A 56127-nucleotide genomic window follows, 5' to 3' on the forward strand; every position below is an offset into this window, starting at 1 on the left:
CCTGATGGACCGGTGCCTGCGGGACCTGGGGCTGCCGGAACACTTCGGCCGCAACTGGGATGCGCTGGCCGACGTCCTCTCCGATCCCGGCCTGTGGCCCGAGGGCCCGGCCGTGATCGTCGTACGGAACTGGGAGCCGTATGCCGAGGCCCGGCCCGCGGAGTGGGAGACCGCCCGCGAGGTCTTCTCGTCCGCCTCGGCCGTCACCGCGGCGCTCGCCCTTGGAGGATCCTCCTAAGCGCCTCTGACCAGCCTGGACGAAGAGACCGTGTATGGCATTCCGGTCGTCATGGGAGAATGAAGTACGTGCTCTTTCCCCCTGGCTGACCTGTCCGGGGGCCACCTCTGATCGACTGGGATGTGCAGCACGTGCGTTTCCTCAATGACATCCAGCCCCCGTACGACCTGACGTACGACGACGTCTTCATGGTGCCGAGCCGCTCCGCGGTCGGTTCCCGGCAGGCGGTGGACCTCAGTGCCCCTGACGGCACGGGCACCACGATTCCGCTCGTCGTCGCCAACATGACCGCCATCGCCGGCCGCCGCATGGCGGAGACGATGGCCCGGCGCGGTGGTCTGGTGGTCATCCCGCAGGACATCCCGATCGACGTCGTCACCGAGGTCGTCACCTGGGTCAAGAGCCGTCACCTGGTCCTCGACACCCCCATCGTGCTGTCCCCGCACCAGACGGTCGCCGACGCCCTCGCCCTGCTGCCCAAGCGCGCGCACAACGCCGGTGTCGTCGTCGACGACGACTTCAAGCCGGTGGGCGTGGTCACCGACGCCGACCTCACCGGCGTGGACCGCTTCACCCAGCTCGAGGTCGTCATGTCCCGCGACCTGCTGCTGCTCGACGCCGGCATCGACCCGCGCGAGGCCTTCAACACCCTCGACCACCACAACCGCCGCTACGCCCCCGCCGTGGACGCGGACGGCAAGCTGGCCGGCATCCTGACGCGCAAGGGCGCCCTGCGGGCCACGCTCTACACCCCGGCCGTGGACGCGGACGGCAAGCTGCGCATCGCCGCCGCCGTCGGCATCAACGGCGATGTGGCGGGCAAGGCCAAGCAACTGCTCGACGCGGGCGTGGACACGCTCGTCATCGACACCGCGCACGGCCACCAGGAGTCGATGATCAGCGCGATCAAGCTGGTCCGCGCGCTCGACCCGCAGGTGCCGATCGTGGCCGGCAACATCGTCGCCGCCGAGGGCGTCCGCGATCTCATCGAGGCCGGTGCCGACATCATCAAGGTCGGCGTCGGACCCGGTGCCATGTGCACCACCCGCATGATGACCGGCGTCGGCCGCCCGCAGTTCTCCGCGGTGCTGGAGTGCGCCGCCGAGGCGAAGAAGTACGGCAAGCACGTGTGGGCGGACGGCGGTGTCCGGCACCCGCGCGACGTGGCGATGGCCCTCGCGGCCGGTGCGTCCAACGTGATGGTCGGCTCCTGGTTCGCGGGCACCTACGAGTCCCCGGGCGACCTCCAGCACGACGCCCAGGGGCGGGCGTACAAGGAGTCCTTCGGCATGGCCTCCGCGCGCGCGGTGCGCAACCGTACGTCGGAGGAGTCGGCCTACGACCGGGCCCGCAAGGCGCTGTTCGAGGAGGGCATCTCCACCTCGCGGATGTTCCTCGACCCGGCCCGGCCGGGCGTGGAGGACCTGATCGACTCGATCATCGCGGGCGTCCGCTCCTCCTGCACCTACGCCGGCGCCGGCTCCCTGGAGGAGTTCGCCGAGAAGGCCGTCATCGGCGTCCAGAGCGCCGCCGGCTACGCCGAGGGCAAGGCGCTGCACGCCAGCTGGAGCTGACCCTTCCTGCCTCTCGTACGGCCCCCGTCGTTCCCCTTCCGGGAACGGCGGGGGCCGTTCTGCATGCCCACCTGGAAGCCCTCGCCAAAGCCCCTCCCCAAGGCCCTCGCGCAATGGTCGACAGCCGCCGTGCAACGAACACCCACCCAGGCCCGATGCACGCAATGATCATGCGGGTATGCGCAAGGTTGCTGCATTTCATCAGCAACGCCCCACCTCATAGGCTGTCGCCTCGTACGTGGCGTGGCGGGGACCCCGCTCGGTGGGTCCCTGCTTCGAAGGGGTGCCGCCTGGTCCCTGCCGCCCTGACCGGCAGCGATGAAGGAGCCAGCGCGTGCTCGACCAAGGCGCACCCCCGCACGATCCAGGCAAGACCGCCCCCGCGTCCCCGGGGCTCGGCGCGCGCCTGATGCGACGCAAGCCCGTGGAAGCCCTGGTCGAGGAGGGTGGCCAGGGCGAGGGAGGGTCGCTCAGACGCTCCCTGGGCCTGTGGCAGCTCACCATGATCAGCATCGGTGCCACCCTCGGCACCGGCATCTTCGTCGTCCTCGGCGACGCCGTCCCCGAGGCCGGTCCCGCGGTCACCCTCGCCTTCGTCATAGCGGGTCTCACGGCGCTGTTCTCGGCCCTGTCCTACGCCGAGCTCGCGGGCAGCATCCCGGTCGCCGGGTCCTCGTACTCGTATGCGTACGCAACGATGGGCGAACTCGTCGCCTGGGTCTGCGGCTGGTGCCTGGTGCTGGAGTACGGCGTCTCCGTGGCCGCCGTCGCGGTCGGCTGGGGCGAGTACCTCAACGAACTCCTCGACGGCACGATCGGTGTCACCATCCCCTCCGCGCTCTCCTCGGCGCCGGGCGAGGGCGGCATCATCAACCTGCCCGCGCTGCTCGTCGTCGTGCTGGCGATGGTGTTCCTGCTCGGCGGCGTCCGGGAGTCGGCACGCGCCAACACGATCATGGTCGCGGTGAAGATCGCCGCGCTGGTGCTGTTCTGCGCGGTCGGCTTCATGGGCTTCAAGTCCGGCAACTACGAGGACTTCATGCCGCTCGGCATGGCGGGCGTCAGCGCCGCCGGTGCCACCCTGTTCTTCTCCTACATCGGCTTCGACGCCGCCTCCACCGCCGGTGAGGAGGCCAAGAACCCCAAGAAGGACCTGCCGCGCGCGATCATGCTCTCGCTGATCATCGTCACCGCGCTGTACGTCCTGGTCGCCGCCGTCGCCGTCGGCGCCTGGAACTGGACGAAGTTCGAGGGCTCCGAGGCCTCCCTCGCGGCGATCATGACCGACGTCAGCGGCCAGTCCTTCTGGGGCACCCTGCTCGCGCTCGGCGCGGTCATCTCCATCGCGTCCGTGGTCCTCACGGTGCTGTACGGCCAGACCCGCATCCTCTTCGCGATGTCCCGCGACGGCCTGGTGCCCAAGGCGCTCGGCAAGGTGGACCGCAAGACCGGCACCCCGCGTCTGAACACGATCCTCGTCTCCGCGTTCTGCGGTGTCCTCGCCGCGATGATCCCGCTCGGCAAGCTCGTCGACGCCACCAGCATCGGCACGCTGTTCGCCTTCGCGCTGGTCAACATCGCGGTGATCGTCCTGCGCTACCGGCGTCCGGAGCTGGAGCGGACCTTCAAGGTGCCGTTCGGTCCGGTGCTGCCCGTCCTCGGCTTCGCGTTCTGCGCGTACAACATGTTCAGCCTCGACACCGTGACCTGGGTGGTCTTCGGGTGCTGGATGGCGGCCGGTCTCGTGTTCTACTTCCTGTACGGCTACCGCCGTTCCCGTCTTGCCGTGTCAGAAGTGAAGTGAACCACCCGCAGTGCTGAACGATCTCGACGAACGCATCGTGCACGCCCTCGCCGAGGACGCCCGCCGCTCCTACGCGGACATCGGGCAGCTCGTCGGCCTGTCCGCGCCCGCCGTCAAGCGGCGCGTGGACCGGCTGCGCGCCACCGGCGCCATCACCGGATTCACGGTACGGGTGGACCCGTCGGCGCTCGGCTGGGAGACCGAGGGGTTCGTCGAGATCTACTGCCGGCACAACACCTCGCCGGACACCATCCGGCGAGGGCTCGAGCGCTATCAGGAAGTCGTGGCCGCGTCCACCGTCACGGGTGACGCGGACGCGGTCGTGCAGGTCTTCGCCTCCGACATGCGCCACTTCGAGCGGGTGCTGGAGCGGATCGCCGGGGAGCCGTTCGTGGAGCGGACCAAGTCGGTCCTGGTGCTCTCGCCGCTGCTGAGGCGGTTCTCCTCGGGCTCGCCCACCTAGCCGGGGCGCCCCCACCCGGTCTTCTTGACGCAGGTATCGCCCCGGGGCCGCCTCGTCGATGCGGAAGATCAGCGCGTAGACCGAGTAGGGGTGGCGGCCGTCAGGACGAGCTCGCGGGCGCTCTCCGCCCTCGCTACCCGAAAGCCCGGCAGCGGAGAGCCCTGCGCCAGCGGCCGGGGCCGGACGCCATGACGTCCGCGCCGCCGATCAGCCGGGCGTACGCGGCGATGGGCCCCGTCCGAAGGACGCGTCCAGGGCATCGGCCGGGCCCTTGCCAGAGCGCGTCGCGCGCCGCGACCACGAGGACCGAGTGCTCGTCGATGCAGGCCAGGCCGGTGCTCGTGAATTCTACCTGCACGAGAGGGCCGAGTCGGCCTAGTATCGAGCCATGACCTGGCGACATTGATCCATAACCCGTCGTGCCTCCCGAGGGCCGCCGCGGACGCCGTACCCCGCGTCCGATCCGCCCCTCAGGGAAGGCCTCATGACACTCTCACCCGCGCGCGTGCCCGCCACCACCGGCAGCCTTCGACGGCTCACTCGCACGCTGTACGGTTACGCGTTCCTCGACGATCTCGTCCTGCTCTACCCGCTGTACGCCCTGCTCTTCGCCGACAGCGGGCTGTCGCTGTGGCAGATCTCCTCGCTGTTCGCCCTGTGGTCGATCACCGGCGTCGTCCTGGAGGTGCCCTCCGGCGCCTGGGCCGACGCCGTCTCCCGCCGGGCGCTGCTGTGGCTCGGCCCGCTGCTCAGCGCGGCCGGCTTCGCCCTGTGGGTGCTCATCCCCTCGTACGGGGCCTTCGCGGCCGGCTTCGTCCTGTGGGGCATCAGCGGCGCGCTGGGCTCCGGCGCCATGGAGGCCCTGGTCTACGACGAACTGGACCGGCACGGCGCCGCCGACCGCTACGCCCGCGTCATGGGCCGGGCCCGGGCGGCGGGGCTGCTGGGCGTCATGGCCGCGATGGCGGCGGCCGGTCCGGTGTTCGCGCTCGGCGGCTACCGGGCCGTGGGCGCGGCGAGCGTCGCCGTGTGTCTGCTGGCCGCGCTGACGGCGACCCGGTTCCCGGAGGACCGGAACCGGAAGGGCGACGACGAGGGCTGGGCGGCGACCCTGCGCACCGGTCTCGCCACCGCCCGCACGGACCGCTCGCTGCGCGGGGCGCTGCTGCTCGTCCCGGCGGTGGCCTGCGTGTGGAGCGCCCTCGACGAGTACTCGCCGCTGCTGGTCCGGGAGACCGGCGTGCCCGACGGGTTCGTGCCCTACGCGCTCCTGCTGATCTGGGCCGCGGTCACCGCCGTCAGCCTGCTGGCGGGCCCCGCGGAACGCCTCGGCACGACCGGCTTCACCTGGCTGATCGCGGCCTCCGCCGTCGCCCTGGCGCTCGGCGCGCTCACCCGCACCCCGGCCGGCCTCGCCCTGATCGCCGTGGCCTTCGCGGGCTTCCAGCTGGCGACCGTCCTCGCCGACGTCCGCCTCCAGCACCGCATCGAGGAGGGCGGCCGGGCCACCCTCACCTCGGTCGCGGGCCTGGGCACGGAACTGCTGACGGTCCTGGTCTACGGCGCCTACGCGGTGGCCGGCGACCACGCCTCCCACGGCGCGGTGTTCGCCCTGTTCGCGCTGCCGTACCTGGTGGGGGCGGTGATCAGAGGGGCGGCCGCCAAGGCGCGGCGCTGACCGCGCAACGAATCGCCGCCTCGGCCGCGGAGCACGCAACGTTCCGCTCACGAGCGCGCAACGGCTCCTGCTTGTCCGGCCGAGCGCGGCGACCGTACCGTCTAGAGGACCCCTTGAACCCCCTTCCGCCCGGTGAGGATCACGCATGCGCACCGCCCTGCTCCAGAGCTCCGGCCGCCCCGGCTCGGTCGCCGAGAACCTCAAGGTGCTCGACGAGGCCGCGGGCCGTGCCGCCGCAGCGGGTGCCGGGCTGCTCATCACGCCGGAGATGTTCCTGACCGGGTACGCGATCGGCGACGGCATCGCGCGGCTCGCCGAGCCCGCCGACGGGGACAGCGCGGACGCCGTCGCGGAGATCGCCTCGCGGCACGGTCTCGCCCTCGCCTACGGCTACCCCGAGCGGGACGGCGAGACCGTGTACAACTCCGCGCAGCTGATCTCCGCCGACGGCACCCGGCAGGCCAACTACCGCAAGACCCACCTCTTCGGCTGCTTCGAGCGCGACCACTTCACGCCGGGGGAGCGGCAGGTGGTGCAGGCGGAGCTGAACGGCCTCCGCGTCGGCATCCTGATCTGCTATGACGTCGAGTTCCCGGAGAACGTGCGCGCCCACGCCCTGGCCGGCACCGACCTGCTGGTGGTGCCCACGGCGCAGATGCACCCGTTCCAGTTCGTCGCCGAGTCGATGATCCCGGTGCGTGCCTTCGAGAACCAGATGTACGTCGCCTACGTCAACCGGGCCGGCCGGGAAGGGGAGTTCGAGTTCATCGGCCTCTCCGCCCTGGCCGGTCCCGACGGCGTCGCCCGCGCCCGCGCCGGACGCGGTGAGGAGCTGGTGTTCGCCGACACCGACCCCGCGTTCCTCGCCGCCGCCCGCGAGGCCAACCCGTACCTCCAGGACCGCCGCCCCGGCCTGTATGGGTCCCTCGTCTGAATCTCCCCCCTCTGCTTTCTCTGCTTTCTCAGCTTTCGCAAGGAGTCCGTACCCCATGACGTCCACGGTGCCCACCGCCGTCCAGCACGCCGACGAGCAGCAGCCGCCGATCACCATGTTCGGGCCGGACTTCCCGTACGCGTACGACGACTTCCTCGCCCACCCGGCCGGCCTCGGCCAGATACCCGCGACCGAGCACGGCACCGAGATCGCGGTGATCGGCGGCGGTCTGTCCGGCATCGTGGCCGCCTACGAGCTGATGAAGATGGGCCTGAAGCCCGTCGTCTACGAGGCCGACCAGATCGGTGGCCGGCTGCGCACCGTCGGCTTCGACGGCCCGGGCACCGAAGGCCTCACGGCCGAGATGGGCGCGATGCGCTTCCCGCCGTCCTCCACCGCCCTGCAGCACTACATCGACCTGGTGGGCCTCGAGACCCGGCCCTTCCCCAACCCGCTCGCCGAGTCCACCCCGTCGACCGTGGTCGACCTCAAGGGCGAGTCGCACTACGCCGAGAGCGTCGACGACCTGCCCCAGGTGTACCGGGACGTCGCCGCGGCCTGGAACAAGTGCCTCGAAGAGGGCGCCGACTTCTCCGACATGAACCGCGCGATGCGCGAGCGGGACGTCCCGCGCATCCGCGAGATCTGGGCGCAGCTCGTCGAGAAGCTCGACAACCAGACCTTCTACGGCTTCCTCTGCGACTCCGAGGCCTTCAAGTCCTTCCGGCACCGCGAGATCTTCGGTCAGGTCGGCTTCGGCACCGGCGGCTGGGACACCGACTTCCCCAACTCCATCCTGGAGATCCTGCGCGTCGTCTACACCGAGGCCGACGACCACCACCGCGGCATCGTCGGCGGCTCCCAGCAGCTGCCGCTGCGCCTGTGGGAGCGCGAGCCGGAGAAGATCGTGCACTGGCCCTACGGCACCTCGCTGGCGAGCCTGCACGAGAACCGCGCCCCCCGCCCGGCGGTGACCCGGCTGAACCGCACCGCGGGCAACCGGATCACGGTGACCGACGCCGACGGCGACATCCGCACCTACCAGGCCGCGATCTTCACCGCGCAGTCCTGGATGCTGCTCTCCAAGATCGCCTGCGACGACTCGCTCTTCCCGATCGACCACTGGACCGCCATCGAGCGCACCCACTACATGGAGAGCTCCAAGCTGTTCGTGCCCGTGGACCGGCCGTTCTGGCTGGACAAGGACGAGGAGACCGGCCGGGACGTCATGTCGATGACCCTCACCGACCGGATGACGCGCGGGACGTACCTGCTCGACGACGGCCCGGACAAGCCCGCCGTCATCTGCCTGTCGTACACATGGTGCGACGACAGCCTGAAGTGGCTGCCGCTGTCCGCGAACGAGCGGATGGAGGTCATGCTGAAGTCGCTCGGCGAGATCTACCCGAAGGTCGACATCCGCAAGCACATCATCGGCAACCCGGTGACCGTCTCCTGGGAGAACGAGCCCTACTTCATGGGCGCGTTCAAGGCCAACCTGCCCGGCCACTACCGCTACCAGCGGCGCCTGTTCACGCACTTCATGCAGGACCGGCTGCCCGAGGACAAGCGGGGCATCTTCCTCGCCGGTGACGACATCTCCTGGACGGCCGGCTGGGCCGAGGGCGCGATCCAGACCGCGCTGAACGCGGTGTGGGGCGTCATGCACCACTTCGGCGGCGGGACCGACGCCACCAACCCCGGGCCGGGCGACGTGTACGACGAGATCGCCCCGGTGGAGCTGCCGGAGGACTGACCTGCCGGAGGACTGACCGCCCCGGGTCAGTCCGGCAGGGGGGTGAGCAGCATGCGGCCCGCGAACCCCACGGCCGTGTCCAGCCGTTCGGTGAACTCCCCGGCCAGCTCGGGGAGCCGGCGCAGCGCCCACAGCGCCCGGGCCGCCGACCAGGTGGCGTCCCGGGCCCGCTCCAGGCTCCACGAGCCGAGCAGATGCGTGAGCGGATCGGCGATCTGGAGCAGGTCGGGGCCCGGCATCAGATCCTCGCGGATGCGCTCCTCCAGCGAGACGAGGAGATCGCCCACCCGGTCGAACTCGTCCTCCAGATCGGTCGGTTCGCAGCCGAGGGTACGACAGGCGTCCACGACGGCGAGCGCAAGATCGTGGCCGATGTGCGCATTGATGCCCGCCAGCGCGAACTGCAGCGGTCGTACGCCGGGATGGCGGCGGAACTGGAACAGGGGCCGCCAGCAGGCGGGCGGGCGGGGTTCGTCGGCGACCGTGCCGACCGCCGCGAGGTAGCGCTCGGCGAACCGCACGTCCAGCGTGACCGCGGCCCGCGGATCCGCGAAGTGGCCCGCGTCGATCCGCCGGTCCACCGCCTCGGTCACCGCCAGGTAGACGCGGTTGAAGACGGCGACGCCGTCCCGGGCGGGCAGGGCCGCGTCCAGGGCGCGCATCCGCGTGACGACCGCGTCTACGGGGGTGGTGAGTTGTTCGCATTGCGCCATGGGGGCAGAGTCGCAGCTTTAGGGTTGCGGGAGGGTCGGCGGGCCCGACGCTTCCCCAGAACGGGGGAACGCGCCCGCCACGGGGGGAGTGAGCAGTGGCAGGGCAACGTGCCCGACGTCTGGCGGCGCGCAGGTCGGGGCGGCGACGGTCCGCCCGGCGGGGCGCCATGGTCGTGGCGGCCTCGGTCGTGGTCGCCGTCGGTACCGCGACCGGGATGATCTCGGCGCTGGAGGAGGAGGGCGGCTCCGACGAGGCCCGCCCCGAGGTGACGCACTCGCCGCGCCTGCAGTCGCTGCCCGTGCGGCCGCCGGTGTCCGCGTCGCCCAGCGCGTCGCCGTCCGCCACCCCCTCGCCGACGAAGAAGAAGCGGGCGGCGAGCCCCACACCCTCGCCCACCAGGACCGAGCCCGAGCGGCGCACGGCCGCCGTCTCCACTCGGCTGTACCGGCACCCCGAATCCCAAGTGCTGGACTGGGTGCGGGAGAACACCGGCGATCCGCGGCACGGCGTCATACAGTCCCGGATAGCCGCCCAGCCGGCCGCGGTGTGGTTCGCCGACTTCACCCCGGAGAACATCACCGCCCGGGTCCGCGCGGTCACCTCCGGCGGCGCCGGCCTCGGCCGGGTGCCGGTCGTGGTGGCGTACGCGATACCGGACCGCGACTGCGGAGGGGCCAGCCAGGGCGGGGCGCCCGGCCTCGACGCCTACGACGACTGGATCGACCGCTTCGCCGCGGGCCTCGGCTCCGGCGATGTCATCGTCGTCCTGGAACCCGACTCCGTCGCCCTGGCGGACTGCCTCTCCGTCGGCCAACGGGCCGACCGCTTCGCCTCGCTGGCCCGCGCGGGACGCGTCCTGAAGGAGGCCAACCCCAAGGCCCGCGTCTATTACGACGCCGGCCACTCCGGCTGGCACGCCCCCGCCAAGCAGGCGGGCTGGCTGAAGCAGGCCGGAGCCGCCTCGCCCGCCTCCTCCGACGGCATCTTCAGCAACGTCTCCAACTTCCACACCACGGCCGACGAGAGCGCCTACGACCGACAGGTCCTCGACGCCCTCGGCGGCCCCGCCTCGCTCGGCGCCGTGATCGACACCAGCCGCAACGGCAACGGCGCCCCGACCGACGGCCAGTGGTGCGACCCGGCGGGACGGAAGATCGGCCGGGCGCCCACCCTGAGCACCGGGGAGGCCCGGATCGACGCCTACCTGTGGGTCAAGCTGCCGGGGGAGTCCGACGGCTGCAAGGGGACGCCGGGCACGTTCAGCCCTTCGTACGCCTACGACTTGGCGTCGTCGTAGGAGGAGGTGCCCTCGTCCAGGAGCGGCTGCCGGGTCTTGAGGTGGGCCGGGGCGAAGAGGCGCAGGGCGTGGTAGCCGGTGATGACGACCAGGGTGCCCAGGGCGATGCCGTTGAGCTCGAAGGTGTCGGTGAACTCCATGGTGACGTTGCCGACGCCGATGATGATGCCGGCGGCGGCCGGTACCAGGTTCAGCGGATTGCGCAGGTCCACCCCGGCGTTGAGCCAGATCTGCGCGCCGAGCAGGCCGATCATGCCGTACAGGATGACCGTGATGCCGCCGAGGACGCCGCCCGGGACCGCGGCCACGACCGCGCCGAACTTCGGGCACAGGCCGAACAGCAGCGCGAAGCAGGCGGCGGCCCAGTAGGCGGCCGTGGAGTAGACGCGGGTCGCCGCCATGACGCCGATGTTCTCGGAGTACGTGGTGGTGGGCGGGCCGCCGACCGCGGTGGAGAGCACCGAGCCGACGCCGTCGGCGGAGATCGCGGTGCCGAGCTTGTCGTCGAGGTCGTCGCCGGTCATCTCGCCGACCGCCTTGACGTGTCCGGCGTTCTCGGCGACCAGGGCGATCACCACGGGCAGGGCGACCAGGATCGCCGACCACTCGAAGGACGGGCCGTGGAAGGCGGGCAGGCCGATCCAGTCCGCCTGGCCGACAGCGGTCAGGTCCAGGCGCCAGTGGTCGGTGACCTTGCCGCTCGCGTCCATCGAGTGGATCTTCCCGAAGATCCGGTCGAAGGCCCAGGAGGCGCCGTAGCCGACGAGCAGGCCGAGGAAGATCGCGATCCGGGACCAGAAACCGCGCAGACAGACCACGGCCAGACCGGTGAACAGCATCACCAGCAGGGCCGTCCACTGGTCCTGCGGCCAGTAGGTGGTCGCGGTGACCGGCGCGAGGTTGAAGCCGATCAGCATGACCACCGCGCCGGTGACGACCGGCGGCATCGCGGCGTGGATGATCCGCGCCCCGAAGCGCTGGACGGCGACCCCGACGAGGAAGAGCGCCACCCCGACGACCAGGACCGCGCCGGTCACGGTGGCGCTGGTGCCGCCCTCGGCGCGGATGACCGCCGCCACGCCCACGAACGACAGTGAACAGCCCAGATAGCTGGGGACCCGCCCGCGCGTGGCGAGCAGGAAGACCATGGTCGCGACGCCCGACATCATGATCGCCAGGTTGGGGTCCAGGCCCATCAGCACCGGGGCCACGAAGGACGCCCCGAACATCGCCACCACGTGCTGGGCGCCGAGTCCGGCGGTGCGCGGCCAGGAGAGCCGTTCGTCGGGCCGGACCACCGCTCCGGGTGCCGGCGTGCGTCCGTCGCCGTGCAGTTTCCAGCGGACGCCAAGATCCATGGTGCGGTTTCGCTTTCGGTCGTGCGTGCGGGTGTCCGGACCATTGTCAGGGGTGGAAGCGGATGCCGATCATCCGCTCAGTCCGGCGCTCAGGTCCGGGCGCCCGCGTCGGCCCTCAGGGCCGGGGGTCGGGCACGGCCGCGTCCGGGCGGTTGATCCGGGCGGGCTTGCGCTCGGCGGTGCGCAGGACGCCCGCGAAACCGGCCAGGCCGGTCGACAACAGCGTCACCAGGGCGAACGACACCACCAGGCTGGTCAGCTGGGCCAGCCCCCCGATCGCGCTGGGCGCGACCAGGCCCGAGGTGTACGTGATGGTCGCGACGCCCGCGATGGCCTGACTGGGGTTGGGGCCGCTGCGGCCCGCCGCCGCGAAGCACAGCGGCACGACCACCGCGATGCCGAGCCCCACCAGGGCGAACCCGGTCATCGCTATGGCGGGATGGTCCGCAAGGACGATCAGCAGACCGCCGAAGGTGGCGAGGACACCGCCGGAGCGCACGGTGCGCACGGCGCCGTACCGGTCCACCACCTTGTCGCCCGCGATCCGGGCGATGGCCATGGTGAGCGTGAACGCCGTGGTGCACGCGGCGGCCAGCCCGGCCGAACTGCCCAGCTCGTCACGGAGGTAGACGGCCGACCAGTCGAGGCTCGCCCCTTCCGCGAACACCGCGCAGAATCCGACCGCGCCGATGAGCAGCGCCGAGCGCGGCGGCAGCGCGAACCGGGGCGGCGGTTCCTCGTCCTGGGCGGGCTGGAGGTCGAGCACCCAGGCGCACGCGACCACTCCGGCAACCGTCAGCACGGCCGCCGCCAGCGCGTGGTGGACACGGGCGTCCGTGCCGAGATGGGCGGCGAGGGTGCCGCCGAGGGAGCCGAGGACCGCGCCCGCGCTCCACATGCCGTGCAGCCCGGACATGATCGACCGGCCCAGGCGGTTCTCCACCTCGACGCCGAGCGCGTTCATCGCCACGTCGGCCATGCCCGCCGTGGCGCCGAAGACGAACAGGGCGAGGCAGAGGGTGAGCAGGTTCGGGGCGAGGGACGGCAGGACCAGGGCGAGCGTCCACAGCGCCATCAGCGCGCGCAGGGCGGTGCGGGCGCCGAAGCGGTGGGTGATGCTTCCGGCGAGCGGCATCGCCACCGAGGCGCCGAGCGCGGGGAAGGCCAGGGCCAACCCCAGCTGGCCCGCGCTCACCGACGCGTGGTCCTGGATCCACGGCACCCGGGTCGCGAACGACCCGGCCACGGCTCCGTGCACGGTGAAAACCGCGGCCACGGCGTAGCGCGCCCGCTTCACCTCGCGTCCGTCGTAGACCACGTCACTCATGCTCAGGCCCCTCCCTGTGGCTGTTGATGCCGTAAACTATCAGGAAGCTTGCCTGATAGATAGGGGCCCTCAATGGCCGCGCAGCGCACGGCCCCGCCGATCTGGAAGGATCCCGGCATGTCCGCATCCCCCAGCACCGCCCGGGCCATCAACGACCGGCTCGCCCTGCGCCTGCTCCAGCGGGAGGGCCCGCTGACGGCGGGGCGGCTGAAGGAGCTGACCGGACTGTCCCGGCCGAGCGTCGCCGACCTCGTCGACCGCCTCACCGCCGCCGGACTGATCGAGGTCGTGGGGGAGTCGGGGGAGCAGCGGCGCGGCCCCAACGCCAAGGTGTACGGCATCGTCGCCGCCCGGGCCCATCTGGCGGCCCTCGACGTGCGCACCGAGGGCGTCGCGGTGGCCGTGTCCGACCTGGTCGGCAGGGTGCTGGCGGAGGCGTCGGCGCCGATCGACGGCGGCGTGGGCACGGGTCCCGCGGTCGAGCAGGCGGTGGCCCTGGTGGAGCGCGCGGTGAAGGAGGCCGGCGTGGACCGGCCGCACACGGTGGGCATCGGCGCGCCCGGTCTGATCGACCCCGCGACGGGTGAACTGCGCAGCTCCACGGGCCTGCCGGAGTGGCACCGGCGGCTGGTGGCGGCGCTTCAGGAGCGGCTTCCCGAGGCGCGGATCAGCGTCGAGAACGAGACCAACATGGCGGCGCTGGCCGAGCAGCGGGACGGCGCGGCGGCGGACCGCGACACCTTCGTCCTCCTCTGGCTCGGCATGGGAGTCGGCGCCGCGGTGGTCCTGGACGGCGTGCTGCGCCGGGGCGCCTCGGGCGGTACGGGCGAGATCGGTTTCCTGCCGGTGCCGGGCACCACGGGCCTGCCGTCCGCGACGGACTGCGACGGCGGCTTCCACTCGCTGGCGGGGGCGACCGCGATCGCGGAACTGGCGGCGCGGCACGGCGTGACGGCGCCGGAGACCGCGGGCGAACCGCATGCGGCGACGCTGGTCCGTACGGCGGTGCGGGCCGCGGACTCGGCCGGGCACGCCGGATTCCTGGACACCCTCACCGACCGCCTGGCCCTCGGCGCCGCGGCCGTCACCTCGGTCCTGGACCCCGGCTGCGTGGTCCTGGGAGGCGAGATCGGCCGGGCGGGCGGGCCGGAGCTGGCGGCCCGGGTTCAGGACCGCCTGGTCCGCATGTCACCCCTGCCCACGGAGGTACGGGCGAGCACTCTGGGCGGCGCGGCGGTGCTCAGGGGCGCCCTGCTGACGGCGCGCGACCGGGCCCAGGAGGAGCTGTTCGCTCCACCGGCCCGCTAGCGGATCCGCTCAGCGGATCGCTCCACCGGCCCGCGGGCGCATCCGCTCAGCGCCCGAAGCGCACCGCCAGATACTCCTCGAAGGTCCCCGTCCCCACCGCCCGCTCGGGTGCCAGATGCCCGCCCGCCCGGAAGGCCCGGTACGCCTTGCCCGCCAGCGGGACGCTCACCACCCGGCGCTTGCGGCCCGTCGCCTTCAGGTACGCGCGGGCCAGGGAGTCGAACGCCCGCACCTGGGGGCCCGCCAGGTCCGGGACCCGGCCCGCGGGAGTGGCCAGGGCCAGCTCGACCAGACGGTCCGCCACCTCGGCCACGTCGACCGGTTGGTCCCGTACCCCGGCCGGCACCAGCATCACCGGAGGCTTGGCCAGGACCTCGAACACCCGCGCCAGCAAGTCGTGGAACTGCGTGGCCCGCAGGATCGTCCAGCCGAGGCCCGACTCCTCGATCAGCTTCTCCACCGCGAACTTGCTCCGGTAGTAGCCGAACGGCACCCGGTCGACCCCGACGATCGAGATGTACACGAGGTGTCCCACGCCGGCCCCGCGCGCCGCCGCGATCAGCTGCGCCGCCGCCTTCTCGTCCCCGCCGCGCGGTGTGCTCGCGCAGTGCACGATCGCGTCCACGCCCGACACGGCCGCGTCGAGGGCGGGCCCGCCCTCGCGCAGGTCCACGGCGTACGGCTGCGCGTGCCGGCTGAGCACCCGCACGTCGTGCCCGTCCGCCTCCAGCCGTTCCGCGACGAGCCGGCCGAGGGTTCCGGTACCGCCGGTCACCAGGATCGTTGTCATGTCCCGCATCCTGCCAGAGGAGGGGGTTGAAGGCCCGGCGGCGGGCAAGGGCCGTCGTCACCGCCGCCGGGCCGGTCAGAGCATGGGGCTCAGCAGGCGCCGAGGTCCTGCCACACGCCCCATTCACCGGTGGTCCCGGGCTCCTCGCCCTTGGTCCACCACTTCGCCCTCCACGAGTGCCCCTTGTGGGAGACCTGACTATTGCCGCCGTACTCCGTGGTGGAGTTCCAGCCGGGCGCGGTGCAGGTGCCGGGCGTCGGGGTCGGCGTCGGTGTCGGGTTGGTCGGGTCCGGGCTGGGACCGGTGCCCGATCCCGGTTCCACCAGCGTGGTGCCGCGGGCCAGGTCCCCGGCGAGGGCGTACGTCGTCCCGTTGATGTTCACCGTCCAGTTCCACGGCGTGGACACCGGCAGGTAGTAGTTGAACGACAGCTCCACCGAGGCGCCCGGCGCCAGTGCCTGCCAGCTCGGCAGCTTCAGCGAGACCCGGTGGAAGTCGCCCTTCAGCCCGCCCACGTTGGAGCCGGTGTGGTCGCTGCTGATCACCTTCGTGCCGAAGCCCGACTGGTCGGAGGCGTTCCCCGGAGCGGCGGTCGCGTAGTCGAACTGGAACTCCGTACCGCCCGGCAGGGCCGACTTGGTGCGGTTGGTGATCTTCACCTTGGGCGTGATCGGGTAATTGGAGTCGCCGAGCTTGAACTCCCCGAACTCCACACCGATGTCGACGGCCTTCGTGGGCATCGCCTTGTTCGAGACCTTCGCGCCGTACGGGGCGGCCGACTTGAACTTCTCGTACATCGCGGTCGTCAGCGTCGACCCCGGCTCGTACTGGCCCTTCGCCGCGTTCCAGCGGTAGTCCCCGGCCAGCTCCCACACCATCGTGCCGCCGATGCCGTTGCGGACGACGTAGTCGGCCTTGGCGTTCACCGACTGCTCGTCCTCGGTGGACAGGAACACCTTCTTCTCGGCATTCCACAGCCACGGTGCGACCAGCGTGGAGTCGTACTTGCGGGCGTAGGTGCCGGTCAGTTTGGTGTCCGCAGGGAAGCCGTATCGGGTGACGTAGTCGCCGACGACGCCCTTCTCCAGGTTCTTGGCGTGCCACATCGGGTTCGAACCGGCCGGCGACTCCTTGCCGTTGGTGTCGAGGTCGTGCCAGAGGTTGTCGATCCCGGTGGCCCCGTCACCGCACTTGGTCAGCCCCGACCCGGCCGGGCAGTTCGTGGACGGCGCCCTGCCCCACAGGCCGTCGGTCCCGCCGGTGACGTTCTTGAACCCCCGCGTGTAGTAGGGGAGCCCGATGTTGATGCGTCCGGCCGGCATCGAACCGCGGAAGTAGTGGTACGCCCAGTCGGTGTTGAGATAGCCGATTCCGCCGTACTGCGAGGCCGAGTACACGCCCGCCGCGGCGAGTTCGGCGTCCTTGCCGTCGTCGAAGAGCGAGGCGTTGGGGCCGACGTACTCGTTCCAGGCGCCATGGAGGTCGTACGACATGATGTTGACGTAGTCCAGGTACTTCTGGACCTGGAAGGTCTCCATGCCGCGCAGCAGGTAGCCGGAGGAGGGTGCCGCGACCGAGAGCAGATAGTGCTTGCCGTCCGCCGCGCCCGCCCGGTCGAGCTTCTCGCGCAGGGTCTTCATCAGGACCGCGTAGCCCTTGACCAGACCGGCCCTGCGGGCGTTGGAGAGGGACCAGTCGAGCGGGTTGCCCGCGTCCTTCATGGTCGTCGGGTACTCGTAGTCGATGTCGACGCCGTTGAAGCCGTACTTCCTGATGAAGTCGACGGCGGACGTCGCGAAGGTGTCGATGCCCGCCTGGTTGACCGAGCCGTCGGCGTTGGTGGCCATCGAGTAGAAGCCGCCCGAGTTCACCCGCGTGCCGTCGGCCGCGAAGTAGCCGCCGGTCTCGGCCCAGCCGCCGACCGAGATCAGCGTTTTGACGTTCGGGTGCTGCTTCTTGAACTTGTTCAGCAGGTTGAAGTGACCCTTGTAGGAGAAACCGGGGTCCATCTCCGCCCCGGTCACCCCCGGCCAGGTCATCCCGGTCGCCGGGTTGGTCGGGCCGTCCGCGCCCACGGAGAGCTTGTTCGAGCCGTCGACGTGGGCGAACGCGTAGTTGAGGTGGGTGACCTTGTCCCAGGGGATGTCCGGGGCGAGGTAGGCGGGGGTGCCGTCCTTGCCGGTGCGCCAGCCGGTGAAGTAGCCGATCACCCGGCGCTGGTGGTCGGCGCCCATCTTCTCCCGGCCCTCGGCGTCGTAGACCGAGCAGTAGGGGACGTCCACGCCGGGCGTCTTGTAGAGGCCGTCGGGGCGGCAGGACTCCTGGTCGGCGGCGTGCGAGGCGGTGGCCGGAAGGCCCGCGAGCACCAGGCCGGCGACCGTGGCCGCCGCGGCGAACAGGGCGGGTCTCGCTCGGTTGCGTGACAGCAAGTCGGTTCCTCTCCACGGAAGTTGCGCAGACCCTAGGGAGGACTAGACCAATGCGTCAATAGGTATGGACCAATTCGGAGAGAAGAGAAGTCCAGCCGCGCAGCCTGTGAGCCACCCCACAGCCGTCCCCCGCATGGACGCCGATCAGGCGTGGCACACTGGCCCTGTACCAGAAGCAGCGCACTCCGGGGTCGGTGAAAGTCCGAACCGGCGGTTACAGTCCGCGACCCGGTCGCCTCCAGCGGCCGGTTGACCAGGTGAAATTCCTGGACCGACGGTTAAAGTCCGGATGGGAGGCAGTGCGCGGCGGGCGGGCATTCGTGCGCGCCGCCGATCTGAGCTCGTCCCCTGCGGACGGGTCTTTCCGGCGTCGCCCCCGGTGTCGTCGTCCGCGGTCTCTGTCGTTCCGCGACAGCCCCCGGAGTCCGTGCCCCGATGTGGCAGGAGGACCCGGGACGTGTTCACCGGAATCGTCGAAGAGCTGGGCGAGATCACCGCCGTCGAGAACCTCGGCGACGCCTGTCGCTTCCGTCTGCGCGGCCCCGTCGTCACCGAGGGCGCCAAGCACGGTGACTCCATCGCGGTCAACGGCGTCTGCCTCACGGTCGTGGAGCACGAGGGCGACGAGTTCACCGCCGACGTGATGGCCGAGACCCTGAACCGCTCCAGCCTGGGCGCCCTCGACGTCGGTTCCCGCGTCAACCTGGAGCGCCCCACCGCGGTCGGCGCACGCCTCGGCGGGCACATCGTGCAGGGCCATGTCGACGGCACCGGCGAGGTACTGGAGCGCAAGCCCTCCGAGAACTGGGAGATCATCAAGATCTCGCTCCCCGGCGACCTCGCCCGGTACGTCGTGGAGAAGGGCTCGATCACCGTCGACGGCATCAGCCTCACCGTCGTCGACGCGGGCCCCGACTACTTCACCGTCAGCCTCATCCCCACCACCCTCGCGCTGACCACGCTCGGCCTCAAGCAGCCCGGCGACCCGGTCAACCTCGAGGTCGACATCGTCGCCAAGTACGTCGAGAGCCTCCTCGGAGGGGCCAAGTGAACTGGCTGAACTCCGAGGCCTTCGTCCTGTTCGGCCAGCACATCATCTGGTCGGACATGGTCGGCAACATCCTGGGCCTGATCGCCCTCGCCCTCGGCTTCCGGCGCTCCCTGTGGACCTGGCCGGTCCAGTTCCTCTCCGGCCTCGTCCTCTTCGGCGCCTTCTACGGCCATCTGACCGGCAGCGCCGGCAAGCAGGTCGTCGTCATGGCCGTCGCCCTGTACGGCTGGTGGCAGTGGCAGCGCGGCACCGCCCGGGCCGCGGACGGCAAGGTCGCCGTCCGGTTCGCCACCTGGACCGAGCGCGCCCTGATGGCCGCCGCGGCCGCCGCCGGCACCGTCGCAGTGGCCCTGCTCTTCAAGGCGTACCCGAGCCTGTCCTGGGATCCTTGGCCGGACGCCTACATCTTCGTCGGCACCGTCGTCGCGATGTACGCCCAGGCCCGCGGCATGGTCGAGTTCTGGTTCGCCTGGCTCCTCGTCGACCTCGTCGGCGTCCCGCTGAACTTCGCGAACGGCTACGCCTTCTCCGGCTTCGTCTACGTCATCTACGGCGCGCTCGTCCTGTGGGGCATGCGCGACTGGTGGCTGCGCTCCCGCAGGGACTCGCGGCCCGTCCTGGAAGGAGCGCCCGCATGAGCAGGGTCCCTGTGCTGTACAGCAGCGACAACATCGAGGACTGGTCGCTCGACCCGATCGAGCAGGCCATCGCCGACATCGCGGCCGGCCGCCCGGTCGTGGTCGTCGACGACGAGGACCGGGAGAACGAGGGCGACCTCGTCATCGCCGCCGAGAAGGCGACCCCCGAGATCGTCGCGTTCATGATGAGCGAGTGCCGCGGCCTGATCTGCGCCCCCATGGAGGGCGAGGAGCTGGACCGGCTGCGCATCCCCCAGATGGTCGAGAACAACACCGAGTCCATGAAGACCGCGTTCACCGTCAGCGTGGACGCCTCGGGCGCCCACGGGGTGACCACCGGCATCTCGGCCTCGGACCGCGCGACCACGCTCCAGCTGCTGGCGAGCGGTGCCGCCGGCGCCGACGACTTCGTCCGGCCCGGCCACATCTTCCCGCTGCGCGCCAAGCCCGGTGGCGTCCTGGCCCGCAACGGCCACACCGAGGCCGCCGTCGACCTCGCCCGCCTCGCGGGCCTGCGCCCGGCCGGCGCCATCGTCGAGATCGCCGGCGAGGACGGCCGGATGCTCCGCCTGCCCGAGCTGATCCCCTTCGCCCGCAAGCACGGCCTGACGATCATCTCCATCGAGGACCTGATCGCCTACCGCCGCTCCGCCGAGCCCACCGTCCGCCGCGAGGCCGAGGTCCACCTGCCGACCTCGCACGGCACCTTCACCGCGTACGGCTACCGCTCCACCGTCGACGGCGTCGAGCACGTCGCCCTGGTGCACGGCGCGATCGGCGACGGCGAGGACGTCGTGGTCCGCGTCCACTCCGAGTGCCTCACCGGCGATGTCTTCGGCTCCCTGCGCTGCGACTGCGGCCCCCAGCTGGACGCGGCCATGGACCGCATCCAGAGCGAGGGCCGGGGCGTCGTGGTCTACCTGCGCGGCCACGAGGGACGCGGCATCGGACTGCTGTCCAAGCTGCGCGCCTACGAGCTCCAGGAGCGCGGCCGCGACACCCTGGACGCCAACCTGGAGCTGGGGCTGCCCGCCGACGCGCGGGACTACGCGGCCGGCGCCCAGATCCTGGCCGACCTCGGGGTGACGAGCGTCCGCCTGATGACCAACAACCCCGACAAGACCGACGCGCTCGTCCGGCACGGCATCAAGGTCACCGACCGGGAGCCGATGCCCGTCACCGCGGGCGAGCACAACCTCCGGTACCTGCGCACCAAGCGGGACCGGATGGGACACGACCTGCCCTGGCTGGAGGCGGCCCCCGTCTCCGCGTGCGGCAACCAGTAAGCGCAAGGCAACCGAGGAGAGACGTGAGCGGCAAGGGTGCACCGGAACTGTCCGTACAGAACGTGGGCGATCTGCGGGTCGCCGTCGTCGCGGCGCAGTGGCACGAAAAGGTGATGGACGGCCTGGTAGACGGCGCCCTGCGCGCCCTGCACGACCTCGGCATCGACGAGCCGACCCTGCTCAGGGTCCCCGGCAGCTGGGAGCTCCCGGTCGTCGCCAAGGTCCTCGCGGGCCGCGGCTACGACGCCGTCGTCGCGCTCGGCGTCGTCATCCGGGGCGGCACCCCGCACTTCGAGTACGTCTGCCAGGGCGTCACCCAGGGCCTCACCCAGGTCTCCGTGGAGACCGGCGTCCCCATCGGCTTCGGCGTCCTCACCTGCGACACCGAGGAGCAGGCCCTGGACCGGGCCGGACTGACCGGCTCCAACGAGGACAAGGGCCACGAGGCGGTGACCGCGGCGGTCGCCACCGCGGCCACGCTGCGTTCAGTATCCGAACCCTGGCGCTGACGAAGCGGGTACGTGGCATAGGCTGAGCGTCACCATGTCCAAGAAGACGTTCGAGGAGCTCTTCACCGAGCTCCAGCACAAGGCAGCCACCGGCGACCCCGCCACGTCCCGCACCGCGGAACTGGTCGAGAAGGGTGTCCACGCCATCGGCAAGAAGGTCGTCGAAGAGGCCGCCGAGGTGTGGATGGCCGCCGAGTACGAGGGCAAGGACGCCGCCGCCGAGGAGATCTCGCAGCTGCTGTACCACGTCCAGGTGATGATGGTCGCGCGCGGGATCTCCCTCGACGACGTCTACGCCCACCTCTGAGCCGCTGCCCCACCCACCCGCACATCTCACGCAAAGGAAGCCGACCTCATGCTGCGCATCGCCGTCCCCAACAAGGGTTCCCTGTCAGGCCCTGCGGCGGAGATGCTGCATGAGGCCGGCTACCAGCAGCGCCGCGAGTCCAAGGAACTGCGCATCGTCGACCCGGAGAACGAGGTCGAGTTCTTCTACCTCCGCCCCCGCGACATCGCGATCTACGTCTCCTCGGGCCGCCTCGACATCGGCATCACCGGCCGTGACCTGCTGATCGACTCCGCCGCCGACGCCGAGGTGATCCTCCCGCTCGGCTTCGCCCGCTCCACCTTCCGCTTCGCCGCCAAGCCCGGCACCGCGCAGGGCGTGCAGGACCTGAAGGGCCGGACGGTCGCCACCTCCTACGAGGGCATCGTCGAGGCGTACCTCGCCGACCAGGGCGTCGACGCCTCCGTCGTCCACCTGGACGGCGCCGTCGAGACGGCCATCGAGCTCGGGGTCGCCGAGGTCATCGCCGACGTCGTCGAGACCGGCACCTCGCTGCGCAACGCGGGCCTGGAGGTCTTCGGCGAACCGATCATGAAGTCCGAGGCCGTCGTGATCCGCCGTACCGGCGCCGACGCCGAGGACCCCAAGGTGCAGCAGTTCCTGCGCCGCCTCCAGGGCGTCCTGGTGGCCCGGACGTACGTGATGATGGACTACGACTGCCGCGTCGAGCAGCTGGAGAAGGCCGTCGCCCTCACGCCCGGCCTGGAGTCCCCGACCGTCTCCCCGCTGCACAACGAGGGCTGGGTCGCCGTCCGGGCGATGGTCCCCGCCAAGGAGGCCCAGCGGATCATGGACGACCTGTACGACATCGGCGCGCGGGCCATCCTCACCACGGCCATCCACGCCTGCCGCCTCTGAGAGCACACCAGATGTCCGACCTTCCCGCCCTCCCCGTCACCTTCCGGCCCGGCCGCACCCGTGCGGTCCTGCTCACCGCCGGTGCCGCGATCTTCGTCGTGATCACCACGGTGGCCCTGCTGCTGGAGAAGCTCGGCCCGGGTGAGCGCCTCAGCTTCGTCTTCACCGGGGCGCTCATGTTCGGCGTCCTGGCCCTGCTCGCCCGGGTCCGGGTCGTCGCCGACGACGCCGGCGTCACCGTGGTGAACATCGCCGGCAGGCGCCGGCTGGAGTGGGCCGAGATCATCCAGGTGAACCTCCGGCCCGGCGACCCCTGGGTGTTCCTCGACCTCAGCGACGGCACCAGCCTGCCCGCCCTGGGCATCCAGCCCGGCATCGCCAAGCAGCAGGCCATCGCCGACGCCCGCGCGCTGCGGGCGCTCGTGGAGGCCCGCGGCACGAGGGATCTGCCCTAGAGAGCCCGGTCGTGATTAATCTGTTGGCGGAGGCGTTCTCGTGACGCCTCCGCCGCTGATGTTCCCTGCTACCCGAGGAGTGACTCCCTCCAGCGATGGACGGATCGTCCTGTAGTACCTGCGCCGCCCCCTCCCGAGTTACCGAGGCGGCGGCATGACCACCCCCCTGCTCTTGCTCACCGCGGCATTCCTGCTGATCCTCGCCAACGGCTTCTTCGTGGCCGCCGAGTTCGGCCTGGTCACGGTCGAGCGCCCGGAGGCCGAGAAGGCCGCCGCCGAGGGCGACCGCCGCGCCCGTACCGTCGTCGAGTCGCTGAAGGAACTCTCCTTCCAGCTCTCCGGCACCCAACTGGGCATTACCATCACCTCCCTGGTGGTCGGCATGCTCGCCGAACCGGCGCTCGCGGAGCTGCTGAACGGCCCGGTCACCGCCATCGGCATCCCCGACGGCGCCGTCTCCGGGGTCGCCGTGATCGTCGGCATGCTGCTGGCCTCGGCCGTGCAGATGGTGATCGGCGAACTTGTGCCGAAGAACTGGGCGGTCTCCCGGCCCTTGCAGGTCGCCCGGTTCGTCGCGGGTCCGCAGCACCTGTTCGCGCGGGTCTTCCGGCCGGTGATCGCCGCTTTGAACTCCGTCGCCAACCGGCTCGTCCGCGCGCTCGGCATCGAGCCCACCGAGGAGCTGGCCTCCGCCCGCACCCCCGGCGAACTCGTCTCCCTGGCCCGCCACTCCGCGCAGGCCGGCACCCTGGAGCAGGACACGGCCGACCTCTTCGTACGGACCCTCTCGCTCGGCGGGCTCACCGCGCAGCATGTGATGACCCCCCGGGTGCGGGTCAGCGCGCTGCAGTCGTCGGCGACCGCCGAGGACGTGGTCAACCTGACCCGTGCCACCGGCCTGTCCCGCTTCCCCGTCTACCGGGAGCGGATCGACGAGGTCGTCGGCATGGTCCACCTCAAGGACGCCCTCGCGGTCCCCGCCGCCGACCGGCTGCGCACCCCGGTCGGCCGGATCGCCCGGCCCGCCCTGCTGGTCCCCGAGACCCTGCCGGTCCGGCCGCTGCTCGCCCGGCTGCGCAGCGAACAGCCCATTGCCGTCGTCGTCGACGAGTACGGCGGCACGGCCGGGGTCGTCACCCTGGAGGACATCGTCGAGGAACTCGTCGGCGAGGTCCGCGACGAGCACGACGGCCAGGACGTCCCCGAACTCGCCGCCGCCCCGGCCGAGGACGGCAGGCCGGCCTGGGACGCCGACGGCAGCTGCCGCGTCGACGTCCTGCGGCGGATCGGACTCGACGTGCCCGAGGGCCCGTACGAGACCGTCGCCGGTCTGGTCGCCGACCTGCTCGGCCGCATCCCGGTCCCCGGTGACAAGGCCGAACTGCCCGGCTGGCGGCTCTCGGTGCGCCAGGTCGGTCACTACCGCGCCGAGCGGGTCCGCCTCGTGCGCACCGCCCCCGTGGTGGAGGCCGTCCGATGAGCGTGCTCCAACTCCTCTTCGCCGCCCTGCTCGTGCTCGCCAACGGCTTCTTCGTCGGCGCCGAGTTCGCCCTGGTCTCCGTCCGCCGCAGCCAGATCGAACCGCTCGGCACGGCCCGGGCCCGCCAGGTGCTGTACGGCCTGGAGCATCTGCCGCAGATGATGGCGGCGGCCCAGTTCGGCATCACGGTCTGCTCGCTGACCCTCGGCGCGGTCGCCGAACCGACGGTCGCGCACATCCTGGAACCGCTCTTCGCGTGGGTCCGTCTCCCGCACGCGATGATCCACCCGCTGGGGTACGTCATCGCCCTGGCGACGGTCGTCTTCTTCCACCTCGTCGTCGGGGAGATGCTCCCGAAGAACCTCGCGATGGCCGCCCCCGAGAAGGCCGCGCTCTGGCTCAGCCCGGGCCTGGTCGCCTTCGCCCGCCTCTGCCGGCCTCTCACCGCCGCCCTCGGCGCCTGCGCCCGGGGCATCCTGCGGCTGTTCCGGGTCGAGCCCAAGGACGAGGTCGAGGCCGTCTTCACCAGCGAGCAGCTCAACCGGCTGGTGGAGGACGCGGGACAGGCGGGCCTGCTCGACCCGGAGGAGCAGGAGCGCCTGGAGGACGCCCTGGAGCTGGGCTCCCGCACGGTGGCGGACGTCCTCCTGAGCCGCGAGTCCCTGATCACGGTCCCGCCCTCGGTCACCCCGGGCCGGATCGTCGGCCTGACCGCCCGCACCGGCTACTCCCGCTTCCCGGTGGTGGCGCAGACGGGCGCCTTCATGGGCTACCTGCACGTGAAGGACGTACTGGATCTGGAGGACTCGGAGCGTGCGGTGCCCCAGCAGATCTGGCGCCCGATGACCACGCTGCGCCCCGAACTCCCCCTGGACGACGCCCTGACGGTCATGCGGCGGGCGGCCACCCACCTGGCGCAGGTCGCGGACGCGTCCGGCCGGGTGCTGGGCCTGGTCGCCCTGGAGGACGTCCTGGAGCTGCTGGTCGGCGAGGTGACGGACCCGGCGCACCGGGAGGTGCCGAAGCAGCCGGAACAGGTGCTGGCGTCGTAGCGGGGTGCGGGCGCGGGATCCGTCCCCTCACAGGGCCGGCGGATCCTGCGGCCCGCGCCCCGACAGCACCTCGCCGTAGGCCTGCATCAGATCCGGCAGCCGCAGGGTCGACAAGTCGTCCCGGGTCAGGGCTCCCGGGTAGGTGGACAGGCGCAGATCCCGGTACGCGCAGCTCTTCTCGTACAGCGTCCGCAGGAACCGGCCGTTGCCCAGCTCGTCGATCCACCCCTGGTCCACGACGTGCCCGGCGATGGAGCGCAGCTCGTCCAGGGCCTCCTCGTCCCACACGTCGCCGTTCTCACCGGCGAGCACCTCGCCGATGGAGGTGAGCTCCAGCGGCCGGTAGGAGGGGAAATCCACGCGGGTGGTGAAGCGGGAGGACAGACCGGGGTTGGCGGCCAGCAGGCGGTCCATGCCCTCGGGGTAGCCGGCCAGGATCACCACCAGGTGGTCCCGGTTGTCCTCCGCCCGCTTCAGCAGCACCTGGAGCGCCTCGTCGCCGTACGCGTCGCCCTTGCCGTATCCGGTGTTGGACAGCGCGTACGCCTCGTCGACGAAGAGCACCCCGCCCAGCGCGGAGTCGATCAGCTCGTTCGCCTTCACGGCCGTCTGTCCGAGGTACTCGCCCACGAGGTCGGCCCGCTGCGCCTCGACGAGGTGGTCACCGCCGAGCAGCCCGAGTGCGTAGAAGACCCGGCCGAGGATGCGCGCGACCGTGGTCTTGCCGGTGCCGGAGGGGCCGGAGAAGACGAAGTGCCGTTTCGGCGGCTGGACCGGCAGCCCCTGGCCCGCCCGCAGCCGGGCCATGTTCAACTGCGCGGAGAGCGCCTTGACCTGGCGCTTGACCGGCTCGAGGCCCACCATGCGCTCGAGTTCGGCGAGCGCCTCCTCGAGTAACCCGGGGTCCGTGGGCCCCGCGGGCAGCGGCTGCCCGGGCAGGCCGGCCCGCTCGCGCACCGCCGGGTCGGGCACCGGCGGCAGCGGGCCCGACGACGGCAGATCCGGCCCGGAGAACTTCAGGTCCCGCCCCTCGCCGAAGATCGGGTCGAGGGTGTCGGGGCCGTCGACGGAGTCCTGGCCGAACCCGGTCAGCGTGATCGGTGCGAGATCGCCGGCCTCGTCGTACCCGTCGCCCTCGGCGATGGCGGCGAGCCGGGCCGAGGTGTCCATGAAGGCGGGGTCGACCCGGTGCACCGCCCGGTACAGGGGGAGCGCGGCGGCCGACCGGCCGGTGCCCTCGTGCGCCCGCGCCAGCCAGTACCGCAGCTCCTTGCGCTGCGGCTGCTCGCTGCGGCAGCGCATCAGGGCCGCCGAGAGCAGCGGTTCGGCCTGGCCGTACATCTCCAGCCGGACCCGGGCCATGCCGCCGAAGAGCCCGGCCTCGATGCCGAGCATGGGGTCGTCGATCAGCGGGTCGGTGTGCCGGACGAGCTGCTCCCAGTCCTTGACCAGATAGGCCCGGCACGCGTGCAGGAAGCGGACCTGGGCGTCGGCGTCCACCGGCGGCAGCCCGGCGAGCGCCCGGTCCAGCTCCGGCACATGCCGGCCGTCCAGCCAGTGCGAGGCGTGCGCGAGCAGCAGATCGCGCGGGCTCTCCAGCACCGGCTGCACCCACCAGCCGAGCCAGTACCAGGAGTTGAGGGTGCGGCGGTGCCGGGCGCGCTGTTCCCCGAAGCGGTCGCGGTGCCGGAACATCCGCAGCAGCGCGGTCGTCGTGTCGACGCGCAGCGCATGCAGACCGAGCCAGCCGTCGGCCATGCCCGGATCCATCCGCACCGCGGTGCGGAACTCCTCCTCCGCCTGCGGATAAGCGCCCATGGTGTAGGCATCCACGCCTCGCAGCCAGGCGAGGTCGGCCGGGGCCTCCGGGCCCTGCGTGCCGAAGTCCATCACGTCCCCCACAAACCGTGCCCCCGTCGGTTGGCCACCGGGCCGTCGCCCGTCGGCCTTGAGAGTAGAACCGCCGTGCTGCGGACCGGAGTTGCAACGGTGCGCGGCGCTGTCGGCTCCAGGTCGCACCGAGGGCATCGTACCTGCGGGGGTGTGGCCCGCCCCAGGGTGCCGCACCGGCCGTTTGGCGAGGTGGGAGCAGACGGGGGGCGCATCGGCCGGTGACCGAGGGTGAGCGAATCACGGCCCGGCGCGTCCGGAAAAGGGGGTGAGGGCAGAACGAAGCCCCCGATCACGGGGGAACAACCGGGGGCTTCGCGTCTGGCGGGCGGTCCGCATCGACCGCGCATTGAGAACGTAAGACCTGTACGGCCCCTGGGTCAAGCGGAGTTGGGGCCCTGCGGCGAGTTCTCGCCGACCTCCCTTCACCACTTCACCACATTGCGGAGGGTCCCTCACGCAGAGTAATGATGTGGTCGGTTTCCAGGGTCCCGGCAGGCCCGGGACGCAGCTCGTACCCCTCGGCGCACTGCCGTACCAACCCGTCCGCGAAGGGCCGCGAGGGGTCCGCGGCGAAGTGTTTCTCCTCCGCCGCGACCCAGCCGTCCCAGAACTCCCGCTGCTCCTCCCCGTCCCGCGACCGGCCGCGCGCCCAGGACTCGGCCGGCGGCAGGTCCATCCACAGCAGAAAGGCCAGATATGGCCGTAGCGCGCGCCGCCCGGCGCCGACGCCCTCGACCAGGATCACCGGCGCGGGCGGCAGCGGCACGGGGTCCCGGAAGCGGCGGGCGTGCCAGTCGTAGGGGGCGTAATGCGCGGTTTCGCCGTGGGAGAGGGGTTCGATCACCTGGGTCTGCAGCCGGCCCGTCCAGTCGAAGAGCTCGTCGTGGCTGGCGATGTCGTCGAGCCGCAGCACCGGGGCCCCGTCCAGCGCTCGCGCCAGCCGCCCGGCGAACGTCGACTTGCCCGAGCCGGCGTGCCCGTCGACGCCGATCAGCCGGACGGGACCGCAGGACGCGGGGAGGCGGTGGAGCCGTGCGGCGAGGTGGTCGATGGCGGTTCCCGGGGTGAGTGAGGCGTGCACCGGAAGTCTAGTGAGGCGGCACCTCGGGCGGCGTCAGTGGTCAAGGCCAATGTTCCTGGCGCGGCATGCCCGAGAGTGCTGGCCAGAGGCGTCGGCTGCGGCCATAGTTGGCGCACACACGTGCACTGGACCTGCCCCGACAGACACCTGGGGGTCTTCCGCCCATGAGCAGATCCGAACAGCCGTCCCGCAGAACCGTCCTGACCGCCGCCGTCGCCGCCGCCGTGGCCGGTGGAGCAGGCGCGGTCCCGGCCGCGGCCGCTGCTGCCGACGCGGCCGGCCCCGCGCAGTCCGCGGCCGGCCAGATCGACAACCGCGCCTGGACGACGTACACCGACTGGCGCTCGGGCACCGGCAAGGGCACCCGTGTCGTCACGGGCGCCCGTCCCGGGGTGGCGATCGGCACCCCCGTCGGCCGCATCGACTACACCGACCCGCACACCGGCACCACCGCCGGCTGGGAGTACGCGACCTGGACCTCGCCCGTCCACCGGCTCGCGGTGCCCTCCACCGAGGCCATCGCCTCCTGGAACGCGCACACCCCGGCCGGCACCTGGCTCCAGGTCGAGCTGAAGGGCACCTACTCCGACGGCACCGACACCCCCTGGTACGTCATGGGCCGCTGGGCCGCCGGCGACCAGGACATCAGGCGGACCTCCGTCGACGACCAGACCGACGACAAGTCCACGATCTGGACCGACACCTTCGCGATCGACGACCCGGCGACGGGCCTGCGGCTGACCTCGTACCGGCTGCGGCTGACCCTCTACCGCAAGCCGGGCACGAAGCGGACCCCGACCGTGTGGCGGGTCGGCGTCATGGGCTCCGACGTCCCGGACCGCTTCACGGTCCCGGCCAGCACGCCGGGTCTCGCCCGGGAACTGGCCGTGCCGCGCTACTCGCAGGAGATCCACGTCGGCCAGTACCCCGAGTACGACAACGGCGGCGAGGCCTGGTGCAGCCCCACCTCCTCGCAGATGATCATCGAGTACTGGGGCGGCCGGCTCACCGAGGAGCAGCTGGCCTGGGTCGACCCGGCCTTCGCCGACCCGCAGGTGTGCCACGCGGCCCGGTTCACCTACGACCACCAGTACGCGGGCTGCGGCAACTGGCCCTTCAACGCGGCCTACGCGGCCACCTTCAAGGACCTTCAGGGCGTGGTCACCCGGCTCGGCTCGCTGACCGACCTGGAGACGCTGATCGCGGCCGGGATCCCGGCCATAACGTCCCAGTCGTTCCTGAAGGAGGAGCTGACGGGGGCGGGCTACGGCACCTCGGGCCATCTGATGACGGTGATCGGCTTCACCGCCGAGGGCGATGTGATCGCCAACGACCCGGCCTCGCCGAGCAACCCGGAGGTGCGGCGGGTGTACCGCAGGCGGGAGTTCGAGAACATCTGGCTGCGGACCAAGCGGTACAACGCCAGCGGCAAGGTCGCCTCGGGCACCGGAGGCGTCTGCTACCTGTACTTCCCGGCGCGCCTGTCCGAGCGGCAGTGCGCGGCGCTCGCGGCGGTGGGCGTGCGCTGAGAGTCCTGCGACGGCCCCCGTGCTCCGGCCGGGGGCCGTCCGCTGTGACCAAGCTCTCGGCCACAAAAGCCCCGCTCGGTGGCAAGGTGGACGGATGACCACGAATGCAGCCACGGTCGCCCGCGTCCGCACCGGCGGCCCCACGGAAGACGGCCCGAAGATCCTCGAACACGTCCTGGGATGGACCCTCGTCGTGGTCGTCGCGATGCTGGTGACCCAGCTCGGTCTGCTCTGACCCGATGTGATCTGACACATATTCGAACCTGGCATACTGCGGGAGTCCCGCCGCCGGCTTGAGACCAGGGTCGACTGTGAAGAGTGAGCAGCACGCTGCCGTGGTCCGCCCCCGGACGCGCGGCACCGAGCGATCGGTGGCCCGCCGCGCCGAACTCCTCGCCATCGGGCGGAGGTTGTTCGCCGACACCTCCTACGACGCCCTGTCGATGGACGACATCGCGCGGCAGGCGCAGGTGGCGAAAGGGCTGATCTACTACTACTTCCGGTCCAAGCGCGGCTATTACCTGGCGATCATCGAGGACTCCGTCGCCGACCTGGTCACCCACGCGGCGAGCGGCGTCGAACTGCCCCCGGAGGACCGGGTCCACCGCACGCTCGACAGCTATCTGCGCTATGCCGAGCACAACCAGGCCGCCTACCGCGCGATCGTCAGCGGCGGGGTCGGCTTCGACGCCGAGGTGCACGCCGTCCGGGACGGGGTGCGCGAGGCGATCGTCGCGACCATCGCCGAGGGCGCGTACGGCCGTACCGACATCTCCCCGCTCGCCCGGATGGGCCTGCTGGCCTGGGTGTGCAGCGTCGAGGGTGCCGCCCTGGACTGGACGGCCCGCCCCGGGCTCTCCCGGGACACCATGCGCGAGCTGCTGGTGAAGACCCTGGGCGGCGCCCTGCGCGCCATCGAGGAGCTGGACCCCGCCCACCCGGCTCCCCGGGCCGCCCGCCGCGAGGCATGACGAAGGGGCGGAGTCTCGTGGTCTCCGCCCCCAGGTCCCCCGCTGGAGGGGTCAGTTGATCGCCTTGATGAGCTCACCGTTCGCGGTGTCCCCGCTGAGCTCCCAGAAGAACGTGCCGGCCAGTCCCTGCTGGTTCTTGTACGCCATCTTGGTCGCGATGGTCGCCGGGGTGTCGTAACTCCACCAGTCGGAGCCGCACTTGGCGTACGCCGTGCCGCCCACGGTGCCGGTCGCCGGGCACTTGGTCCTCAGGACCTTGTAGTCCTCGATGCCCTGCTCGTAGGTGCCCGCCGCCGGGCCGGTCGCGGTGCCGCCGGGCGCCGACTGGGTCACTCCGGTCCAGCCGCGGCCGTAGAAGCCGATGCCGAGCAGGAGCTTGGAGGCCGGGATGCCGAGGCCCCGGAGCTTGGCGATGGTCGCCGAGCTGTGCATGCCGGCCTTCGGGATGCCCGCGTAGGAGGTCAGCGGGGAGTGCGGAGCCGTCGGGCCCGTGGCGTCCCAGGCGCCGAAGTAGTCGTAGGTCATGGGGTTGTACCAGTTGACGTACGGGGCCGCGCCCGCGTAGTCGGCCGCGTCGATCTTGCCGCCGGCGGTGGCGTCGGCGGTGATCGCCGCGGTCACCAGGTTGCCGGTGCCGAACTTCGCGCGCAGGGCCTGCATCAGGTTCTTGAAGGCCGCCCGGCCGCTGGTGTCGCAGGTGAGACCGCAGGCGTTCGGGTACTCCCAGTCGATGTCGATGCCGTCGAAGACATCCGCCCACTTGGAGTTCTCGACCAGGTTGTAGCAGGACTGGGCGAACGCGGCCGGGTTCTGGGCCGCCTGGCCGAAGCCGCCGGACCAGGTCCAGCCGCCGAAGGACCACAGCACCTTGATGTGGGGGTGCTTCCTCTTCAGCTCGCGCAGCTGGTTGAAGGTGCCCCGCAGCGGCTGGTCCCAGGTGTCGGCGACGCCGTCGACCGATTCGGCGGCGGTGTAGGTCCGCTCGGTGGCCGCGTAGGAGTCGCCGATCACGCACTTGCCGCCGGTGACGTTGCCGAAGGCGTAGTTGATGTGCGTGAGCTTGGCCGCCGAACCGGACGTCTCGATGTTCTTGACGTAGTACTTGCGGTCGTAGGTGCCCCATTCGGTGAAGTAGCCGATCACCTTGGAGCCTGCCGCCGCCTCGGCCGCGGGGGCGTTCGGCCGGTCGGGGGCCGAGGCGGTGGCCGAGCCCGCCCCGGCGAGCAGTCCGGCGCCGAGGACGGCCGCACAGGCGGCGGAGACCAGCGCCCGGAAACGGGTGCGGTGGGGAATCTGCATCGGGTGTCTCCTCGTGGGGGAGAGGGGGACGTGCGCCGATTGGCATGAACGCGGTAAGCGTCGTCCGCACAGTAGGAGGACTAGACCAGTTGGGTCAATGGTTCGGACCATTTCGCGCGGCTCGAGTTTTCTTGGAGTAAGCGGTCGTTAACTGGTGACTCGGTGCCTCCGATCGGGCATACTCACAGCGCACAGCCGCTGGTCAGCAGCTTCCGCGACCCGGGAGTGCGAGCCGCCGGCGCACCATGTGAGACCTGGCGGAGCCGCCCCACCCAAGGCGCACGTCCGCCGATGCGCCCGACAAGGGAGGAGAGCGTCGCCATGCCCGACCGCGCCCCGCAGCCGGTGGACCGGCAACTGCCCACGGACGAGGCCCGGGATCTGATCTCGCTCGTCCGCGACATCGCCCAGCGCGAGATCGCCCCGAAGGCGGCCGAGGAGGAGGACGCCGGACGCTTCCCGCGCGAGGTCTTCGCCCTGCTGTCCGAAGCGGGCCTGCTCGGACTTCCCTACGACGCCGAGTACGGCGGCGGCGACCAGCCCTACGAGGTCTACCTCCAGGTCCTCGAAGAGCTCGCGATGGCCCGGCTCACCGTCGGCCTCGGTGTCAGCGTGCACACCCTGTCCTGCTACGCCCTCGCCGCCTACGGCACCAAGGAGCAGCAGGTCGAGCACCTGCCCGCGATGCTCGGCGGCGGTCTGCTGGGCGCCTACTGCCTGTCCGAGCCCTCCTCCGGCTCCGACGCCGCCTCCCTGCGCACCAAGGCGGTGCGCGATGGCGATGGCTGGGTGATCACCGGGACCAAGGCCTGGATCACCCACGGTGGCATCGCCGACTTCTACACGGTCATGGCCCGCACCGGCGAGGAGGGCCCGCGTGGGATCACCGCCTTCCTGGTGCCCGGCGACGCCGAGGGGCTGAGCGGAGCCGCGCCCGAGAAGAAGATGGGCATGAAGGGCTCACCGACCGCGCAGGTCCACTTCGACGGAGTGCGGGTGCCGGACGAGCGGCGCATCGGCGAGGAGGGGCAGGGCTTCGCCATCGCCCTGTCCGCGCTGGACTCCGGGCGGCTCGGGATCGCGGCCTGCGCCATCGGCGTGGCCCAGGCGGCGCTGGACGAGGCGGTGGCCTACGCCTCGGGGCGGCGCCAGTTCGGGCGGCCGATCTCCGACTTCCAGGGCCTGCGCTTCATGCTGGCCGACATGGCGACCCAGATCGAGGCGGGCCGGGCGCTGTACCTGACGGCGGCGCGGCTCAGGGACGCGGGACGGCCGTTCGCCAAGCAGGCGGCCATGGCGAAGCTGCACTGCACCGACACCGCGATGCGGGTGACCACGGACGCCGTGCAGATCCTCGGCGGGTACGGCTACACGGCCGACTTCCCGGCCGAGCGCTACATGCGCGAGGCCAAGGTGCTCCAGATCGTCGAGGGCACCAACCAGATCCAGCGCATGGTCATCGCCCGTCACCTAGCGGGTCCCGAGGGGCGCTGAACTCACCCGGCCGCACCGTCGGCGCCGCCAGCCGGATCCACTCCGGGTCGTGGCGGCCCGGCAGCGTGCGGCCACGGTCCGCCCAGGTGCGCATCAGATCCCGGTAGATGGGCGGGTCCTGAGGCGGCGGCGGAGGAAGCGGAACCGATTCTGCCGGGGGCGGCACGAAGACGCGTCGCGGACGCCCGGTCGTCGAATAGGTGGGGGTCATACCAGGGCAACGCGGTGGTGACCGGGCAGGTCACCGATGCACGGAATCGGCTGTGCGTTCGCCGACACCCCTGCGGGCGCGTGGGCCTGCCGGCGCCGTTGCGGGCGTAGCGGGCTTGCCCGTATCTCTGCGGGCGCACGCACCCGCGGACGCCCCTGCGGGCTCAGCGGGCTTGCCGGTACCTCTGCGGGTGCACGGACCCGCAGGCGCTTCTGCGGCCACAGCGGTGATCGCCGATGCCCCTGCGGGCGCACGGACTTGCCGACGCCTCTGCGGGGACAGCGGACTTGCCGGCACCTCGGCGGGTGCACGGACCCGCCTAAGCTCCTGCGGGCGCACCGGACCCGCCTAAGCTCCTGCGGGCACACCCACTTGTCGGCACCTCTGCGGGTCCAGCGGACCCGCCGACGCCCCTGCGGGCGCACGGGACCCGCGCCACGGCAACCAGTTGGCGTGGCGCGGGACTCGGCGTGGGCCGGTACGGAGGGTCGCTCAGGCGGCGTGGCGGCGCATCACCGGCACGCGCATCGGGCGGGAGCCCGGGCCGCCGACGTGCGAGAACGGCTGCGTCCGCCAGTCGAGCCCCTGGGGGAGCGTCAACAGCAGGGCGGTGTCCTGCTCCTGGGGTTCGGCCGACTCGTCCGCGGGGCGGGCGTCGGTGGCGCGACGGCCGGTGCCGGCGCACACCGTCAGACCGAAGGGGTTCCACGGCGAGGCGCACAGCGCGTGCTCGGGCAGCACCTCCTCGTCCGCCAGCAGCGCGATGGGCTGCGCGCAGTCCGGGCAGATCACCCGGTACATCTCGAAGGTGTCGTACGCGTCGAACTCCTCGTCGGCGAAGTCGGCGTCGGGTTCGACACCCTCCGGCTCGGGCTCGACGACAAGCTGCGGGCGCTTGGGTGCGGTACGACCAGGGCGCTTAAGACTCTGCATGGGATTCTCCCCCTCGGGCTGGGCCGTTCAGGCGCTGCGGCCTCGACCACAGCAAGCACTTCCCGCCCCGTCCGGGAGGTAATCACGAGAACATCACGGAGCCGGTCCAGGGGCTGTGTCGTTCGTCACATGCCGTCCGCAGGTGCCCGGGACGGTTCGTGCCCCGCGCGGCACACCGGCTGCTCCCGGTCACATCACGAACCGGGCATGACTGCGGCCGCTCAGGTATCCGAGGAGGTCAGGGGCACTGTAGGTTCTAGCGCCATGGAGGAGCTGGACCGACAGATCGTGCAGCTGCTCGTCAAGGACGGGCGGATGAGCTACACAGACCTGGGCAAGGCCACGGGCCTGTCCACGTCGGCCGTGCACCAGCGGGTGCGACGGCTCGAACAGCGTGGCGTCATCCGTGGCTACGCCGCGGTCGTGGACCCCGAGGCCGTCGGGCTGCCCATGACGGCGTTCATCTCGGTGAAACCCTTCGACCCCAGCGCACCCGACGACATTGCGGAACGGCTGGCCGGGGTCCCCGAGATCGAGGCCTGTCACAGCGTCGCCGGCGACGAGAACTACATCCTCAAGGTGCGGGTGTCCACGCCCCACGAACTGGAGGAGCTGCTGGCGCGGGTGCGTTCGCTGGCGGGGGTGTCGACCCGGACGACGGTCGTGCTGTCGACTCCGTACGAGGCCCGGCCGCCGCGCATCTGACCCCACCTGCGTGCCGGGCGGCCGGGGCGAGGCGGGAGACTGTTCCCCATGAGTGAGCGCAGCCCCGAGCCCCAGACCGTCCTGCTCCGCCGAGGAGAGGTCCACAGCCCCGCCGACCCCTTCGCCACCGCGATGGTCGTCGAGCGCGGGCAGGTCGCCTGGGTCGGCTCCGAGGGGGCCGCCGACGCCTTCGCCGACGGGGTCGACGAGGTGATCGACCTGGACGGCGCGCTCGTCACCCCCGCCTTCACCGACGCCCATGTGCACACCACCGCCACGGGCCTCGCCCTGACCGGCCTCGACCTGTCCGGAGCCCCCACCCTGGAGGCGGCCCTGGATCTCGTACGGGCCTTCGCCGCCGCCCGCCCGGACGACCGCGTCCTGCTGGGCCACGGCTGGGACTCCGCCCGCTGGCCCGGCGGCCGACCGCCGACCCGGGCCGAACTCGACGCGGCCACCGGCGGGCGGCCCCTCTATCTGTCCCGGATCGACGTCCACTCGGCGGTCGTGACCACCGCCCTGCTCGACCTGGCCGCCCTGAGCCGCGTCGACGGCCCCCTCACCGCCGACGCCCACCACGCCGTACGCGCCGCCGCGCTCGGCGCGGTCACCCCGGCCCAGCGCGCCGAGGCCCAGCGCGCGGCCCTCGCCCACGCCGCCTCCCTCGGCATCGGCACCCTCCACGAGTGCGCGGGCCCGGAGATCTCCTCCGAGGACGACTTCACCGGGCTGCTCCGGCTCGCCGCCGAGGAGCCCGGACCCCGGGTCGTCGGCTACTGGGCCGAACAGGATGTCGCCAAGGCGCGGGAGCTCGGCGCGGCCGGCGCCGCGGGCGACCTCTTCGTCGACGGCGCCCTCGGCTCGCACACCGCCTGCCTGCACCAGCCCTACGCCGACGCCGGGCACACCGGCACTGCGTACCTGGACGCCGCCGCCGTCGCCGCCCATGTCACCGCCTGCACCGAGGCGGGGCTCCAGGCGGGCTTCCACGCGATCGGCGACGCCGCCGTGACGGCCGTCGTCGAAGGGGTGCGCGCCGCCGCCGAGAAGGTCGGCCTCGCTCGCGTCCGGGCCGCCCGGCACCGGATCGAGCACGCCGAGATGCTCACCCCCGAGACGATCGCCGCCTTCGCCGAGTTCGGCCTGACCGCCTCCGTGCAGCCCGCGTTCGACGCCCTGTGGGGCGGCGAGGACGGCATGTACAGCGCCCGTCTGGGCGCTGAACGAGCTCGCTCGCTGAACCCCTTCGCGGCCCTGCTGCGGGCCGGTGTCCCGCTCGCCTTCGGCTCCGACAGCCCGGTCACGCCGCTGGACCCGTGGGGCACGGTCCGCGCCGCCGCCTTCCACCGGACGCCCGAGCACCGCGTCTCGGTACGGGCCGCGTTCACCGCGCACACGCGGGGCGGCTGGCGGGCGACCGGACGGGACGACGCGGGTGTGCTGGTCCCCGGTGCGCCCGCCGACTACGCCGTCTGGCGCACCGGCGACCTGGTGGTCCAGGCGCCGGACGACCGGGTCGCCCGCTGGTCGACCGACCCCCGCTCCGGCACCCCCGGCCTGCCCGACCTCACCCCGGGCCGTGACCTGCCCGTCTGTCTGCGCACGGTGGTGGGCGGACGGACGGTGTTCGTACGGCCGGGCGAGTGATCTCCGGGGGTGGCGTGCCGCCGATCCGGTGCCGCAGCCTCGTCGCACGGCCCGCGCGTCCGCCCCGCTGACCAGGGCATTGAGGAACGACCCGCAGGTCGAACGGCTGTTGACAGCCGACGGCGGGGGGCCGGTAGGTTCGGCCGAGTCCACCACCGGACGCCCGACCAGGAATGCGTGAACGTTCCGGGAACTCGCCGCAACGCCGCTGGGTCAGGGACGGTGTCCCGCACCGGGGCACCGCCACTGGCAGCCAGGCTCAGCGCTCGCACCACGGCGAGTGAACGTTCCGGCCGGTCGGGGAGGTGTGACCCGGGTGGGGCCCGGGCGCTCAGTAGACAACGGCTTTCGGTCGACCCGCAGCCAGCGGGCCCCAGGTCGGCCCGAAGGGCGCCGGGCCCCCATCCGCAGCGCACGCACATGATCCGAAAAGCACATGCGTACCCCACTCTTGTGGAATGGACACCACCATACGAACGTGATGTCACGTAATCGCAGGCCGCGCCCACTATGGTGGACGTCTGCGGACGCACACGAAGGGGCAGTGGTGAACGACGGCGACGGGATCCGTGAGGCGGAGGTCTCGGGGAAGCGGTTCGGTCCGCTCGGCACCGCATTGGTGATCATTCCGACCTACAACGAGGCGGAGAACATCAAGGCGATCGTCGGCCGGGTGCGTTCGGCGGTGCCCGAGGCGCACATCCTCGTGGCCGACGACAACAGCCCCGACGGCACCGGCAAGCTCGCCGACGAACTGGCCGTCGGGGACGACCACGTCCATGTCCTGCACCGCAAGGGCAAGGAGGGCCTTGGCGCCGCCTATCTGGCGGGCTTCCGCTGGGGTCTGGACAACGGCTACGGCGTCCTGGTCGAGATGGACGCCGACGGTTCCCACCGGCCCGAGGAGCTGCCGCGGCTGCTGACCGCGCTGAAGGGCGCCGACCTGGTCCTGGGCTCGCGCTGGGTGCCCGGCGGCCGGGTCGTGAACTGGCCCAGGAGCCGTGAGTTCATCTCCCGCGGCGGCAGCCTGTACTCCCGGATGGCCCTTGATCTGCCGCTGCGCGACATCACCGGCGGCTACCGCGCCTTCCGCCGCGAGACCCTGGAGGGCCTCGGCCTCGACGACGTCGCCTCGCAGGGCTACTGCTTCCAGGTCGACCTCGCCCGCCGTGCGGTCAGGGCTGGCTACCACGTCGTCGAGGTGCCCATCACCTTCGTCGAACGCGAGCACGGCGACTCCAAGATGAGCCGCGACATCCTCGTGGAGGCCCTGTGGCGGGTCACCACCTGGGGCGCCCAGGAACGGGCGGGCAAGCTCCTGGGCCGGGCGAAGCCGCAACCGCCCAGGTCCTAGTCCTACGGCCGGGCAGGCCCCGTTGATAGCCCTTATCCCGCGCTGAGCCGGGGCCAGGCACACTGGACGCATGACGACTGGCGCACCGACTCCCATGCACCCCGCCCGGCCCCGGCGCTCCCGGCTGCGCACCTTCCTGCCGCTGGGCATCGCCGCCTGGCTGGTGCTGGAGATCTGGCTGCTGACCCTGGTCGCGGGGGCGGCGGGCGGCCTGACGGTCTTCCTGCTGCTGCTCGTGGGTCTGGTGCTCGGCACCGTGGTGATCAAGCGGGCGGGGCGGCGCGCCTTCCAGAATCTCAACGAGGCGCTCCAGCGGGGCGGCACCCCGGCCCCGTCCGGCGGGGGCAACGGCCTGACGATGCTCGGCGGTCTGCTGCTGATGCTGCCCGGCCTGATCTCGGACGTGCTCGGCCTGCTCCTGCTCGTCCCGCCGGTGCAGAAGGCCCTCGGGCGGTACACGGAGCGCACCTTCGACCGCAAGCTCCGCGAGGCCGGTGCGGGGTCCTTGGGCGGCGCCTTCCAGCAGGCCCGCATGCGGCGGCCCGACGGCAAGGTCGTGCAGGGTGAGGTCATCAGGGACGAGCCCGCGGACACCCGCGGGGGGCCGCGTCCGCCGCTGACGCGCTGAGCCGGAGACAGGGGCCGAGCCGGAGACATGCGGAAAACCGCGGGCGCCGTACGAAGAACGTACGGCGCCCGCGGTGTTGTGCTGTCTTGTGCTGGATCGGGGTTCCGGGCCCCGGGGGGACTAGGCCGACTTGCGGCTGTCCCTCGGGTGGACCGCGATGTTCATCGCGCCGGAACGCAGTACGGCCAGGCGCTCCTCGAGGACCTCTTCGAGTTCCTCGCGGGTGCGCCGCTCCATCAGCATGTCCCAATGGGTACGCGCGGGCTTGGCCTTCTTCTCCTCAGGGCCGTCGCCGTCCACGAGGAGTGCCTGGGCCCCGCAGACCTTGCACTCCCACTCCGGCGGAATCTCCGCCTCGACCGAGAAGGGCATCTCAAAGCGATGTCCCTTCTCGCATGCGTACTCCACGGCCTGGCGCGGGGCCAGGTCGATGCCGCGGTCCGTCTCGTAGCTGGTCACCACGAGGCGCGTGCCGCGAAGAGCTCGCTCACTCATGAATCGTGCCTCCCGGGCTTGTCGCCCACAGGACAGGTGTCGCTGTCGTCGTCATCCGGTCAACGTCCGGTCGGCGGTAAAGATTCCCGTTCCGGGTCATGCGTCGCCGTCGTAGCCGCCCCTTGTTGTACCCACCTGCGCCCGGTTTGTCACATCTGCTAGGAGATGTGACCCAGCGTTTCGCTATCTTTGACGCGCAGTAACGGTACGCCTGGCAGGCCAAACGCGTACACTACCGCTCTTTCGCGCCGAACGCTAAATCCTTGCCGGAACCGGGTTCCCCGCGTCGCTGATCGCCTGCCGCACCGGAACCCGCGCGAGCAGCACGAACCCGAGCGCGAAGAAGGCCACCAGCGAGATGATCGCGTCGCGATAGCTGCCGGTCAGCTGGTAGGTCAGCCCGAACAGCAGCGGCCCGAGCCAGCTCGTCCCGCGGTCGCTCACCTCGTACGCGGAGAAGTACTCGGCCTCCTTGCCCGGCGGTACGAGATGGGAGAACAGGGAGCGCGACAGGGCCTGGCTGCCACCGAGGACCAGGCCGATCCCGGAGGCCAGCACGAAGAACCACACGGGTGCCCCGGCGGGCAGGAAGTACCCGGCCGCCAGTGTCACCGTCCAGGCCACCAGCGACCCGAGGATGGTGCGCTTGGTGCCGTAGGTGCGGGCCAGCCGGCCCATCAGCAGCGCCCCGGCCACGGCCAGCACCTGGACCAGCAGCACCGCGCCGATCAGCGTGGACTGGCCGAGCCCCAGCTCCTTGGAGCCGTAGATTGAGGCCTGCGAGATCACCGTCTGGATGCCGTCGTTGTAGACGAGGTAGGCCAGCAGGAAGGCGAGGGTCAGCGGGTGGCGGCGCATGTCTCGGACGGTCGCCGCGAGCTGCCGGAAGCCGGGGGCGGTGGCGCGCTCGCCGGGGGAGGAGCGGCGGTCGCGCAGCCTGCGCAGCGGTACCAGGGTGAAGGCGCCCCACCACAGGCCGGCCGCGGCCAGGCAGATGCGCACGGCGGTGGTCTCGGAGACGCCGAAGGAGTCGTGCGCGAGATACAGCACCAGGTTCGCGACCAGCACGAGGGCGCCCGCCGCGTAGCCGAAGGCCCAGCCCCGGGAGGACACCGCGTCGCGCTCCTCGGGCGGGGCGATCTGCGGCAGGTAGGAGTTGTAGAGCATCATCGCCACGGACTGGGCCGCGTTCGCGACGATCAGCAGGGCGCCGCCCAGCAGATAGCGGTCGCCGTCGAGGAGGAACATGCAGGCCGTCGCGGCGGCCCCGGTGTAGGCGGCCGCGGCGAGCAGCGGCTTCTTGCGGCCGCTGCGGTCGGCGGCGGCGCCGACCAGCGGCATCACCAGCACGGCCACGATGACCGACAGGGACACCGAGTAGGCGAAGAAGGACCCGGCGCGCACCGGGATGCCGAGCGGGTGGACGAAGCCGTCCGCGTCGGCGGCCGCCTCGGCCACCGTGGTCAGGTAGGGGCCGAGGAACACGGTGAGGACGCTCGTCGAATAGACGGAGCACGCCCAGTCGTAGACGTACCAGCCGCGCTGTTCGCGCCGCCGCTCCGCGGCCTCCTCGGCCGCCGCCGTCCCCATGGTGCCGGTGTCCACCCGCGCCCTCGCTTCCCCGTCCGGGCCGCGGGCCGCCGGGGTGTCAGACCCAGACGCCCCGGTCCTCCATGACCTTGCGCAATGTCTCGATGTGATCGGTCATGATGCCATCGACGCCCAGGTCCAGGAGCCGGTGCATCCGGTCCTCCTCGTTGACCGTCCACACGTGCACCTGGAGCCCGTGGGCGTGGGCGGTGCGCACGAAGCGGTGGTCGACGACCTGGATGCCGGACTGCGTCTCGGGCACCTGCGCGGCGACCGCCGACCGGCGCACCGCCGCGGGCATCCCCCAGGAGCGCAGCCGCAGCCCGAGCACCCCGCGCGTGCCGTAGGACGTCGCCAGCCGGGGACCGGCCAGCCGCTGGGCCCGTACGACCCGTGCCTCGGAGAAGGAGCCGAGGCAGACGCGGTCCCACGCGCGGGTGCGTTCCATGAGGTCGAGGAAGGGCAGCAGCGCGGACTCCGCCTTGACGTCCACGTTCCAGCGGGCCTCGGGGAAGGCCTCGAGGAGCTCCTCGAACAGCGGCACCGGCTCCCGGCCGGCCACGCGCGCGTGCCGTACGTCCGCCCAGGGCAGGTCGGCGATCCGGCCGGCGCCGTCGGTCACCCGGTCCAGCGTGGCGTCGTGGAAGGCGACCAGCCTGCCGTCGCGGGTGCAGTGGACGTCGGTCTCCAGGTACCGGTAGCCCAGGTCCACCGCGCGCCGGAACTGGCGCAGGGTGTTCTCCAGACCTGCCGCCGCCCCGCCCCGGTGGGCGAAGGCGAGCGGACCGGGGTGGTCGAGATAGGGGTGGCGTATCGGCGTGCTCACCGTCGCAGTATCGCGCGCCGGGGTTGACCTGTGGCAACGACCGTGCTGCCGCCGGGTGCCGCGGGGACGGCGAAGACGCGCAGGAAGAACTGGGCGAGCGGGCCGATGGCCAGCGCGTACAGCAGGGTGCCGACCCCGATGGTGCCGCCCAGGAGGAAGCCGGTGACGACCACCGCGACCTCGACGGCGGTGCGCATCAGCCGGATCGAGCGGCCGGTGCGCCGGTGCAGGCCCGTCATCAGGCCGTCGCGCGGGCCCGGTCCGAAGCGGGCGGCGATGTAGAGGCCGGTGGCCACACCGTTGAGGACGATGCCGGCGACGAGGAGGGGTATCCGGACGGTGAGGGTGTGGACCTCGGGAAGGGCGGCCAGGGCGCCGTCCATCGCGATGCCGACGACGAAGACGTTGGAGACGGTGCCGAGGCCCGGCCGCTGGCGCAGCGGGATCCACAGGAGCAGTACCGCGGCACCGACGCCGATCGACACGACGCCGATCGTCAGACCGGTCAGCTCGGCCAGCCCCTGGTGCAGCACGTTCCAGGGTTCGAGGCCGAGGCCGGCTTCGACGAGGAGCGCCGAGCTCGCCCCGTAGAGCGCGAGACCGGCGTACAGCTGGATCAGCCGTCTCCCGAGACGGTCCGTGGTGGACAAGAGGGTCCCCCCTGTGGTGGTAGTGGCCTGCCTCATGACACCCTGTGGCTTGAGGAGAACGGCCATCCAGGGCCAATCCGGGGAAGGTGGACTGATTTCCATGGCGCAGTGGACCTCGGCGGTGGGACCGGCTCAGCTCGCCCGGCTGCTCAGCTCCCAGCAGGACCGCCCGGCGGGCCCCGGCACGCGCCGCCCGCCCGCCTACCGGGCGCTGGCCGACGGGATCCGGCTGCTGGTCCTGGAGGGGCGGGTGCCGGTCGCGGCGCGGCTGCCCGCGGAGCGCGAACTGGCGCTCGCGCTGTCCGTGAGCCGGACCACGGTCGCCGCGGCCTACGAGGCGCTGCGCGCCGAGGGCTTCCTGGAGTCCCGGCGCGGGGCGGGCAGCTGGACCGCGGTCCCGGCCGGGAATCCGCTCCCCGCGCGCGGGCTGGAACCGCTGCCGCCCGAGGCCCTCGGCTCGATGATCGACCTCGGCTGCGCCGCACTGCCCGCCCCCGAGCCGTGGCTGACCCGGGCCGTGCAGGGCGCCCTGGAGGAACTGCCGCCGTACGCCCATACGCACGGCGACTATCCCGCCGGGCTGCCCGCGCTGCGCGCGATGATCGCCGAGCGGTACACCGCGCGCGGGATCCCGACCATGCCCGAGCAGATCATGGTGACGACCGGTGCGATGGGCGCCATCGACGCCATCTGCCATCTCTTCGCCGGGCGGGGCGAGCGGGTCGCCGTGGAGTCGCCGTCGTACGCCAACATCCTCCAGCTGATGCGCGAGGCGGGGGCGCGGCTGGTGCCCGTCGCCATGGCCGAAGGGCTCAGCGGCTGGGACCTGGACCGCTGGCGGCAGGTGCTGCGCGACGCGGCGCCCCGGCTCGCTTATGTCGTCGCCGACTTCCACAATCCGACCGGCGCCCTCGCCGACGACGACCAGCGGCGGCAGCTGGTGGAGGCGGCACGCTCCGCCGGCACCGTGCTGATCGCCGACGAGACGATGACCGAGCTGTGGCTCGACGCGGACGTCTCCATGCCGCGGCCGGTGTGCGCCTTCGATCCGGCCGGGGCCACGGTGATCACCGTCGGTTCCGCGAGCAAGGCGTTCTGGGCCGGGATGCGCATCGGATGGGTGCGGGCGGCGCCCGATGTGATCCGCAGCCTGGTCGCCGCGCGCGCCTACGCCGACCTGGGGACCCCCGTGCTGGAGCAGCTGGCGGTGAACTGGCTGTTCAGTACCGGCGGCTGGGAGCAGGCCGTCGAACTGCGCCGGCGTCAGGCCCGGGAGAACCGGGACGCGCTGGTCGACGCGGTGCGGCGGGAGCTGCCCGAGTGGGAGTTCGAGGTCCCCAAGGGCGGGCTGACGCTCTGGGTCCGCACCGGCGGCCTGTCCGGCTCGCGGCTGGCGGAGGCCGGGGAACGGGTCGGTGTCCGGGTGCCCTCAGGCCCCCGCTTCGGGGTCGACGGCGCCTTCGAGGGCTATGTGCGGCTGCCGTTCACCGTGGGCGGCGCGGTCGCCGAGGAGGCCGCGGTACGGCTGGCCGCGGCGGCGCGCCTGGTGGAGAGCGGGGGAACGGGCGGCGGCGAGGCGCCGCGCACCTTCGTGGCGTGAGGGCGGGGACGGCTAGGCCAGCTGGGAGGGCTCGGCCGTTTTCGCCTCCGCGGCCACGGGTTCCGGCTTGAGCACCGGGACCGGCTCCGGCTTCAGGACCGGGACGGGCTCCGGCTTGAGCACTTCCGGCTTGAGCACTGGGACGGGCTCCGGTTCCGGCTTGAGGACCGGGACAGGCTCCGGTTCCGGCTCGAGCACCGGGACGCGCTCCGGTTCCGGCTCCGGGGCGGGTTCCGGCTGCTGCTCCGCGTCCGCGGGGGTGGTGCGGGGCGGGAGCAGGTCCGCCACCGCCTGGCGGTGGGCGTCCGTGGTGGCGTCGTCGTAGGGATCCGGGGTGGCCGGGACCTGGAGGCGCAGGACCGGGCCCGCGCCCAGCCGGGCGTACCCGCGGCCCGGGGGGACCTGGGTGGTCGGGGTGGTGTGCGGGGGTGCGCCCAGGAAGGCCGTCAGCTGGGCCGCCGTCGCGGGGCCCAGGACCGCACGCGCGCGGGTGTGCTGCTGCACGGCTTCGCTCAGCAGCTCCGCGCTCTCGAACTGGTCGGCCACGACCACGGTGACGTTCGCCGCGCGGCCGTGCCGCAGAGGCACCTGGAGCAGGGACTGCGGATCCTTGTGATCCTCGGTGGCGGCCAGGTGGGTGAAGGCCGTCGGGCGGTCCAGCAGGAGCCACAGGGGGCGCTTGGTGTCCTCCGGCGGCGGGTGACCGGCCTGGCGGGCGCGGTTGGCCGCGATGAGCCGGCGTTCCGTCTCGTGCGCCGCCCATTCCAGGCTGGCCAGCGCTCCGGCCAGTGCGCACTCCACGGCGAGGACGCCGTCCCGGCCGGTCAGGCAGGCGTACTCGCCGGTGGCGCCGCCCTCGACGATGACGACATCGCCGTACTGAAGGGCCTGCAGGGCGATCGAGCGGAGCAGGGTGGAGGTGCCGCTGCCGGGCTGGCCCATGACCAGCAGATGGGGCTCGGTGGAGCGGATCCCGGTGCGCCAGACGACCGGTGGCATGTCGCGCTGCTCCTCGCCGTGGGTGAGCGGGAGCGTGCGCTGGACCTCGCCGGGGTCCGTGAAGCCGAGCACCGTCTCGCCGGGGGACGTGACGAAGCGCTGGGCGGCGATGTCGGTGGGCAGCGGCGGCAGGACCGCGAGGGAGAGCCGGTTGCCCTCCTCGTCCCAGGTGAAGCGGTACTCCCGGCCGCGGCCCGACTTCGCGGCGAGCAGATGCTCGATCCGCGCGCGGGACTCGGGCTCGCCGTCGGTGAAGTAGGCCGGGTAGCGGATCGTGAGGCTCGTGAAGCGCCCCGAGGCGTCGAAGTCGTACTCGGGGAAGGCGCTGTCCCACTCACCGCCGTGGGCGTACAGGGGTTCGGGGTCCTCGGGGGCCGAGAAGTACGGAACCAGGGCCTCGTACAGCGACTTCAGGCGTTCCGTCTGCGACTCGTCCGGGCCGTCCGGGGCCGCCGGGGTGCGGTCACGGCCGTGCCAGGCTGCCGCCGCCATCAGGGTGATGACGGCGAGCAGCGGGCCGTAGGGGACGAGCGCGACGACCAGGATCACCGAGGCCACCAGGAACAGCAGTGGCCCGCGCCTGTCCTTGGGGGTGTCGGCCCACTTGCGCCGCCCGGCCGAAGCCAGCCGGCGCAGCCCGCGGGTGATCGTGATCAGCGGGTGGAGGACGTCGGTGGCGCTGTCGGCCGCCGTCCGGGCCAGCTCCCGGCTCCGGGCGATCTGCGCGCTGCCTGTGCTCAGGATGCGGGGGAGGGGGCGCCGGGCCACTGCTGTCTCCTGGAGGTGCGTACGGACGGGACGGGCGGGCTCAGAACTTGATGCCGCCTAGGAGGCTCGCCAGGCTCTCGCCGCCCGCCTTGATGCTCGGGGCGATGGCCGTGCTTGCCAGGTAGAACCCGAACAGCGCGGCCACCAGGGCATGGGACGCCTTGAGGCCGTCCTTCTTGAAGAAGAGGAAGACGATGATGCCGAGCAGGACCACGCCTGAGATGGACAGGATCATTTGAGTTCTCCTGGTTTGCGGGGACAGTCACCATGAGTACTTCCAGGATCACAGGATGTATCCATACGATAAAAGGTGCAAGTGGGTGAAATTCGGCGGATTTCCCCCGGTTGGTGGAGTCGTTCCGGGCCGGGTGAGCTGGGCTCCTGCGTCCGGCCGGGTTCGTGGTGATCTTTACCTCGGGCACATCGGGTCATGTGCCGCGCGAGCCAGTACCCTGGCGATTCACCTGAACGGTTGTAACGGAGAGGCGGACCGGCGATGAGTGAAGCCCCCGACCCCGAGGTCGTGGAGCTGGCGACCAAGATCTTCGATCTGGCCCGGCAGGGGCGGACCGAGGCGCTCGTGGCCTATCTGGACGCCGGTGTTCCGGCCGACCTCACCAATGATCGCGGCGACTCTCTCGTCATGCTCGCCGCCTATCACGGCCACGCCGAGGCGGTGCGCGCGCTGCTCGCGCGCGGGGCCGAGGCCGACCGGATCAACGACCGGGGCCAGACCCCGCTCGCGGGGGCCGTGTTCAAGGGCGCGACGGATGTGATCCAGGCGCTTCTGGACGGCGGCGCCGACCCGTCGGAGGGCACCCCGTCGGCCCTCGACACCGCCCGTATGTTCGGCAAGACGGACCTGCTCGAATTGTTCGGCGCACACTGATCCGTACGCTCTGACCAGCTACGACACGGAAAACGGGGGAGGCGGTACGGGGCCGCCGAAATTTCGGTCGCGGCAGACGGAACTGCCGAGTCATCATGACGTCGTGATTCACGGACGCGATGGCCGGGCAGGTGTTGCCGCACCGCGCGGACCGTGAAGCGGTCCGCATGGGCCACCTACGAGAGGCAGAGGAAGATGGCTTACAGCAAGCAGGAAACGGCGGGCGCCCCGACGTGTTGTCACGCGGCCAGGTAGAGCACGTCCCCGGTTGCGTCGACGCTTGATGTGAGGCTGTTTCCCATGTTCGATCCGGTCATAGCGCCCAGCGGTACGCTGCTCGGCCTGCTCCAGCGGGGCCGTGGCGACGGCACCCTCCACGCGCTCACCGCCCCGCGCGCCGAAGCGCTCGCGGCACTGAACCACTGCGTGCTCAGCGACCCCCGCCACGACTGGCAGGTGGAGAACCGCTCCCTGTACTACGCACGGCTCTTCCTCGACCTGAACGGCGAGCTGGACGAGATCGAGGCCCATCTCTTCGACGTCGAGGACGTCTTCGACACCGAGGAGTCCCGCACCGGCCTCACCCTGGCCGTCCTCGGCCACCTCGCCTCCTACGGCAGACGGGACGCCCTCGCCCTGCTGCGCCGGTACGCCGCCACCGGCGCCAACTGGGCCTGGGCCCTGGACGAACTGGCGCTGCGCGACGACGACGCCGGACTTCGCGCCCTCGCCGCGCCCGTCCTGGCCCGCTTCGCCACCGACGCCGAGGGCGAGGCCGAGCTGGCCGCCGCCGTACGCGACGCTTTCGAGCCACGGCCGTGGCGGCTGTGGGCCGAGGATCCGCGCGAATCGGTCGCCACGCGGGTGCGTGCCGCTCAGGAGGCCGGCTGTTTCGACCGCTGGCAGCGGCAGATGCGCCCCGCCGGACCCCGCCCGGGGTGGAGCGTGCGGGCCGTCTTCGAGTGGGCGCAGCAGGGCGTCGACCGCGGCGCCGCGCTCCACGTGCCCGCCGCCCGATGCCTCGCCGCCGTCGCCGGACCCGAGGACCGGCCGGAGATCGTGCAGGCCGCCAAGGACGGCACCGAGGGCGCCCGCTGCACCGCCCTGCGCTACCTCGCCGACAGCAACGACCCCGACGCGCTCGACCTCATCGAGGCGGCCGTGGCGGCAGGGCCGCCTCCCGTCGTGGAGGCCGCCGTCGACGCCTTCGAACGGATGCGCAGCGTCGCCGCCGTCGACCGGGCCCGCGGCTGGGCCCGCCGGCCCGATCCGCTGGGTGCCTCCGCCGGACGCATGCTCGCCTGCCGCGGCGGGGCCCAGGACAGCGACCTGGTCCTCGCGGCGCTCCGGGAGGCCGTCCGGGGCGAGGGGCCCGACGCCAAGACCCTGTGGACCCTCGTGGACGGCGCCGGACGGCTCGGCATCGCCTGCGCGGCGCCCGTCCTGCGCCACATCTACCGCGAGACCGCCTCCTCCCATCTCCGCGGCAGGACCGCCCGCGCCCTCGCCGCCACCGATCCCTCGTTCCGCTCCGGCTTCGCCGTCGAATGCCTCTGGGACTGCGAGGAGACCACCCGCGAGATCGCCGCCCGGCACGCCGAGACCGGGGACAACCGCGTCGTGGAGCGACTGCGCCGGCTCGCCGCCGACCCGGCCGAGGAGGCCGAGGTCCAGACAGCCGTACGCAGCAGGATCGGCCCCGACGCCCCTACCGGATGAACGAGGGATGACCCGCGGGTCAGGCGGGCGTGGACACGGCCTGACCTGCTCGGGTGTGCAGCGCAACGCTCATGGGACGTTCCCTGTCCGGAAAGATCCACGTTGACGCGGCCACGTCCAGCACGGCGACAACACCGGTATGCGTGTCGTCATCGTGACCGAATCCTTTCCCCCCGACGTGAACGGCGTGGCCCACTGCGCGCTCCAGACCGCCCGACACCTCGTCGATCGCGGTCACGCCCCCGTCGTCGTCGCCCCGGCCCCCGCCCCCGGGAGCAAGCTCGGCGCTCTCGCGCCCTGCCCCGTCGTCCACATCCCCTCCCTCCCGCTCCCCGGCTACCCCCAGGTGCGCGTCGCCCTCCCCAGCCGGCGTCTCGCCGCGGCGCTCGTCGAGCACAACGCGGACATGGTCCACCTGGCCAGCCCCTTCGTCATCGGCGTCCGCGGGATGGCCGCCGCCGCCCGGCTCGGCATCCCCGCCGTCGCCGTCTACCAGACCGACCTGGCCGGCTACGCCCGCACCTACATGGGCGCCGGCGAGGCCGCGGCCTGGCGCCGGATCCGCTCCGTCCACTCCGCCGCCGACCTCACCCTCGCCCCGTCCAGCGCCTCCCTGCACGACCTGGAGACCCATGGCGTGCCCCGGGTCAAGCTGTGGCCGCGCGGGGTCGACACCGTCCGCTTCCGCCCCGACCTCCGGGACGATGCCCTGCGCCGGGAACTCGCCCCGAACGGCGAGCTGATCGTCGGCTACGTCGGCCGGCTCGCCCCCGAGAAGCACATCGAACTGCTGGCCGGCGCCTGCCGTCTGGAAGGCGTCCGGGTGGTGATCGTGGGCGACGGACCGAGCCGCCCCGGCCTCGAGCAGACGCTGCCCGGCGCGGTCTTCCTGGGCCGCCGCACCGGCGACGACCTCGCCCGGATCTTCGCCTCGCTGGACGTCTTCGCCCACACCGGGCCCTTCGAGACCTTCTGCCAGACCGTGCAGGAGGCCATGGCCAGCGGGGTGCCCGTCGTCGCACCCGCCGTCGGCGGCCCGCTGGACCTGGTCGCCCACGGACACACCGGCCTGCTCTTCCCGGCCGGTGACGCCGGCGCCGTACGCGAGGCCGTGCGCGCCCTCCAGGCCGACCCGGGCCTGCGCACCGCCTACGGCAGCGCCGCCCGCGCCATGGTCGAGGGGCGCACCTGGGCGGCCGTCGGCGACCAGCTCATCGGCCACTACGCCGACGTGCTGGCGGGCCGCAGGGCGAAGGTGGCGGCGGCGTGAACGAGTCACTGCGCATCGTCCGGCTCGCCAACTTCGTCGCGCCCGCCTCCGGCGGACTGCGCACCGCGCTGCGCGAGCTCGGCAAGGGCTTCAAGGCGGCCGGGCACGCACCGGTGCTCATCGTGCCCGGCGAGCACCACACCGACCGGGAGACCGAGCAGGGCCGCGTCATCACCCTGCCCGGCCCGGTGCTCCCCGGCACCGGCGGCTACCGGGTCCTGGCCGACAAGCGGCGGGTGGCCGCCCTCCTGGAGGAGCTCGGCCCCGACCGGCTGGAGGTGTCCGACCGCACGACGCTGCGGTGGACCGGCAAATGGGCGCGACGCGCGCGCGTGCCGGCCGTGATGGTCTCCCACGAGACGGCCGACGGCGTCCTGCGCACCTGGGGTGTGCCGGAGGGCGCCGCGCGGCGCACCGCGGACGCCTTGAACGTCCGTACCGCCCACACCTACGCGCGCGTGGTGTGCACCACGGAGTTCGCCGAGCGCGAGTTCGTGCGGATCGGCGCCCGCAACGTGGTGCGCGCTCCCCTCGGGGTCGACCTGGTGCAGCGGCACCCGGCGCTGCGGGACGCGGGGCTGCGCGCCCGGCACGCGCGCGGGGACGAGGCCCTGCTCGTCACCTGCACCCGGCTGTCGGTGGAGAAGCGGCCCGGTACCGCGCTGGACGCCCTGGAGGCGCTGCTCGACCGGGGCAGGCGGGCGGTGCTGGTGGTGGCCGGGGACGGGCCGCTGCGGCCGCGCCTCGAACAGCGGGCGCGGGAGCGCGGGCTGCCGGTGACCTTCCTCGGACATGTCTCCGACCGGGCCGTGCTCGGGGCGCTCCAGGCATCGGCCGACGTGTGCCTGGCGCCGGGGCCCGCCGAGACCTTCGGGCTCGCGGCACTGGAGGCGATGGCGTGCGGGACGCCCGTGGCGGTGAGCACGTCGTCCGCGCTGCCGGAGGTGATCGGTTCCGCGGGGGCCGTCGCCGCGGATCACGGGGAGGCGTTCGCCGACGCCGTGGAGCGCCTCCTCGCCCGTCCCGAGGCCGAGCGGCGGGAGGCGGCACGCGCGCGGGCCGAGTGCTTCGGCTGGGACACGGCGGTCGCCGCGTTCCTCACCGCGCACGACGTACCCCTCCCCGGGCGGGACCGGGTGCCGGAGGGCGTGGCATGAGACCGCTGCGCTTCGTCGCCCTCGGAGACTCCCTGTCCGAGGGCGTGGGCGATCCCGTCGGGGACGGGTGGCGCGGCTGGGCCGCGCTGCTCGCCGGCGGGCTCGCCGAACAGCCCGTGGACTTCACCAACCTCGCCGTCAGCGGGGCGCAGACCCGGGACGTACGGGAACGGCAGCTGCCCCGGGCGCTGGAGCTGCGGCCGGACGTGGTGTCCGTCGTCGTCGGCGTGAACGACACCCTGCGCTGCACCTTCGACCTCCATGCCGTCGCGGACCGGCTGGACAAGGTGTACGGCGCCCTCACCGCGCGCGGGTCCGTCGTGCTGACGGCGTGTCTGCCGGATCCGGGGGCGATGCTCGGTCTGCCCGGGGCGCTGGCACGTCCGCTGGCCCGGCGGCAGCGGGCGGTCAACGCGGTGGTGCACGCGCTGTCCGAGCGGTACGACGCCGTGCATCTGCATGCGGCCGAGGGCGCCTGGCTCACCGACCGCGCGTTGTGGAGCGCGGACCGGCTGCATCCGGGGGAGCGGGGGCACCGGCAACTGGCGGTGCGGTTCCACGCGTTGCTGGCGGAGGGCGGGCTGGCCACCGGCGTGGCGCCGTCGCCGGAGCCCGAGTTCCCGGCTCCCGCCAAGGCGGCGAGCCTGTGGTGGCTGGCGACGGCGGGGACGGGCTGGGTGGCCCGGCGGTGCACCGATCTGGTGCCGCAGCTGATGTCGCTGGCCATGGACGAGATGCGGCACCGCGCGCGGGGGACGAGTGCGCGGCTGGATCTGCGCACGGCGCATGCGGTGTCGGCGGCGCTGGCCGCCTTGACGGTGGCGGAGCAGCAGCCGGATGCGGCGTAGCCGGGAGGGGTGCGTAGGGGCTCGTCGCGCGGTTCCCCGCGGCCCCCTACCGGGTCAGCGTGCTCGTTCCCTGTGCCCCCCTACCGGGTCACCGTGCTCGCTCCTCGCGCCCCCTACCGGGTCACCGTGCTCGTACGGCTATGAAGCGGACCGGGGTTCCGGGCACCGCCTGGGCCGCGGCCGGCAGGTCCTGGGCTCGGACCACCGCGATCACCGGGTAGCCGCCGGTGGTCGGGTGGTCCGCCAGGAACACCACCGGTCTGCCGTCCGGGGGGACCTGGACCGCGCCCAGCACCATGCCCTCGCTGGGGAGCTCGCCGGGCCCGGAGCGCTCCAGCGCGGGGCCCTCGGTGCGCAGGCCGATGCGGTTGCTCGCGGGGGACACGCGGTAGGCGCGGGAGGTGAAGGTGCGTACGGCGTCCGCGGTGAACCAGTCGTCCCGGGGGCCGAGGGTCACGTGGAGGACCAGTTCCCGGGGCGGGGACGGTCGGGGCGCCACGTCCACGCGTGCGTGGAGGGCGGTCGGCGGGCCCAGGGGGAGGACCATGCCGTCGGCCAGGGGCGGGGGGCCCAGGCCGGACAGCAGGTCGGTGGAGCGGCTGCCGAGGACCGGGGCGACGGCGATGCCCCCGGAGACGGCCACATAGCAGCGGACGCCCTTGACGGCCGGGCCGACGTCCAGGACGGCCCCGGCCGGAACGTGCACGGGGGCGCCCCAGGCGGCGGGGCGGCCGTCCACCGTGACCGCGCAGGGGGCTCCGGCGACCGCGGCGACGACCGCCGAGCGCGGCCGTACGGCGACGCCGCTGAGCGTGGTCTCCAGGACCGCCGCCCCGGGCGGATTGCCCACCAGACGGTTGACCAGGGCCGCCGTGGGCCCGTCCAGCGCCCCGGAGCGGGGGACGCCGAGGTGGGCGTGGCCGGGGCGGCCGGTGTCCTGGACGGTGGTCAGGGCCCCCGCGCGGACGACGGCCAGGGCGCGGTCCGTCATGAGCGTCTCCTCGCGGCGGCGGGGACGAAGCGCACGCGGGTGCCCGGCGCCAGCAGCGCGGCCGGTACGCGCGTGTGGTCCCACAGCACCGCGTCCGTGGTGCCGATCAGCTGCCAGCCGCCCGGCGACGAGCGGGGGTAGACGCCGGTGTACGGGCCGGCGAGGGCGACCGAGCCCGCCGGGACGGCCGTCCGGGGGGTGTCCCGGCGCGGCACGTGATAGCGCGCGGGCAGACCGGTGAGGTAGCCGAAGCCGGGGGCGAAGCCGCAGAAGGCGACCGTGAACTCCGTGTCCGCGTGGATGCGGGCCACCTCCTCGGGGCGCACGCCCCAGTGCGCGGCGACGTCCGCCAGGTCCGGTCCGTCGTAGCGCACCGCTAGTTCGACGACCTCACGCGCGCGTGGAGGCGCCGCGGGCACCTCGCAGGCGGTGAGCTCGGACGCCAGCCGGGCCGGGTCCGGGATGCCGTCGAGGAGGACCGTACGGGCGGCCGGGACGATCTCACGGGCCGACAGCGAGCCCTCGGCGCGGCGCCGCAGCAGCTCCGCGTGCAGCGCCTGGGCCTGCTCGCCCGAGGAGACCTCGACGAGCAGGGCGTCGTCCCCCACGCGCAGCGTCCTCATGCGAAGGCCTCCACCCGGACCCCGGAGCGCTGGAGCTCTTCGCGGACCCGGCGGGCGAGGTCCACCGCGCCGGGCGTGTCGCCGTGCAGGCACAGGGAGCGGGCCCTGATCCGGATGCGCGCCCCGGAGTGGGCCTCGACCTCGCCGAAGCGGGCCATGCCGACCGAGCGGGCCACGACGGTGTCCGGGTCGGTGACGACGGCGCCCTCCCGGTCGCGGGGGACGAGGGTGCCCTCGTCGGTGTAGGCGCGGTCCGCGAACGCCTCCGTGACCGTCGGCAGCCCCGCCTCGGCGGCCAGCTCCAGCAGCCGGGAGCCGGGCAGCCCGAGCACCGGCAGCGTGGCGTCGGCGAGGAGCACCCCGCCGACGACCGCGCCCGCCTGCTCCTCGTCGCGCACCACCCGGTTGTAGAGCGCGCCGTGCGGCTTGACGTACGACACGCGCGTGCCGGCCGCGCGGGCGAAGACCTCCAGCGCGCCGATCTGGTACGCCACCTCGGCGGTCAGCTCCGCGGACGGCACGTCCATCGCGCGGCGCCCGAAGCCCGCCAGGTCCCGGTAGGAGACCTGGGCGCCGACCCGTACCCCGCGCTCGGCCGCCAGCTCGCACACCCGCCGCATGGTGACCGCGTCCCCGGCGTGGAAACCGCAGGCCACATTGGCGCTGGTGACGACGGACAGCAGCCGCTCGTCGTCGGTGAGCCGCCAGCGGCCGAACCCCTCGCCGAGGTCGGCGTTCAGATCGATCGAGGTCATGGATCTCCTGTCAGGCGGCGTTCAGCACGCGGTACTGCGCGTCGCGGGCGTCGGTGAGGAACATCTGGCCCGGCGCGTGGGTGAGGGCGAACGGCGGGCGGGACGCCGCGACGGCCGCCTGCGGGGTCACTCCGCAGGCCCAGAACACCGGGATGTCGTCCGGCGCGATCTCCACCGGGTCCCCGAAGTCGGGGCGACCGAGGTCGTCGATGCCGAGAACCGAGGGATCGCCGCAGTGTACGGGGCCGCCGTGGACCGCCGGGAGCAGGCTGCTCTCCCGGATCGCCGCCGCCAGGTGCTCCGGCGGCACCGGACGCATCGACACCACCATCGGGCCGTGCAGCCGTCCCGCTGAACGGCATTGACGGTCCGTCACGTACATCGGGACGTTGCGGCCCTGCTCGATGTGGCGCATCGGGACCCCCGCCTCGGTCAGCGCCCACTCGAAGGTGAAGCTGCAGCCGATGAGGAACGACACCAGGTCCTTCCGCCATTGTGCGCGCACGTCCGTCGGCTCGGCCACCAGCTCGCCGTCCCGCCACACCCGGTAGCGCGGCAGATCGGTGCGCAGATCGGCGCCCTCGGCGAGCACGGTCGTCCAGGACCCGGCGTCCGTGACGTCGAGCACGGGACACGGCTTGGGGTTGCGCTGGCAGAACAGCAGCATGTCGTACGCCCAGTCCGCGGGCACCGAGATCAGGTTGACCTGGGTGTGGCCCGCCGCGACCCCGGCCGTGGGGCCCGTGAGCCCCGCGCGGAAGCGGGCGCGGGCGTCCGCGGGCCGCCACGCGTGCGCGTGCTCGTCGACGAGGACCAGGGGGTGGTCGTCGGTGCGGCTCATACCAGCTCCTTCCCGCGCGTCTCCGGCAGCCCGAGCAGCGCCAGCGCGGCCAGCGCGTAGCCGATCGCGCCGAAGACCAGCGCGCCGCCCACACCCCAGCTGTCGGCCAGGAAGCCGACCGTGGTCGGGAAGACGGCACCCACCGCGCGGCCGGTGTTGTACGTGAAGCCCTGTCCGGTGCCGCGCACCGCCGTCGGGTACAGCTCGCTCAGGAACGACCCGAAGCCGCTGAAGATCGCCGACATGCAGAACCCGAGCGGGAAGCCCAGGACCAGCAGCAGGGTGTTCGCGCCGCTCGGGATGTTCGCGTACGCCAGGATGCAGAGCGCCGACAGCAGCGCGAACAGCCAGATGTTGCGGCGCCGGCCGAGCCGGTCGGTGAGGTAGCCGCCGGTCAGATAGCCGAGGAAGGCGCCCGAGATCAGGAAGGTGAGATAGCCGCCGGTGCCGACGACCGACAGGTCGCGTTCCGTCTTCAGGTAGGTCGGCACCCATGTGGCCAGGGTGTAGTAGCCGCCTTGGACCCCGGTGGAGAGGAGCACGGCGAACACCGTCGTGCGCAGCATGCCCGACCGGAAGATGGCGGTGAACGAGCCCTTTCGCGGGCTGTGCTCCCGTACGGCCACCGCCTGGGGCGCGTCCTGGACCCGGCGGCGCATCCAGATCACGAGCAGCGCGGGCAGCGCGCCGGTCCAGAACATCACCCGCCAGGCCAGATCGTCGTCGAGCAGCGAGAAGACCAGCGTGTACATGATCGCGGCCAGCGCCCAGCCCACGGCCCACGAGCTCTGGATCGCGCCCAGGGTGCGGCCCCGGTGCTTGGCGCTCGCGTACTCGGCGACCAGGATCGCGCCGACCGCCCACTCGCCGCCGAAGCCCAGGCCCTGCAGCGCGCGGAAGACCAGCAGCGTCTCGTAGTTCGGCGCGAATCCGCAGGCGACGGTGAAGACCGCGTACGTGACGACGGTGATCATCAGCGCCTTGACCCGGCCGATCCGGTCCGCGAGCACCCCGGC

At 72.3% G+C, this 56127-nt stretch carries 53 protein-coding genes and 1 riboswitch (2 of these 54 running past the window's edge); of the genes, 32 read left to right on the forward strand and 21 right to left on the reverse strand.

What is annotated here, in order from left to right; all coding sequences use genetic code 11:
* The 7 genes from M8H82_RS22790 to M8H82_RS22820 all read left to right on the forward strand — a co-directional run.
* Positions 1–238, forward strand: partial view of a barstar family protein gene (locus M8H82_RS22790; RefSeq protein ID WP_250076739.1) — the 3' portion only. Its footprint begins 53 nt before the window's first position; 238 of the gene's 291 nt are visible here — the last part of the coding sequence; its start codon lies beyond the left edge, outside the window; it ends in the stop codon at positions 236–238.
* Positions 239–369: 131 nt separating this feature from the next.
* Positions 370–1812 carry a GuaB1 family IMP dehydrogenase-related protein gene (locus M8H82_RS22795; RefSeq protein WP_250076740.1) on the forward strand — a complete coding sequence of 481 codons (1443 nt, stop codon included), beginning with the start codon at positions 370–372 and terminating at the stop codon, positions 1810–1812.
* Between the two features lie 334 nt (positions 1813–2146).
* Positions 2147–3616, forward strand: a complete 1470-nt coding sequence (locus tag M8H82_RS22800; protein ID WP_250076744.1) for an amino acid permease — start codon at positions 2147–2149, stop codon at positions 3614–3616.
* 10 nt (positions 3617–3626) lie between these two features.
* On the forward strand, positions 3627–4079 hold the full coding sequence (locus tag M8H82_RS22805; RefSeq protein WP_048581051.1) for an Lrp/AsnC family transcriptional regulator: 453 nt from the start codon (positions 3627–3629) through the stop codon (positions 4077–4079).
* A gap of 484 nt (positions 4080–4563) precedes the next feature.
* Positions 4564–5757, forward strand: coding sequence for an MFS transporter (locus tag M8H82_RS22810; protein ID WP_250076746.1), 1194 nt, complete (start codon positions 4564–4566; stop codon positions 5755–5757).
* A 145-nt stretch (positions 5758–5902) separates the two neighbouring features.
* On the forward strand, positions 5903–6691 hold the full coding sequence (locus tag M8H82_RS22815; RefSeq protein ID WP_250076748.1) for a carbon-nitrogen hydrolase family protein: 789 nt from the start codon (positions 5903–5905) through the stop codon (positions 6689–6691).
* A 55-nt stretch (positions 6692–6746) separates the two neighbouring features.
* On the forward strand, positions 6747–8447 hold the full coding sequence (locus M8H82_RS22820) for an NAD(P)/FAD-dependent oxidoreductase (protein WP_250076749.1): 1701 nt from the start codon (positions 6747–6749) through the stop codon (positions 8445–8447).
* A 26-nt stretch (positions 8448–8473) separates the two neighbouring features.
* Here M8H82_RS22820 and M8H82_RS22825 read toward each other — a convergent pair whose 3' ends face one another.
* The gene (locus tag M8H82_RS22825) at positions 8474–9160 is read right to left on the reverse strand and encodes a DUF5995 family protein (protein WP_250076751.1); all 687 of its coding nucleotides are present in this window, start codon (positions 9158–9160) and stop codon (positions 8474–8476) included.
* A gap of 167 nt (positions 9161–9327) precedes the next feature.
* Between M8H82_RS22825 and M8H82_RS22830 the strand changes: the two genes are divergently transcribed.
* Positions 9328–10458, forward strand: a complete 1131-nt coding sequence (locus M8H82_RS22830; RefSeq protein WP_250076847.1) for a glycoside hydrolase family 6 protein — start codon at positions 9328–9330, stop codon at positions 10456–10458.
* On the opposite strand, the gene M8H82_RS22835 is transcribed toward M8H82_RS22830, so the two are convergent.
* Positions 10437–11816, reverse strand: a complete 1380-nt coding sequence (locus M8H82_RS22835) for a uracil-xanthine permease family protein (RefSeq protein WP_250076755.1) — start codon at positions 11814–11816, stop codon at positions 10437–10439. The genes M8H82_RS22830 and M8H82_RS22835 overlap by 22 nt on opposite strands.
* A gap of 115 nt (positions 11817–11931) precedes the next feature.
* Complete coding sequence (locus tag M8H82_RS22840; protein ID WP_250076758.1) at positions 11932–13143, reverse strand: MFS transporter; 1212 nt, start codon at positions 13141–13143, stop codon at positions 11932–11934.
* 117 nt (positions 13144–13260) lie between these two features.
* On the opposite strand from M8H82_RS22840, the gene M8H82_RS22845 reads away from it, so the two are divergent.
* Complete coding sequence (locus M8H82_RS22845; protein ID WP_250076760.1) at positions 13261–14451, forward strand: ROK family transcriptional regulator; 1191 nt, start codon at positions 13261–13263, stop codon at positions 14449–14451.
* A gap of 46 nt (positions 14452–14497) precedes the next feature.
* Here M8H82_RS22845 and M8H82_RS22850 read toward each other — a convergent pair whose 3' ends face one another.
* Positions 14498–15241, reverse strand: a complete 744-nt coding sequence (locus M8H82_RS22850) for an SDR family oxidoreductase (protein ID WP_250076762.1) — start codon at positions 15239–15241, stop codon at positions 14498–14500.
* Positions 15242–15330: 89 nt separating this feature from the next.
* Complete coding sequence (locus tag M8H82_RS22855; RefSeq protein ID WP_250076764.1) at positions 15331–17670, reverse strand: chitinase C-terminal domain-containing protein; 2340 nt, start codon at positions 17668–17670, stop codon at positions 15331–15333.
* A gap of 176 nt (positions 17671–17846) precedes the next feature.
* A riboswitch (FMN riboswitch) is annotated at positions 17847–17977 on the forward strand.
* A gap of 150 nt (positions 17978–18127) precedes the next feature.
* On the opposite strand from M8H82_RS22855, the gene M8H82_RS22860 reads away from it, so the two are divergent.
* The 9 genes from M8H82_RS22860 (at position 18128) to M8H82_RS22900 (ending at position 25345) form a co-directional block, all read left to right on the forward strand.
* Positions 18128–18721 (forward strand): riboflavin synthase, encoded by a 594-nt coding sequence (locus tag M8H82_RS22860; protein WP_250076766.1) that lies wholly within the window; start codon positions 18128–18130, stop codon positions 18719–18721.
* Positions 18718–19359 (forward strand): nicotinamide mononucleotide transporter family protein, encoded by a 642-nt coding sequence (locus M8H82_RS22865; RefSeq protein ID WP_250076772.1) that lies wholly within the window; start codon positions 18718–18720, stop codon positions 19357–19359. The genes M8H82_RS22860 and M8H82_RS22865 overlap by 4 nt, the downstream gene beginning before the upstream one ends.
* Positions 19356–20645 carry a bifunctional 3,4-dihydroxy-2-butanone-4-phosphate synthase/GTP cyclohydrolase II gene (locus M8H82_RS22870; RefSeq protein WP_250076778.1) on the forward strand — a complete coding sequence of 430 codons (1290 nt, stop codon included), beginning with the start codon at positions 19356–19358 and terminating at the stop codon, positions 20643–20645. The genes M8H82_RS22865 and M8H82_RS22870 overlap by 4 nt, the downstream gene beginning before the upstream one ends.
* A 23-nt stretch (positions 20646–20668) precedes the next feature.
* The gene (gene ribH / locus M8H82_RS22875) at positions 20669–21154 is read left to right on the forward strand and encodes a 6,7-dimethyl-8-ribityllumazine synthase (protein ID WP_250076779.1); all 486 of its coding nucleotides are present in this window, start codon (positions 20669–20671) and stop codon (positions 21152–21154) included.
* Between the two features lie 34 nt (positions 21155–21188).
* Positions 21189–21461, forward strand: coding sequence for a phosphoribosyl-ATP diphosphatase (locus tag M8H82_RS22880; RefSeq protein WP_250076780.1), 273 nt, complete (start codon positions 21189–21191; stop codon positions 21459–21461).
* 48 nt (positions 21462–21509) lie between these two features.
* Complete coding sequence (gene hisG / locus M8H82_RS22885; RefSeq protein WP_250076781.1) at positions 21510–22358, forward strand: ATP phosphoribosyltransferase; 849 nt, start codon at positions 21510–21512, stop codon at positions 22356–22358.
* An 11-nt stretch (positions 22359–22369) separates the two neighbouring features.
* Positions 22370–22813, forward strand: coding sequence for a PH domain-containing protein (locus M8H82_RS22890; RefSeq protein ID WP_250076782.1), 444 nt, complete (start codon positions 22370–22372; stop codon positions 22811–22813).
* 154 nt (positions 22814–22967) lie between these two features.
* On the forward strand, positions 22968–24293 hold the full coding sequence (locus M8H82_RS22895; protein WP_250076784.1) for a hemolysin family protein: 1326 nt from the start codon (positions 22968–22970) through the stop codon (positions 24291–24293).
* On the forward strand, positions 24290–25345 hold the full coding sequence (locus tag M8H82_RS22900; protein ID WP_250076786.1) for a hemolysin family protein: 1056 nt from the start codon (positions 24290–24292) through the stop codon (positions 25343–25345). The genes M8H82_RS22895 and M8H82_RS22900 overlap by 4 nt, the downstream gene beginning before the upstream one ends.
* 27 nt (positions 25346–25372) lie before the next feature.
* Here M8H82_RS22900 and M8H82_RS22905 read toward each other — a convergent pair whose 3' ends face one another.
* Positions 25373–27235: an AAA family ATPase gene (locus M8H82_RS22905; RefSeq protein ID WP_250076789.1), complete on the reverse strand. Its 1863-nt coding sequence runs from the start codon at positions 27233–27235 to the stop codon at positions 25373–25375.
* Positions 27236–27668: 433 nt separating this feature from the next.
* On the reverse strand, positions 27669–28319 hold the full coding sequence (locus M8H82_RS22910; RefSeq protein WP_250076791.1) for a hypothetical protein: 651 nt from the start codon (positions 28317–28319) through the stop codon (positions 27669–27671).
* Positions 28320–28483: 164 nt separating this feature from the next.
* Here M8H82_RS22910 and M8H82_RS22915 point away from each other — a divergent pair, with 164 nt between their 5' ends.
* The 3 genes from M8H82_RS22915 (at position 28484) to M8H82_RS22925 (ending at position 30819) form a co-directional block, all read left to right on the forward strand.
* Positions 28484–29848: a peptidase C39 family protein gene (locus tag M8H82_RS22915; protein WP_250076793.1), complete on the forward strand. Its 1365-nt coding sequence runs from the start codon at positions 28484–28486 to the stop codon at positions 29846–29848.
* Between the two features lie 94 nt (positions 29849–29942).
* Positions 29943–30083, forward strand: coding sequence for an SCO1431 family membrane protein (locus M8H82_RS22920; RefSeq protein ID WP_250076794.1), 141 nt, complete (start codon positions 29943–29945; stop codon positions 30081–30083).
* A 76-nt stretch (positions 30084–30159) separates the two neighbouring features.
* Positions 30160–30819, forward strand: coding sequence for a TetR/AcrR family transcriptional regulator (locus M8H82_RS22925; protein WP_250076796.1), 660 nt, complete (start codon positions 30160–30162; stop codon positions 30817–30819).
* A gap of 51 nt (positions 30820–30870) precedes the next feature.
* Here M8H82_RS22925 and M8H82_RS22930 read toward each other — a convergent pair whose 3' ends face one another.
* Entirely contained in the window at positions 30871–32118 is a 1248-nt protein-coding gene (locus M8H82_RS22930; RefSeq protein ID WP_250076798.1) for a glycoside hydrolase family 18 protein, read from the reverse strand.
* A 321-nt stretch (positions 32119–32439) separates the two neighbouring features.
* Here M8H82_RS22930 and M8H82_RS22935 point away from each other — a divergent pair, with 321 nt between their 5' ends.
* A complete protein-coding gene (locus M8H82_RS22935) occupies positions 32440–33612 on the forward strand; it encodes an acyl-CoA dehydrogenase (protein WP_250076799.1) in 1173 nt (390 codons plus the stop codon).
* Here the strand turns inward: M8H82_RS22935 and M8H82_RS22940 are convergent.
* Positions 33575–33823 carry a hypothetical protein gene (locus M8H82_RS22940; RefSeq protein ID WP_250076800.1) on the reverse strand — a complete coding sequence of 83 codons (249 nt, stop codon included), beginning with the start codon at positions 33821–33823 and terminating at the stop codon, positions 33575–33577. The two genes, M8H82_RS22935 and M8H82_RS22940, sit on opposite strands and share 38 nt — an antisense overlap.
* A 492-nt stretch (positions 33824–34315) precedes the next feature.
* Positions 34316–34756 carry a hypothetical protein gene (locus tag M8H82_RS22945; RefSeq protein WP_250076801.1) on the reverse strand — a complete coding sequence of 147 codons (441 nt, stop codon included), beginning with the start codon at positions 34754–34756 and terminating at the stop codon, positions 34316–34318.
* A gap of 264 nt (positions 34757–35020) precedes the next feature.
* Between M8H82_RS22945 and M8H82_RS22950 the strand changes: the two genes are divergently transcribed.
* From M8H82_RS22950 to fxsA, 4 genes are all read left to right on the forward strand, one after another.
* Positions 35021–35461 (forward strand): Lrp/AsnC family transcriptional regulator, encoded by a 441-nt coding sequence (locus M8H82_RS22950; RefSeq protein WP_125508282.1) that lies wholly within the window; start codon positions 35021–35023, stop codon positions 35459–35461.
* Between the two features lie 48 nt (positions 35462–35509).
* Positions 35510–37108, forward strand: a complete 1599-nt coding sequence (locus M8H82_RS22955; RefSeq protein WP_250076802.1) for an amidohydrolase — start codon at positions 35510–35512, stop codon at positions 37106–37108.
* A gap of 547 nt (positions 37109–37655) precedes the next feature.
* A complete protein-coding gene (locus tag M8H82_RS22960; protein WP_250076803.1) occupies positions 37656–38462 on the forward strand; it encodes a polyprenol monophosphomannose synthase in 807 nt (268 codons plus the stop codon).
* Positions 38463–38532: 70 nt separating this feature from the next.
* A complete protein-coding gene (gene fxsA, locus M8H82_RS22965) occupies positions 38533–39090 on the forward strand; it encodes an FxsA family membrane protein (protein ID WP_250076805.1) in 558 nt (185 codons plus the stop codon).
* Between the two features lie 120 nt (positions 39091–39210).
* Here the strand turns inward: fxsA and M8H82_RS22970 are convergent, their stop codons facing one another.
* From M8H82_RS22970 to M8H82_RS22985, 4 genes are all read right to left on the reverse strand, one after another.
* Positions 39211–39585 (reverse strand): RNA polymerase-binding protein RbpA, encoded by a 375-nt coding sequence (locus tag M8H82_RS22970; protein WP_003977404.1) that lies wholly within the window; start codon positions 39583–39585, stop codon positions 39211–39213.
* Positions 39586–39840: 255 nt separating this feature from the next.
* A complete protein-coding gene (locus M8H82_RS22975; protein WP_250076848.1) occupies positions 39841–41175 on the reverse strand; it encodes an MFS transporter in 1335 nt (444 codons plus the stop codon).
* Between the two features lie 58 nt (positions 41176–41233).
* On the reverse strand, positions 41234–42001 hold the full coding sequence (locus tag M8H82_RS22980; protein ID WP_250076807.1) for a glycerophosphodiester phosphodiesterase: 768 nt from the start codon (positions 41999–42001) through the stop codon (positions 41234–41236).
* Positions 41998–42687: a YitT family protein gene (locus M8H82_RS22985; protein ID WP_250076809.1), complete on the reverse strand. Its 690-nt coding sequence runs from the start codon at positions 42685–42687 to the stop codon at positions 41998–42000. Before M8H82_RS22985 ends, M8H82_RS22980 begins: the two co-directional genes overlap by 4 nt.
* A 64-nt stretch (positions 42688–42751) precedes the next feature.
* Between M8H82_RS22985 and M8H82_RS22990 the strand changes: the two genes are divergently transcribed.
* Entirely contained in the window at positions 42752–44251 is a 1500-nt protein-coding gene (locus M8H82_RS22990; RefSeq protein ID WP_250076811.1) for a PLP-dependent aminotransferase family protein, read from the forward strand.
* Positions 44252–44263: 12 nt separating this feature from the next.
* On the opposite strand, the gene M8H82_RS22995 is transcribed toward M8H82_RS22990, so the two are convergent.
* The gene (locus tag M8H82_RS22995; protein ID WP_250076813.1) at positions 44264–46018 is read right to left on the reverse strand and encodes a hypothetical protein; all 1755 of its coding nucleotides are present in this window, start codon (positions 46016–46018) and stop codon (positions 44264–44266) included.
* 40 nt (positions 46019–46058) lie between these two features.
* On the reverse strand, positions 46059–46253 hold the full coding sequence (locus tag M8H82_RS23000; RefSeq protein WP_015661880.1) for a hypothetical protein: 195 nt from the start codon (positions 46251–46253) through the stop codon (positions 46059–46061).
* A 261-nt stretch (positions 46254–46514) separates the two neighbouring features.
* Between M8H82_RS23000 and M8H82_RS23005 the strand changes: the two genes are divergently transcribed.
* From M8H82_RS23005 to M8H82_RS23025, 5 genes are all read left to right on the forward strand, one after another.
* Positions 46515–46907, forward strand: coding sequence for an ankyrin repeat domain-containing protein (locus M8H82_RS23005; protein ID WP_250076815.1), 393 nt, complete (start codon positions 46515–46517; stop codon positions 46905–46907).
* A gap of 300 nt (positions 46908–47207) precedes the next feature.
* Entirely contained in the window at positions 47208–48626 is a 1419-nt protein-coding gene (locus tag M8H82_RS23010; RefSeq protein WP_250076816.1) for a HEAT repeat domain-containing protein, read from the forward strand.
* Between the two features lie 139 nt (positions 48627–48765).
* Positions 48766–49896 carry a glycosyltransferase family 1 protein gene (locus tag M8H82_RS23015; RefSeq protein WP_250076817.1) on the forward strand — a complete coding sequence of 377 codons (1131 nt, stop codon included), beginning with the start codon at positions 48766–48768 and terminating at the stop codon, positions 49894–49896.
* Complete coding sequence (locus M8H82_RS23020; RefSeq protein WP_250076818.1) at positions 49893–51053, forward strand: glycosyltransferase; 1161 nt, start codon at positions 49893–49895, stop codon at positions 51051–51053. The genes M8H82_RS23015 and M8H82_RS23020 overlap by 4 nt, the downstream gene beginning before the upstream one ends.
* Positions 51050–51901 carry an SGNH/GDSL hydrolase family protein gene (locus tag M8H82_RS23025; protein WP_250076819.1) on the forward strand — a complete coding sequence of 284 codons (852 nt, stop codon included), beginning with the start codon at positions 51050–51052 and terminating at the stop codon, positions 51899–51901. The genes M8H82_RS23020 and M8H82_RS23025 overlap by 4 nt, the downstream gene beginning before the upstream one ends.
* Before the next feature lie 121 nt (positions 51902–52022).
* On the opposite strand, the gene M8H82_RS23030 is transcribed toward M8H82_RS23025, so the two are convergent.
* The 5 genes in view from M8H82_RS23030 to M8H82_RS23050 are tightly spaced (at most 10 nt apart) and all read right to left on the reverse strand, a layout consistent with a single transcriptional unit that may run on beyond the window.
* On the reverse strand, positions 52023–52892 hold the full coding sequence (locus tag M8H82_RS23030) for a biotin-dependent carboxyltransferase family protein (protein ID WP_250076820.1): 870 nt from the start codon (positions 52890–52892) through the stop codon (positions 52023–52025).
* A complete protein-coding gene (locus tag M8H82_RS23035) occupies positions 52889–53515 on the reverse strand; it encodes an allophanate hydrolase subunit 1 (RefSeq protein ID WP_250076821.1) in 627 nt (208 codons plus the stop codon). The genes M8H82_RS23030 and M8H82_RS23035 overlap by 4 nt, the downstream gene beginning before the upstream one ends.
* Positions 53512–54270, reverse strand: coding sequence for a LamB/YcsF family protein (locus tag M8H82_RS23040; RefSeq protein ID WP_250076822.1), 759 nt, complete (start codon positions 54268–54270; stop codon positions 53512–53514). The genes M8H82_RS23035 and M8H82_RS23040 overlap by 4 nt, the downstream gene beginning before the upstream one ends.
* A gap of 10 nt (positions 54271–54280) precedes the next feature.
* A complete protein-coding gene (locus M8H82_RS23045) occupies positions 54281–55111 on the reverse strand; it encodes a putative hydro-lyase (protein WP_250076823.1) in 831 nt (276 codons plus the stop codon).
* A protein-coding gene (locus M8H82_RS23050) for an MFS transporter (RefSeq protein ID WP_250076824.1) crosses the window boundary here: on the reverse strand, positions 55108–56127 show its 3' portion. It continues 270 nt past the right edge of the window; 1020 of the gene's 1290 nt are visible here — the last part of the coding sequence; its start codon lies beyond the right edge, outside the window; its stop codon occupies positions 55108–55110. The genes M8H82_RS23045 and M8H82_RS23050 overlap by 4 nt, the downstream gene beginning before the upstream one ends.

The organism is Streptomyces sp. YS415 (assembly GCF_023544665.1).
GTDB lineage: Bacteria > Actinomycetota > Actinomycetes > Streptomycetales > Streptomycetaceae > Streptomyces.

Bases quoted from the DNA above. Each gene is read 5' to 3' on its own strand.
- M8H82_RS22870 (WP_250076778.1), top strand. From the start codon at position 19,356: ATGAGCAGGGTCCCTGTGCTGTACAGCAGCGACAACATCGAGGACTGG.
- M8H82_RS22920 (WP_250076794.1), top strand. From the start codon at position 29,943: ATGACCACGAATGCAGCCACGGTCGCCCGCGTCCGCACCGGCGGCCCC.
- M8H82_RS22940 (WP_250076800.1), bottom strand. From the start codon at position 33,823: ATGACCCCCACCTATTCGACGACCGGGCGTCCGCGACGCGTCTTCGTG.
- M8H82_RS22850 (WP_250076762.1), bottom strand. From the start codon at position 15,241: ATGACAACGATCCTGGTGACCGGCGGTACCGGAACCCTCGGCCGGCTC.
- M8H82_RS23005 (WP_250076815.1), top strand. From the start codon at position 46,515: ATGAGTGAAGCCCCCGACCCCGAGGTCGTGGAGCTGGCGACCAAGATC.
- M8H82_RS23010 (WP_250076816.1), top strand. From the start codon at position 47,208: ATGTTCGATCCGGTCATAGCGCCCAGCGGTACGCTGCTCGGCCTGCTC.
- M8H82_RS23000 (WP_015661880.1), bottom strand. From the start codon at position 46,253: ATGATCCTGTCCATCTCAGGCGTGGTCCTGCTCGGCATCATCGTCTTC.
- M8H82_RS22845 (WP_250076760.1), top strand. From the start codon at position 13,261: ATGTCCGCATCCCCCAGCACCGCCCGGGCCATCAACGACCGGCTCGCC.
- M8H82_RS22825 (WP_250076751.1), bottom strand. From the start codon at position 9,160: ATGGCGCAATGCGAACAACTCACCACCCCCGTAGACGCGGTCGTCACG.
- M8H82_RS22820 (WP_250076749.1), top strand. From the start codon at position 6,747: ATGACGTCCACGGTGCCCACCGCCGTCCAGCACGCCGACGAGCAGCAG.
- M8H82_RS22830 (WP_250076847.1), top strand. From the start codon at position 9,328: ATGGTCGTGGCGGCCTCGGTCGTGGTCGCCGTCGGTACCGCGACCGGG.
- M8H82_RS22935 (WP_250076799.1), top strand. From the start codon at position 32,440: ATGCCCGACCGCGCCCCGCAGCCGGTGGACCGGCAACTGCCCACGGAC.
- M8H82_RS22890 (WP_250076782.1), top strand. From the start codon at position 22,370: ATGTCCGACCTTCCCGCCCTCCCCGTCACCTTCCGGCCCGGCCGCACC.
- hisG (WP_250076781.1), top strand. From the start codon at position 21,510: ATGCTGCGCATCGCCGTCCCCAACAAGGGTTCCCTGTCAGGCCCTGCG.
- M8H82_RS23035 (WP_250076821.1), bottom strand. From the start codon at position 53,515: ATGAGGACGCTGCGCGTGGGGGACGACGCCCTGCTCGTCGAGGTCTCC.
- M8H82_RS22905 (WP_250076789.1), bottom strand. From the start codon at position 27,235: ATGGACTTCGGCACGCAGGGCCCGGAGGCCCCGGCCGACCTCGCCTGG.
- M8H82_RS22990 (WP_250076811.1), top strand. From the start codon at position 42,752: ATGGCGCAGTGGACCTCGGCGGTGGGACCGGCTCAGCTCGCCCGGCTG.
- M8H82_RS22810 (WP_250076746.1), top strand. From the start codon at position 4,564: ATGACACTCTCACCCGCGCGCGTGCCCGCCACCACCGGCAGCCTTCGA.
- M8H82_RS23040 (WP_250076822.1), bottom strand. From the start codon at position 54,270: ATGACCTCGATCGATCTGAACGCCGACCTCGGCGAGGGGTTCGGCCGC.
- M8H82_RS23030 (WP_250076820.1), bottom strand. From the start codon at position 52,892: ATGACGGACCGCGCCCTGGCCGTCGTCCGCGCGGGGGCCCTGACCACC.
- M8H82_RS22955 (WP_250076802.1), top strand. From the start codon at position 35,510: ATGAGTGAGCGCAGCCCCGAGCCCCAGACCGTCCTGCTCCGCCGAGGA.
- M8H82_RS22900 (WP_250076786.1), top strand. From the start codon at position 24,290: ATGAGCGTGCTCCAACTCCTCTTCGCCGCCCTGCTCGTGCTCGCCAAC.
- M8H82_RS22985 (WP_250076809.1), bottom strand. From the start codon at position 42,687: ATGAGGCAGGCCACTACCACCACAGGGGGGACCCTCTTGTCCACCACG.
- M8H82_RS22950 (WP_125508282.1), top strand. From the start codon at position 35,021: ATGGAGGAGCTGGACCGACAGATCGTGCAGCTGCTCGTCAAGGACGGG.
- M8H82_RS22970 (WP_003977404.1), bottom strand. From the start codon at position 39,585: ATGAGTGAGCGAGCTCTTCGCGGCACGCGCCTCGTGGTGACCAGCTAC.
- M8H82_RS22835 (WP_250076755.1), bottom strand. From the start codon at position 11,816: ATGGATCTTGGCGTCCGCTGGAAACTGCACGGCGACGGACGCACGCCG.
- M8H82_RS22930 (WP_250076798.1), bottom strand. From the start codon at position 32,118: ATGCAGATTCCCCACCGCACCCGTTTCCGGGCGCTGGTCTCCGCCGCC.
- M8H82_RS22840 (WP_250076758.1), bottom strand. From the start codon at position 13,143: ATGAGTGACGTGGTCTACGACGGACGCGAGGTGAAGCGGGCGCGCTAC.
- M8H82_RS22915 (WP_250076793.1), top strand. From the start codon at position 28,484: ATGAGCAGATCCGAACAGCCGTCCCGCAGAACCGTCCTGACCGCCGCC.
- M8H82_RS22815 (WP_250076748.1), top strand. From the start codon at position 5,903: ATGCGCACCGCCCTGCTCCAGAGCTCCGGCCGCCCCGGCTCGGTCGCC.
- M8H82_RS23025 (WP_250076819.1), top strand. From the start codon at position 51,050: ATGAGACCGCTGCGCTTCGTCGCCCTCGGAGACTCCCTGTCCGAGGGC.
- fxsA (WP_250076805.1), top strand. From the start codon at position 38,533: ATGACGACTGGCGCACCGACTCCCATGCACCCCGCCCGGCCCCGGCGC.
- M8H82_RS22880 (WP_250076780.1), top strand. From the start codon at position 21,189: ATGTCCAAGAAGACGTTCGAGGAGCTCTTCACCGAGCTCCAGCACAAG.
- M8H82_RS22895 (WP_250076784.1), top strand. From the start codon at position 22,968: ATGACCACCCCCCTGCTCTTGCTCACCGCGGCATTCCTGCTGATCCTC.
- M8H82_RS22945 (WP_250076801.1), bottom strand. From the start codon at position 34,756: ATGCAGAGTCTTAAGCGCCCTGGTCGTACCGCACCCAAGCGCCCGCAG.
- M8H82_RS23015 (WP_250076817.1), top strand. From the start codon at position 48,766: ATGCGTGTCGTCATCGTGACCGAATCCTTTCCCCCCGACGTGAACGGC.
- M8H82_RS22975 (WP_250076848.1), bottom strand. From the start codon at position 41,175: ATGGGGACGGCGGCGGCCGAGGAGGCCGCGGAGCGGCGGCGCGAACAG.
- M8H82_RS23045 (WP_250076823.1), bottom strand. From the start codon at position 55,111: ATGAGCCGCACCGACGACCACCCCCTGGTCCTCGTCGACGAGCACGCG.